General features: G+C 70.2%; 46 protein-coding genes (2 of these 46 cut by a window edge). 22 read left to right on the top strand and 24 right to left on the bottom strand.

What is annotated here, in order from left to right; all coding sequences use genetic code 11:
- The 4 genes from QHF85_RS04755 to QHF85_RS04740 all read right to left on the bottom strand — a co-directional run.
- Window positions 1-1,479: the 5' portion of an alpha-amylase family glycosyl hydrolase gene (locus tag QHF85_RS04755; RefSeq protein WP_281325841.1), read on the bottom strand. The gene continues 663 nt to the left of window position 1, outside the view; 1,479 of the gene's 2,142 nt are visible here — the first part of the coding sequence; the start codon lies at window positions 1,477-1,479; the stop codon falls past the left edge of the window.
- A gap of 122 nt (window positions 1,480-1,601) precedes the next feature.
- The gene (locus tag QHF85_RS04750; protein WP_281325840.1) at window positions 1,602-6,245 is read right to left on the bottom strand and encodes an AAA family ATPase; all 4,644 of its coding nucleotides are present in this window, start codon (window positions 6,243-6,245) and stop codon (window positions 1,602-1,604) included.
- On the bottom strand, window positions 6,242-8,893 hold the full coding sequence (locus QHF85_RS04745) for a glucosidase (protein ID WP_281325839.1): 2,652 nt from the start codon (window positions 8,891-8,893) through the stop codon (window positions 6,242-6,244). The genes QHF85_RS04750 and QHF85_RS04745 overlap by 4 nt, the downstream gene beginning before the upstream one ends.
- 52 nt (window positions 8,894-8,945) lie before the next feature.
- The gene (locus QHF85_RS04740; RefSeq protein WP_281325838.1) at window positions 8,946-9,452 is read right to left on the bottom strand and encodes a peptidylprolyl isomerase; all 507 of its coding nucleotides are present in this window, start codon (window positions 9,450-9,452) and stop codon (window positions 8,946-8,948) included.
- 122 nt (window positions 9,453-9,574) lie between these two features.
- Between QHF85_RS04740 and QHF85_RS04735 the strand changes: the two genes are divergently transcribed.
- A complete protein-coding gene (locus tag QHF85_RS04735; protein ID WP_281325837.1) occupies window positions 9,575-10,459 on the top strand; it encodes a radical SAM protein in 885 nt (294 codons plus the stop codon).
- Here QHF85_RS04735 and QHF85_RS04730 read toward each other — a convergent pair.
- Complete coding sequence (locus QHF85_RS04730; protein ID WP_281325836.1) at window positions 10,411-10,776, bottom strand: (2Fe-2S)-binding protein; 366 nt, start codon at window positions 10,774-10,776, stop codon at window positions 10,411-10,413. The genes QHF85_RS04735 and QHF85_RS04730 overlap by 49 nt on opposite strands.
- 58 nt (window positions 10,777-10,834) lie before the next feature.
- Here QHF85_RS04730 and QHF85_RS04725 point away from each other — a divergent pair, with 58 nt between their 5' ends.
- Window positions 10,835-10,963 carry a hypothetical protein gene (locus tag QHF85_RS04725; RefSeq protein WP_281325835.1) on the top strand — a complete coding sequence of 43 codons (129 nt, stop codon included), beginning with the start codon at window positions 10,835-10,837 and terminating at the stop codon, window positions 10,961-10,963.
- A gap of 98 nt (window positions 10,964-11,061) precedes the next feature.
- On the opposite strand, the gene QHF85_RS04720 is transcribed toward QHF85_RS04725, so the two are convergent.
- From QHF85_RS04720 to QHF85_RS04680, 9 genes are all read right to left on the bottom strand, one after another.
- The gene (locus QHF85_RS04720) at window positions 11,062-12,483 is read right to left on the bottom strand and encodes a GAF domain-containing protein (protein WP_281325834.1); all 1,422 of its coding nucleotides are present in this window, start codon (window positions 12,481-12,483) and stop codon (window positions 11,062-11,064) included.
- Between the two features lie 57 nt (window positions 12,484-12,540).
- On the bottom strand, window positions 12,541-13,626 hold the full coding sequence (locus QHF85_RS04715; RefSeq protein WP_281325833.1) for an acyl-CoA reductase: 1,086 nt from the start codon (window positions 13,624-13,626) through the stop codon (window positions 12,541-12,543).
- Entirely contained in the window at window positions 13,623-14,738 is a 1,116-nt protein-coding gene (locus QHF85_RS04710) for an acyl-protein synthetase (RefSeq protein WP_281325832.1), read from the bottom strand. The genes QHF85_RS04715 and QHF85_RS04710 overlap by 4 nt, the downstream gene beginning before the upstream one ends.
- 60 nt (window positions 14,739-14,798) lie before the next feature.
- On the bottom strand, window positions 14,799-16,148 hold the full coding sequence (locus QHF85_RS04705; RefSeq protein WP_281325831.1) for an aspartate aminotransferase family protein: 1,350 nt from the start codon (window positions 16,146-16,148) through the stop codon (window positions 14,799-14,801).
- Between the two features lie 79 nt (window positions 16,149-16,227).
- On the bottom strand, window positions 16,228-17,133 hold the full coding sequence (locus QHF85_RS04700) for a GGDEF domain-containing protein (RefSeq protein WP_281325830.1): 906 nt from the start codon (window positions 17,131-17,133) through the stop codon (window positions 16,228-16,230).
- A gap of 322 nt (window positions 17,134-17,455) precedes the next feature.
- A complete protein-coding gene (locus QHF85_RS04695; RefSeq protein ID WP_281325829.1) occupies window positions 17,456-18,307 on the bottom strand; it encodes a class II glutamine amidotransferase in 852 nt (283 codons plus the stop codon).
- 29 nt (window positions 18,308-18,336) lie between these two features.
- Complete coding sequence (gene hemG / locus QHF85_RS04690) at window positions 18,337-19,773, bottom strand: protoporphyrinogen oxidase (protein WP_281325828.1); 1,437 nt, start codon at window positions 19,771-19,773, stop codon at window positions 18,337-18,339.
- Window positions 19,770-20,804, bottom strand: a complete 1,035-nt coding sequence (gene hemE / locus QHF85_RS04685; protein WP_281325827.1) for a uroporphyrinogen decarboxylase — start codon at window positions 20,802-20,804, stop codon at window positions 19,770-19,772. Before hemE ends, hemG begins: the two co-directional genes overlap by 4 nt.
- Window positions 20,805-20,863: 59 nt before the next feature.
- Window positions 20,864-21,694, bottom strand: a complete 831-nt coding sequence (locus QHF85_RS04680) for an EI24 domain-containing protein (RefSeq protein WP_281325826.1) — start codon at window positions 21,692-21,694, stop codon at window positions 20,864-20,866.
- An 81-nt stretch (window positions 21,695-21,775) separates the two neighbouring features.
- Between QHF85_RS04680 and QHF85_RS04675 the strand changes: the two genes are divergently transcribed.
- Complete coding sequence (locus QHF85_RS04675; protein ID WP_281325825.1) at window positions 21,776-22,684, top strand: metallophosphoesterase; 909 nt, start codon at window positions 21,776-21,778, stop codon at window positions 22,682-22,684.
- Window position 22,685: 1 nt separating this feature from the next.
- On the opposite strand, the gene QHF85_RS04670 is transcribed toward QHF85_RS04675, so the two are convergent.
- Window positions 22,686-23,054, bottom strand: coding sequence for a hypothetical protein (locus tag QHF85_RS04670; RefSeq protein ID WP_281325824.1), 369 nt, complete (start codon window positions 23,052-23,054; stop codon window positions 22,686-22,688).
- Window positions 23,055-23,192: 138 nt separating this feature from the next.
- Between QHF85_RS04670 and QHF85_RS04665 the strand changes: the two genes are divergently transcribed.
- Together QHF85_RS04665 and QHF85_RS04660 are read left to right on the top strand one after the other, a co-directional pair.
- A complete protein-coding gene (locus QHF85_RS04665; RefSeq protein ID WP_281325823.1) occupies window positions 23,193-23,768 on the top strand; it encodes an RNA polymerase sigma factor in 576 nt (191 codons plus the stop codon).
- A complete protein-coding gene (locus tag QHF85_RS04660) occupies window positions 23,765-24,013 on the top strand; it encodes a hypothetical protein (protein WP_281325822.1) in 249 nt (82 codons plus the stop codon). The genes QHF85_RS04665 and QHF85_RS04660 overlap by 4 nt, the downstream gene beginning before the upstream one ends.
- 1 nt (window position 24,014) lies before the next feature.
- Here the strand turns inward: QHF85_RS04660 and QHF85_RS04655 are convergent, their stop codons facing one another.
- On the bottom strand, window positions 24,015-25,592 hold the full coding sequence (locus tag QHF85_RS04655) for a hypothetical protein (RefSeq protein WP_281325821.1): 1,578 nt from the start codon (window positions 25,590-25,592) through the stop codon (window positions 24,015-24,017).
- 64 nt (window positions 25,593-25,656) lie between these two features.
- Window positions 25,657-26,571 (bottom strand): TIGR02757 family protein, encoded by a 915-nt coding sequence (locus QHF85_RS04650; protein WP_281325820.1) that lies wholly within the window; start codon window positions 26,569-26,571, stop codon window positions 25,657-25,659.
- Window positions 26,572-26,732: 161 nt separating this feature from the next.
- Between QHF85_RS04650 and QHF85_RS04645 the strand changes: the two genes are divergently transcribed.
- Window positions 26,733-27,428 carry a 3-hydroxyacyl-CoA dehydrogenase NAD-binding domain-containing protein gene (locus QHF85_RS04645; RefSeq protein WP_281325819.1) on the top strand — a complete coding sequence of 232 codons (696 nt, stop codon included), beginning with the start codon at window positions 26,733-26,735 and terminating at the stop codon, window positions 27,426-27,428.
- A 9-nt stretch (window positions 27,429-27,437) separates the two neighbouring features.
- On the opposite strand, the gene QHF85_RS04640 is transcribed toward QHF85_RS04645, so the two are convergent.
- Window positions 27,438-28,091, bottom strand: a complete 654-nt coding sequence (locus tag QHF85_RS04640; RefSeq protein ID WP_281325818.1) for a nucleotidyltransferase domain-containing protein — start codon at window positions 28,089-28,091, stop codon at window positions 27,438-27,440.
- A gap of 96 nt (window positions 28,092-28,187) precedes the next feature.
- Here QHF85_RS04640 and QHF85_RS04635 point away from each other — a divergent pair, with 96 nt between their 5' ends.
- Window positions 28,188-28,967, top strand: coding sequence for an alpha/beta fold hydrolase (locus QHF85_RS04635; RefSeq protein ID WP_281325817.1), 780 nt, complete (start codon window positions 28,188-28,190; stop codon window positions 28,965-28,967).
- Here QHF85_RS04635 and QHF85_RS04630 read toward each other — a convergent pair.
- Both QHF85_RS04630 and QHF85_RS04625 read right to left on the bottom strand, forming a co-directional pair.
- Complete coding sequence (locus tag QHF85_RS04630; protein ID WP_281325816.1) at window positions 28,952-29,389, bottom strand: FixH family protein; 438 nt, start codon at window positions 29,387-29,389, stop codon at window positions 28,952-28,954. The two genes, QHF85_RS04635 and QHF85_RS04630, sit on opposite strands and share 16 nt — an antisense overlap.
- Window positions 29,382-30,371: a hypothetical protein gene (locus QHF85_RS04625; protein ID WP_281325815.1), complete on the bottom strand. Its 990-nt coding sequence runs from the start codon at window positions 30,369-30,371 to the stop codon at window positions 29,382-29,384. The genes QHF85_RS04630 and QHF85_RS04625 overlap by 8 nt, the downstream gene beginning before the upstream one ends.
- Window positions 30,372-30,447: 76 nt before the next feature.
- Here QHF85_RS04625 and QHF85_RS04620 point away from each other — a divergent pair, with 76 nt between their 5' ends.
- The 3 genes from QHF85_RS04620 (at window position 30,448) to QHF85_RS04610 (ending at window position 36,276) form a co-directional block, all read left to right on the top strand.
- Window positions 30,448-31,743 carry a HAMP domain-containing sensor histidine kinase gene (locus QHF85_RS04620; RefSeq protein ID WP_281325814.1) on the top strand — a complete coding sequence of 432 codons (1,296 nt, stop codon included), beginning with the start codon at window positions 30,448-30,450 and terminating at the stop codon, window positions 31,741-31,743.
- On the top strand, window positions 31,740-32,279 hold the full coding sequence (locus QHF85_RS04615) for a response regulator (RefSeq protein ID WP_281325813.1): 540 nt from the start codon (window positions 31,740-31,742) through the stop codon (window positions 32,277-32,279). Before QHF85_RS04620 ends, QHF85_RS04615 begins: the two co-directional genes overlap by 4 nt.
- Before the next feature lie 94 nt (window positions 32,280-32,373).
- Window positions 32,374-36,276, top strand: coding sequence for a serine/threonine-protein kinase (locus tag QHF85_RS04610; RefSeq protein ID WP_281325812.1), 3,903 nt, complete (start codon window positions 32,374-32,376; stop codon window positions 36,274-36,276).
- 30 nt (window positions 36,277-36,306) lie between these two features.
- Here QHF85_RS04610 and QHF85_RS04605 read toward each other — a convergent pair whose 3' ends face one another.
- Together QHF85_RS04605 and QHF85_RS04600 are read right to left on the bottom strand one after the other, a co-directional pair.
- A complete protein-coding gene (locus tag QHF85_RS04605) occupies window positions 36,307-38,124 on the bottom strand; it encodes a carboxypeptidase-like regulatory domain-containing protein (protein WP_281325811.1) in 1,818 nt (605 codons plus the stop codon).
- 187 nt (window positions 38,125-38,311) lie between these two features.
- Window positions 38,312-39,217, bottom strand: coding sequence for a DMT family transporter (locus tag QHF85_RS04600; RefSeq protein ID WP_281325810.1), 906 nt, complete (start codon window positions 39,215-39,217; stop codon window positions 38,312-38,314).
- 106 nt (window positions 39,218-39,323) lie between these two features.
- On the opposite strand from QHF85_RS04600, the gene QHF85_RS04595 reads away from it, so the two are divergent.
- The 12 genes from QHF85_RS04595 (at window position 39,324) to QHF85_RS04540 (ending at window position 56,187) form a co-directional block, all read left to right on the top strand.
- Window positions 39,324-43,256 carry a serine/threonine-protein kinase gene (locus QHF85_RS04595; protein WP_281325809.1) on the top strand — a complete coding sequence of 1,311 codons (3,933 nt, stop codon included), beginning with the start codon at window positions 39,324-39,326 and terminating at the stop codon, window positions 43,254-43,256.
- Between the two features lie 64 nt (window positions 43,257-43,320).
- Entirely contained in the window at window positions 43,321-44,316 is a 996-nt protein-coding gene (locus QHF85_RS04590; protein WP_281325808.1) for a hypothetical protein, read from the top strand.
- Window positions 44,317-44,330: 14 nt separating this feature from the next.
- Complete coding sequence (locus tag QHF85_RS04585; RefSeq protein WP_281325807.1) at window positions 44,331-46,406, top strand: beta-ketoacyl-[acyl-carrier-protein] synthase family protein; 2,076 nt, start codon at window positions 44,331-44,333, stop codon at window positions 46,404-46,406.
- Window positions 46,403-46,705 carry an acyl carrier protein gene (locus QHF85_RS04580; protein WP_281325806.1) on the top strand — a complete coding sequence of 101 codons (303 nt, stop codon included), beginning with the start codon at window positions 46,403-46,405 and terminating at the stop codon, window positions 46,703-46,705. Before QHF85_RS04585 ends, QHF85_RS04580 begins: the two co-directional genes overlap by 4 nt.
- Window positions 46,698-47,741 carry a glycine cleavage T C-terminal barrel domain-containing protein gene (locus QHF85_RS04575; protein WP_281325805.1) on the top strand — a complete coding sequence of 348 codons (1,044 nt, stop codon included), beginning with the start codon at window positions 46,698-46,700 and terminating at the stop codon, window positions 47,739-47,741. Before QHF85_RS04580 ends, QHF85_RS04575 begins: the two co-directional genes overlap by 8 nt.
- Window positions 47,738-48,487 carry a 3-oxoacyl-ACP reductase FabG gene (fabG, locus tag QHF85_RS04570; protein WP_281325804.1) on the top strand — a complete coding sequence of 250 codons (750 nt, stop codon included), beginning with the start codon at window positions 47,738-47,740 and terminating at the stop codon, window positions 48,485-48,487. The genes QHF85_RS04575 and fabG overlap by 4 nt, the downstream gene beginning before the upstream one ends.
- Before the next feature lie 2 nt (window positions 48,488-48,489).
- A complete protein-coding gene (locus tag QHF85_RS04565) occupies window positions 48,490-49,449 on the top strand; it encodes an ACP S-malonyltransferase (RefSeq protein WP_281325803.1) in 960 nt (319 codons plus the stop codon).
- A complete protein-coding gene (locus QHF85_RS04560; RefSeq protein WP_281325802.1) occupies window positions 49,446-50,060 on the top strand; it encodes a hypothetical protein in 615 nt (204 codons plus the stop codon). The genes QHF85_RS04565 and QHF85_RS04560 overlap by 4 nt, the downstream gene beginning before the upstream one ends.
- A complete protein-coding gene (locus QHF85_RS04555; protein ID WP_281325801.1) occupies window positions 50,057-51,493 on the top strand; it encodes a hypothetical protein in 1,437 nt (478 codons plus the stop codon). Before QHF85_RS04560 ends, QHF85_RS04555 begins: the two co-directional genes overlap by 4 nt.
- A gap of 123 nt (window positions 51,494-51,616) precedes the next feature.
- Complete coding sequence (gene leuS, locus QHF85_RS04550) at window positions 51,617-54,145, top strand: leucine--tRNA ligase (RefSeq protein WP_281325800.1); 2,529 nt, start codon at window positions 51,617-51,619, stop codon at window positions 54,143-54,145.
- Window positions 54,146-54,158: 13 nt separating this feature from the next.
- The gene (locus QHF85_RS04545) at window positions 54,159-54,782 is read left to right on the top strand and encodes a penicillin-binding protein activator LpoB (protein ID WP_281325799.1); all 624 of its coding nucleotides are present in this window, start codon (window positions 54,159-54,161) and stop codon (window positions 54,780-54,782) included.
- Window position 54,783: 1 nt separating this feature from the next.
- Window positions 54,784-56,187 carry a hypothetical protein gene (locus QHF85_RS04540; RefSeq protein ID WP_281325798.1) on the top strand — a complete coding sequence of 468 codons (1,404 nt, stop codon included), beginning with the start codon at window positions 54,784-54,786 and terminating at the stop codon, window positions 56,185-56,187.
- A 10-nt stretch (window positions 56,188-56,197) separates the two neighbouring features.
- Here the strand turns inward: QHF85_RS04540 and QHF85_RS04535 are convergent, their stop codons facing one another.
- Both QHF85_RS04535 and QHF85_RS04530 read right to left on the bottom strand, forming a co-directional pair.
- Complete coding sequence (locus QHF85_RS04535; protein WP_281325797.1) at window positions 56,198-57,025, bottom strand: class I SAM-dependent methyltransferase; 828 nt, start codon at window positions 57,023-57,025, stop codon at window positions 56,198-56,200.
- Window positions 57,022-57,671 carry the 3' portion of a hypothetical protein gene (locus QHF85_RS04530; RefSeq protein ID WP_281325796.1) on the bottom strand. Its footprint extends 40 nt past the window's final position, so 650 of the gene's 690 nt are visible here — the last part of the coding sequence; its start codon lies off the right edge, out of view; the stop codon is at window positions 57,022-57,024. The genes QHF85_RS04535 and QHF85_RS04530 overlap by 4 nt, the downstream gene beginning before the upstream one ends.

The raw sequence follows: 57,671 nt of genomic DNA, 5'->3' as shown, positions 1-57,671 counted from the left end.
GCGATCGAGGCCGAACACCTCGCGGAGCTTCCACATGAGCGGAAAATCGAACGCGCCGGAGAGGGTATGCGGTCCGAGGAAATACCGGATGCTCTCGATGCCGGCCGCGCCGGGGCCGGTGAAGACCTCGCCGATCGAGAAGAGCGCGTCCTTGCCCGTCGCGAGGTGATTGAATGCGTGCGTGATCCGGCGCGTGGCCGCGCGCGGCATCATGGGGACGGCGTCGATACGCACGCCGTCCGCGTCGAATTCCTTCATCCAGAAGACGGCGTCGTCGACCTCGGCGCGCATCGAATCGGGATGCTCGAATCGCACGTCGGGCATGTACGAGGTGAACCAGCACGTGGACAACTTCTCGCCCCAGCCGCAGCCCGGCTCGCCGCACACGCATTTGTCGACGCCGTCGTTGAACCAGCCCTTGTTCCGGTTCGCGAGGTATCGCTCGTTGTGCTCGTAGATGTGGTTCGGCACGAGGTCGAAGATCACGCGGATCCCGTGCCGATGCGCCTCGTCGACCATGGCGCGCAGGGCGTCCTCGCCGCCGATCCGCGGCTCGACCCCGCGCGATTCGAGCGGCCAGTAGCCGTGATATCCTTCATAAGGTCGGCCGTCGCCGCGGCCCTCGCGGACCTCGATCGGATTCGTGTAGACAGGCGAAATCCAGAGCGCCGTGACGCCGAGCTCGTCGAACGTGCCGCGTTCGATCTCCGCGCGCACGCCGTCCAGCGTCCCGCCCGCGCGCGAGCCGGATTTGTCCGGAGGCAGCGGCGCGAGGGGCGCGCCGCCGTCGCCCCGGAAACGGTCGATCATGAGGTGATACAAAAGCCCCTCGTGCCACGAGGTTTGCGCCGGATCGATCCACGCGACGGCGATCTCCGGGCTCGCCTCGACCCCGGATTCGTCGGCGCCGCGGAGCGTGAAGGTATGTTTGCCGCGGCCGAGTCCGCGCGCGACGAACGTGAATCGCCCGTCCGCCGCCTGGGCATTCCACGGCAAAATCTCGCCGCCGCCGCGGTGCTCGGCCCGGAGCGACGCGGGGTCGAGCGCGGATCCTTCGGGCGCCGCCAGAAAGACGCCGCTCACCGTGACCTCGTCGCCGGAGACGTCGACCGCATCGACGCGAATCTCGGGCGCGGCGCAGCTCTCGGCAATCGCGAGCGAGACCTCGTCCTCGCCCTTCCACGTGGTCAGCGGATTGAGCCGGTCGAGCGAGCGCTTGCCCCCCTGGACCATGCGGTATCCATACTCCCCGGGAGAAAGATTCAATGGGAGCAGAAACCAACCATCGTCGCGTTGCTCCAAGGGCTTCGCCTCGGCCCAGCCGTCCCAGCTCCCCTCGACACGTATGTCGGCACCCGAGCCGGGCTCGGCCCAGATCACGGTCGCGCAATCGCGCCGCGGGAATTCGGGACCGCCGCAACCCACGGAGGCGAGCCCGAGCGCCAGCACCCATGCGTGAAGGAAGGACGTCGTTCGCATGGCTCCTCGTTATGCGTTACCACACCGGAAGGTCGCTCGTCATGCGTGGAGCACGGGGCGACGCACGAGCGCGGGGGACGGATCGGCTTTCGCCGGTAAGGGGTCTTTGTTCGATTGCGATTCTACCGCCGCGAGCGGGAGAGGGCATACGCGATCCCCGCCTGGAGCGTGCTTCGCGTGGGGACCTTCGCGCCGAAGTCGATGTCGAGCTTCACGAGCGCCTGCGCGACGTCGCCCCGGATACCCGTGATCACGACCTCGGCGCCGAGCAATTCGACCGCGCGGACCGTGTCGAGCAGGCGGCTCGCGACGTGGCTGTCGACGACGCGCACGCCCGTGATGTCGACGATGAGCGCGCGCAGGGCCCGCTTGCTCGCGCCTTCCAGCGCCACGCGCTGGAGATCCTCGGCCCGCGCGGCGTCCACGGTGCCGACGAGCGGGATCACCATGACATTGTCGGTGATCGGCACGAGCGGCGCGGAGAGCTCGGCGAGGCGCGCGCGCTGCATTTCGATCATCGCCTGCTCGAAGCTCGCGCGCTCCGCCTCGGCCTTGGCACGGCGCAAAAGCTCGGCCTGCAGGCCGTCGTTCGCCCGCGCGAGCTCGTCGGTCCGGCGCCGGACGTCGGCGAGGAGGAGCGCATTTTCGAGGGCGATCGCCGCCTGCGACGAGAGCAGCGAGAGCAGCTCGACGCGGTCCTCCGAGAATGCGTCCTCGACGAGGCGGTTTTCGAGATAGAGGATGCCCGAGAGCGCGTCGCGGTGGACGAGCGGCAATCCGAGGAAGGAGCGGGGTGCAGCGACGCCGAGGTGCGGATCGGCCTCGAACGGCGTGCCCGACGCGCCCCGACCCACGACGACGGGCGCGCGCGTGCGCGCGACGTATTGCACGACGCTCGACGCAATGCCGGGGGCCTCGGCGAGCGGGCGCATGGAGCCGACCTCGGCGCCGTCGACCGTCAAGCTGGCGCCGACGAAGAGCTCCCGGTCCCGCGAAAGGACGAGCGCGGCGCGGTCGGCGCCCGCGACCTCGAGCACCGTGCGGAGGAGGCGCTCGAGCAGGCGATCGAGGACGGTTTCGCCGGCAATGGCCTGCGCCGCCCGCACGATGGCAATCGCGTCGAGCGACCTGCCGCCGCGCGACGGCCGCTCGGTGGGGCGCGCCGGTTTGTCCACGGGGCTGCGCCTTGCCTCCTCGGACGTTTTTCCGCCGAAGACCTCGGGGTGCCGCGTTTCGAGGTCGGAGACCTTCGTCGTCGCGCCCCAGCGCGCATACGCGCGCATCGCCGCTTCGAGGTAGGGCCGCGCGAGCCCGGGCCTTCCGCGACCGGAATAATAATGGGCCGCGCGTTCGCAGGCGAGCGCCTCGTGATGAAGGAGCCCGTTTGTCCGGGCCGATTCGATCGCCTCGTCGTAAAGCTCGCGGGCCTCGCCGTGACGCCCCTCCGCTACCTTCACCTCGGCGGAGACGAGGCGATGGAACGGGAGATAGTTGTCCGGAAAAAGTTCGACCCAGGTGCCGAGCTTCGCGTGATACGGCGCGAGGCGCGCCCGGAGGCGCGCGCCCTCGGCCTCGTCCGCGCCGGAGAGGCGCGCCGCAAATGCGAGGGCGACGATGAAGGTGGAGAAGGCCTCCAGGTAGAGCCACATGCCCGCGGCCATGTGCCCCTCGGTGCGCTCGGCCCATTCGAGCGCGCCGTCGAGGTCGCCGTGGAGCAGGCAGAGCTGCGTCCGCAGGGCGTGATGCATGCACGCCGCATATCCGAAATTCGGCTCGATCTTCGCGACGAACCTCGCGTCGTCGAAATCGTCGCCGTCGAACGAGGCCGGCGCGCGCGTGCGCCCATCGAGGGCGTCGAGCATCCGGCCGAACGCGGTAAGCGTGAACGTCGCGAGCGGATCCCGCACGTCCGGCAGGATCCCCGTGGCTTTGCTCCACGCCTCGCGCACCGAGGTGAGCGAATCACCCGCCCAGTACCGCAGGGCGACGCCGAGGTAGAGCGAATAAGAGATGTACGGGACGTCGCCCATTTCGAGGCTGTGGGCGAGCGCGCGATCGACGAACGGGAGCGCGCGCCGGACGGGCTCGAACGGCGTGGAGCACGCGCCGATGGTCCAGGACGTCCGGCCGCGGAGCGCCGCGTTGTCGATGCGATCTTCGAGCAGCACGGCGACGTCGAAGAACGCTCGCGACATCGCCACATCGCCGAGGATCATCGCCAGCATGAGGGCATAGCTGGCGTACGCATACGCCGCGACATCCGCGTGACCGTGCTCGACGCAGGCGGCGACGAGGCGCACGATGACCACGAGATAAAGCGCCTGATCGGCGATGTACGTGGGCGGGACGAGCGCCGTGAGCAGATCGAGCTGCGCGACGACGTGCGGATCCTCGATGCGCGGGGCGCGGGCGAGGTTTTCGGGCGAGCGGCCGCCGACGAGGCGCGCGATTTCGGCGAGCGCCGCGGGGAGCGAAGCGGCCTCGGCCCCTCGCTCGGGCAAAAGGGCGCCGAGCTCGGACAAACCCTCGCGCCCGGCGGCGATGGCGTCCATGTACCGGCCGCGCGAGACCTGGAGGGCGAGGCGCTGCCCGTGCACGCGCGCCCGTTCGAGCGGCGTCCGCGCGTGCGAGAGCGCCTCCGAAAAGAGCGCCTCGGCGCGCTCGGCGTGGCCCTCGATGTACGCGCATTCGGCGCGCGAAGACCAGAGCCCGAGGGCGAACGCGGGGTCTTCCGCGAGCGCGGAGGCCGAGAGGAGGGCGGCGGAGGCGTCGTAGAAATCGACGGCGACACGGAATGCGGCCTGCGATTGCGCCTTGTGGCCCGCCTCGAAGAGCAGGCGCGCGACGAAGAGGCGCTCCGCCTCATCGTCGAGCAGCGACGCGCCCTCGCGATAGTGGTGGGCGATCTCGAAGCGCCGATCGCTGTCGGCGCCGGATTCGGCGCGCATCGAGCGACCCAGGGCGAGGTGCACGCGCGCCCGCTCATCGCCGTCGAGCAGCGCTCGAGCCGCCTCGCGCACCTTCTCGTGCACGAAATGGTAGGTGCCGGTCCCCGGGACGATCATCCCGAGCTCGATCGCCTCGACGAGCGCCGCGGAGAGGTCGGCCTCGGGCATGCCGAGGATCGCCTGGAGTTTGTCCTGCTCGAATCCATGTCCCAGCGCGGCCGCGGCGGCGAGGACGCGGCGCGCGAGCGGCGAGAGCTTGCCAAGCCGCTCGGCCACGAAACGGGCGGTGTCGTCCGGAATGGGCACTTCGAGGATACGCCGTTCGTCCCAGCGAACGGCGTTCGTCACGGGATCGCGATCGACGAGACCCTCGGAGAAAAGGGCGTCGAGCACATGCAGGACGAGGAAAGGATTGCCGCGCGATTTGCGGTGCAGGAGGCGCGCGAGCGCGGCGACCTCGTGCTCGGGCACGGAGAGGACGTCCGCGATGATGCGCCCGACGTCCTCGGCTTCGAGCGGGCCGAGGACGATCTTTTGAAGGGCGACGCCGCGCGCGGCAACGGATGCGAGGAAAACGCCGAGCGGCCGCGCGGGCGCCGTGTCCTCCTCATGGGCCGCGCCGAGGACGAGCAGGCGCGAAAGGCCCTCGTCGGCGAGGACGTCGGCGAGAATGGAGAGCGTGTCGGGATCGGCGCAATCGAGGTCGTCGAAAAAGACGGCGACGAGGGGCCAATGCTCGCAGAAGACACGAAGGAAGACGCCCACGGCGCGCCCCACGCGGCGGCGCGCTTCGGCGGCCCCGAGATCGGGGAGAGAGGGCGATGGTCCGAGAACGAGGGCGACGTCGGGCGCGAGGCCTTCGAGCAAGGCGCCCTGGCCGTCGAGGGCGTCGAGGAGGCGCGCGCGAATTGCATGAAGGCGATCTTCCGGCTCGGTGAGGGCGCGGCGCGCGAGGGCCGTGACGACCTCGCCGAGGGCCGCGCGGGGCGCCGCGCCTTCCTTGGGTTTCGTCGCGACAAACAGGCCGCCCTGCTGGAGGATGCGCTCGCGCCCCTCGGCGACGAGCGTCGATTTGCCAGCGCCGGCCGGGCCCACGACGAGCACGAGCTCGGGCGGGCCGGACATGGCCCGCCGCGCGGAATCGGCCATCGCGCGGGCCTCGGCCTCGCGGCCGAACGTCCTGTCCCAGATTCGCCGATCGTCGGGGCCGTCGCCGGTGCCGAGGGGGAAAGGCGCGGCCGCGGGCCCTTCCCGCAAGAATCGTTCGAGGTCGAGCGCGAGCGCGCGGCCCGTCTGGTATCGATCCGCGGGCGCCTTGGCGAGGAGCTTTTGCGCGATATCGGAGAGCACGCGCGGGACGGCCGCGTCGCGCTCGTGCGCGGGCACGGGCGCGCGCGCGAGGTGCGCGTGGGCGAGCGCCAGGGGATCGGCGGCGGCGAACGGCGGCGCGCCCGTGAGCAATTCATGAAGGACGGCGCCGAGCGAATACAGATCCGCGCGCCCGTCGAAGCCGCGGCTCGAGCGTCGCGTGCGCTCCGGGGCCGCATACGCGAGCGAGGCCTCGCGGGAAGGACCACGCGCGTCAGCCCCGCTGCGCGGGCCGGCGTCGGCGAGGAAGGCGTCGCCCGACGCGGGCTCGACGAGGATCGTCACGGGCGAGAGATCGCCGTGGACGCGGCCCGCGCGGTGGAGCTCGTCGAGCGCGAGGGCGAGCGCGAGCGTGAGGCGCGCGGCCGCCTCGGGGGGTTGCATTCCAGACGCGAGGAGGGCGGCGAGAGTGCTTTGCCCGCGCTCGTCTCCTTTGCCCAGGCGGCTCATGCCGAATTGCTCCTCCGATGCCGTTCGAGTCGCAGAACGAGATCCCCGACGAGGCCCGTCCAGCCCGTCTGGTGCGAGGCCCCGAGCCCCTCGCCGGTGTCGCCGTGGAAGTATTCGTAAAAGAGAAGGTTCTCCCGAAAATGAGGGTCGTTCTGGAAGATGTCGGTGTCGCCGTAGACGGGCCTCTTGCCATCCGGGCCGCGCTCGAAGAGCGCGACGAGGCGGGAGGCGATTTCATCGGCGGCCTCGCGGAGCGTGCGGGGCCCGTGCGTGCGCGTGGCGGGGACGCACAGGACGTCGCCGAAGCCGTGTTCGAGGCGGAGGAGGGAGCGATAGATCATGTATCCGGTCGGCATCCAGACGGGGCCGCGCCAGTTCGAGTTCCCGCCCTTCATGCGGCTCTTCGATTCTCCCGGCTCGTAGCCGACCTCCAATCGGCGTTCGCCCTGCCAAACGACGACGGGTCGCTTCTTGTGCTCCTTCGAGAGGGAGCGGGGGCCGAACGGCGAGAGGAACTCGTCCTCGTCGAAGAGGTGGCCGAGCACGCGTTCGAGCTTGCCAGGCGGGACGGCCGTGAGGACGTACCGGCCATCGGGGCGCTTGACGAGGGCCTCGGCGAGGTGAGGGTTTTTCCCGAGGAACCATTCCATCCGGCGGCGGAAGTTGTCGAGCTTGTGATGGACCTCGGGGCCGATGACGTGGACGGCGAAGAGGGGAATGAGGCCGACCATGGAGCGCACGGGCAGGTGGTGCGGCTGTCCACGGACCGTGAGGATGTCGAAGTAAAACCCTTCGGGGTCGTCCCATAGCGGGATCTCGGGGGGCTCGGCGTGGTGGAAGGTGTAGGCGATGCGCAGGAAATGCTCGAAGAACTTGCTCGCCGCGTCCTCGTACGCGGAGTTTTCCATGGCGAGCTCGAGCGCGATCCGCATGAGGTCGATGCAATACATCGCCATCCACGCGGTGGCGTCGGCCTGTTCGAGCTTCACGCCGGGCGGCGGCGGCTCGCTGCGGTCGATGACGGAGATGTTGTCGAGGCCGAGGAAGCCGCCCTCGAAAACGTTGTTCCCCTCCGGGTCGCGCTTGTTCACCCACCAGGCGAAGTTGATGAGCAGCTTGTGGAACATGCGTTCGAGGAAGAGGCGGTCGCCTTTGCCGCGCTGCTTGCGCTCGATCTTGTAGAGCTGGTAGGCCGCCCAGGCGAGGATCGGGGGATTGAGGTCGCCGAACTCCCATTCGTAAGCGGGGATCTGGCCGTTCGGGTGCTGGTACCACTCCTTGACCATCAGCTTGAGCTGGTTCTTCGCGAGGTCCATGTCGATCGGCGCGAGCGCGAGGGCATGGAAGGCGAGGTCCCAGGCCGCGAACCAGGGGTATTCCCACTTGTCGGGCATGGAGATGACGTCGGCGACCGCGAGGTGCCGGAAATCCTTGTTCCGGCCGCGGAGCCGCTCGGCCGGCGGGGCGATCGCGTCGCCGCGGAACCAGACGTCGACGTCGTAATGGTAAAACTGCATGGACCAGAGCAGGCCCGCGGAGGCCTGGCGCTGGATCGCGCGGCGCTCGTCCGACATGTGGGGGCCTTGAAGTGCGAGGTAAAACGCGTCGGCCTCGGCCTTGCGTTTCGCGAGGAGCTCGTCCGCGCCCTCGAACGGGGCTCGCTCGGGCTCGGGGCAGAGCCGCGCGCGGAGGACGACGCGTCCCCCGGCGGGAACGTCGAACACGCGCCAGGCCGCCGCCTTGGAGCCGCGCCGCGCAGGGTTTGTCCTGGATTCGTCGCCGTGGACGACGCGCGCGTGGAAGGCATCCTTGACGTAGGGCGTGCGCGGCGGCGAGCCGAAAAGGCGCTCGGTGTTGGTCTCGTTGTTCGTGAAGAGGAGCGTCGTGTCGTCGCCCTCGATGTAAAGATGAAATGCACCGAGATCGTGGTGGCTCGCGCGGAGGGAGGAAAACCCCGCGCCGCGCTCGCCTTCGTGGATCTCGGGCGGCGCGATGACGATCTCGTCCCACGACCAGGTGTTGCGGAACCAGAGGTGCGGCAGGACGTGAATCGGGGCGGCCTCGGGGCCGCGGTTCTCGACGGTGACGACTATCAAGATGTCATTCGGCGCGCGCTTCGCGTATTCGACCGTGACGTCGAAGTAGCGACCCTCGTCGTAGAGGCCGAGGTCCCAGGTCTCGAGCTCGGGTTCGTCGCCACCGCGCATTCGATTGCCCGCGACGAGCTCCTCGTAGGGATAACGGCGCTGGGGATATTTGTAGAGGAAGCGGAGGTAGCTCGACGTCGGGGTCGCGTCCTCGTAATGGTGGACCTCCTTGACGTCCTCGCCGTGGTTGCCCTCGGGGCCGGTGACGCCGAAGAGGCGCTCTTTCAGAATGGGATCCCGGCCGTTCCACAGGGCGAGCGCGAGGCAGAGGATCTGCGCGCGATCACAGATCCCCGCGAGGCCGTCCTCGTTCCAGCGATACGCGCGGCTCCGCGCGTGGTCGTGCGGAAAGTATCCCCAGGCGTCGCCGCTCGCGCTGTAGTCCTCGCGGACCGTGCCCCAGGCGCGCTCCGCGACGTAGGGGCCCCAGTCCTTCCAGCGGAGGACGCGCTCGCGTGCCTGAGCCAGTCGATGGTGCTCCTCGGTCCTCCACGCCTGCATGCCTCGAACATATCAGGGTTCGAAGCACCCCCAAGCGCCCGAGGGCGACCGTTCACTCGGTGCGCTGGATGATGTGAAAACCGTAAGCGGTCTCGACAACCTCGCTGATCTCGTTGATCTGGAGCTCGAAGGCGGCGTCCGAAAAGGCCTTGACCATCGCGCCGCGCTCGAACTGGCCGAGATCCCCGCCGCGTTCGGCCGCTCCAGGCTCGTCGGAGCACTCGGTGACGACCGACTCCCACGCCGCGCCCGAGCGGAGCGCACGCAGGCACTCCAGCGCCTTCTGCCTCGCCTCTTCGCGGGTGCGGGAGACGTTCTCCGGGCGCTGCTGCGAGCGCTGGTGCATGACGAGGATGTGCCGGGCGCCGATGCGGGTCGGCAGGCGCGAGATCCGCTGCCGCTCGCGCTCCTCGACGGCCTCGCGCTCGGCCGCCCGCGCAGGGCCGATCGTTTCGAGCCCGCCCCCCGTCCAGTCCGGCCCCGTGGCGAGCGTGGTGCACGCGGGACAGACGAACGCGAGCGCGAGGAGAACGGAAACTCGGCCAGCGGGGGCTGCCATGGGGCGGGAACGTGGACCAGGGGCCGCGGGCGCGCAAGGGGGTTCGGGGCGTAGATCGGCTTGTCCGAGCGTAGCCCCGAGCGTCGAAAGGTTCAGGGGGGCTCGTCTGGTACGATGGAGGCGTGCCGCTGCTCGACGTGGTCCTCGGCTACGACTGCAACCTCGCGTGTACCTACTGCACGATCACCGAGGCGATGCGGCGTCGCGCGCTGTCCACGGAGCAGGTGGCCCGGGAGATCGATCGGGCCGCCACACGAGGTTTCCGCGATGTCGCGTTCACCGGAGGCGAGCCGACGATCCGGAGCGATCTGCCCGCGCTCGTGCGGTACGCGAAGAAGCGCGGGTTCGAGCACGTGAAGGTCGCGTCGAACGGCCTAAGGTACGCGCACGCGCCGTACCTGGAGATGCTCGTGGACGCAGGCGTCGATCAGTTCCACGTGTCGATGCACGCGATGGCCGACGCGGCCTACGAGGAGACGGTGCAACGCGAAGGGACGGCGGAGCTGCGGCGGAAGGCGATCAAGAACTTGGTCGCGCGCAGGCTCGATCCGATCGCGGATCTGATCCTGAAGGAGGATACGTACCGGGACGTGCGCGGCTGGGTCGAAGGGCTCTTCGCGCAGGGGATCCGGCAGTTCCGGCTCTGGCTCGTGTCGCTGACGGACAACAATCGCGGGAACGTGCACCAGCTCCCACGGCTCACGGACGTGGCCGCGAAGGCGCGCAACGCGTTCGAGGCGGCGCGAGAAGGAGGCTACGAGGTGCACGCGCTGCACATCCCGCGCTGCTTTTTGCCGGGGTACGAGGATCACGTGCGGCACCCGGGCGCGGACCTCGTGCGGGTCGTGACGCCGGACGAGGTGTTCGATCTGAAAAACTCGCGCCTCACGGGCGGCGTGAAGCCCGCGGGGTGCGAGGGCTGCCGGTTCTTCGATGCGTGCCCGGGGCTCAGGCCCGACTACGTGGAGCGCTTCGGCGGGGACGAGGTCAACAGCGTGCCGGCGTGAGACGGAGACTCCGCCTTCGGGGCCGCGTCCTCGCCGTGGGGCGTGCCGCCGCCGGGCAGATCGAGGTCGTCGAGGCCCGCGAGGACGGAGAGCGAGACGGGGTGGTACGGCGGTCGCGGGGTGATGGGCTTGTCGACGTCGCCGCCGCGCTCGTGCACGAGGCGCGCGCAGAGCGCGAGGCACCACTTGCCCTGGCACCAGCCAGTTCCGAAGCCGGTGTATCGCTTGACCGACTCGATGTCGCGGTAGCCACGCTCGAAGGCCGCTTCGAGCTCGTGGAGCGTCACGTCCTCACAGCGGCAAACCAGGGTTTTCATGCGCGAACCTCTCGCGGGATGGTAGCGCCCCCCCGGGGGGATCGGCTATACGGGGGGCATGCCTCAGAAACCGCAAGTTCGTGCCAAAGAGAAGGTTCGCCAGACGCGCAGGCTCGCCCGCTGGCGCGCGAAGAAGGCCGCCGAAGCCCAGGCGCAGCAGACCCCCGCGCCGAAGCCGGCCTCCTGAAGTCACGTCCGTGCCGTGCGTCCCCGCGCGCACGGCACCGGACGGACGCCCTCTCGGATGCACCGAGCGCGCGTGTTCACGCCGCGCGCCGAAAAACTTCATTCCATCTCGCCGCTGTCCGCTTCGGCGTCGGTCGCCTCGGACGCATCGGACGGCGCCTTGCCCTTCTTTCGCTCGGCCCGGAGCGTGGCCATCTCCGCGCGCGACGGGTTGATCACGAGGAAGCCGTGATCCGCGTCGAGCAGCGCGACGTCGCCGGGGGACGCCCACTGGAAGAGGCCCTCGACCTGCGTGATCGACGGTACGCCGAGCAGCCGCAAGAGCACGGGCGTGCGAGGATCCGAGGCGCGCTCGCTGAGCACGACGCCCACGGGATGCGTGCGCGCCGAGACGACGAGGTCGAACACGGTGAGCCGATCGCCGATGAGCACCGCCTTCGTCGGCAGCTCCGCGCGCGCGTCGGGCGTCGCGAGCATGACGAGCGCGTCGCAGAGGTCTTCCATGTCGCGCGCGCGCTCCTGCAGGAAAGGATCACCGACGATGCCGTTCGCCGCGCGGACACCCTCGCGCGCGACGAGGCCGAGCGCCTGCGCGACGCCGTGGCCCTCGGCGACGAGCTCGAACGCGCGCTGACGGAGGCGCAGGTCGCCGATCATGAGCTCGTACGTGGAGAGGAACGCAGCCTCGCGCGAGAGGCCGAGCTTGCGCGCGCGGGCGACGAGCGTCGAGAGCGCCTTCTCGGCCGCGCCCCAGGCCCCACGGAGGAGCTTCGGATCCTCGCCCGTGGCCTTGCGTTGCGGTGAGGTGGCCGGGCGGCGCAGGGCCGCGACCGCGCCGAGCGAGCGGCCCGGGACCGAAGGGACGCCGGGGAGCGTGACCTTGCGGGTGCCGCCGCCCGTGCGGCGGAGCTTCTTGTCGCGCAGCTCTCGGAGGACCTCGGCGTGGCGGATCGCCGAGGCGATCGGCGCCGTGAGCGCGACGAGGAGCCGGACGTCGCTCGGGCGGTAGGCCTTGTCGCCCGAGCGTTGCACGACGATCGCGCCGAGCACGCGGTCGAAGCCGAGGATCGGAACGGCGAGGAAGACGGGGTAGCGGTCCTCGTCGATGAACGGAAATGCGCGCCAGCGCTGATCCCCGGGCGCCTTCACGACGGCGACGGGCCGCCGGGTCGCGACGGCCGTGCCCGTGAGGCCCTCGCCGACGGACAGGCGCACGGTGCCGCGCGCGCCCACGGGAAAACCGACGTTGCCGCGGAGGACGAGCGCGTTGCCGTCGCCTTCGAGCAAGTAGAGCGAGACGATCTCGGCCTGGACGATGGCGCTGATGCGCTTGGGGGCCTCGTCGAGGAGGACCGAGAGCGGCATCGGTTTGGCCACAAACGAAACGAAGTCGAGGACGCGGTCGAGGCGGACCTCGCGGCGCGTCGGGTTCTGCGACTCGGGCGGCGGGGGCAAGGTCGAGACCACCGGCATCACGGCGGGTTCGCTTGCGAGGACTTCGTCGGAGGGACGCGACGGCATTCGGGCCGTACCATACCAGGAGGGACGGTCTTGGAAAGCGGTCGCAGGAGGTCCCGATCAAGCGCGGGACGAGCGTAAGTCGACAGGCCCATCGAGGGGCGGGCGCTGCATCTCACCGATCGACGAGCAGCGCGCAAACGGTGCGCGTTCGAGGACGGCGCGCACGAGGGCACCGTCGTTCGACGAGCCCACGGCCGTGACGAACGGGGCCCACGGAGCGAGGAGGCGGGGCACGTCGCAGGGCGCGAGCGCGACGACGTGAACGACGCGCGCAGCCGGAGGCAAGACGAGCGCTCGCGGAGAAGGATCGAAGCCGACCGCATGCGAGGGGCGCGCGAGGAAGAGGCCGACGGCTTCCATGGTGGCGCCGTACAGCGCAATGTCCGCGGCGAGCGCAGGATCGAGGGGGCCACGAGGGACACGCGCGGCGGCGCGGGAGAGGGCGGCGTCGAGCGCTTGGACAAACGCTTCCGCGCGAGATGCACGGCCCTCGACGAGCACGAAGCGCGGGGACAAACAGCCGCGCTGATCGAAGGGGACGACGTCCCACGCGAGGGCCTCGGCGGCGTCGTCGAGCGCGGCGTTTTCGCCGACGACCGCGAGCCCGAGGCCGGTTCCATGTCCCCGCACGGAAATGCCCGCCGGGAGGCCACGGGTGACGGCTTCGATCGAAGCGTCCGAGCCGTACACGTGCAGCTCGTCGCCCGGCGCGGGCGTGATGGATGCGGCGCGCGTGAGGGAGGCGTGGTGCGTCCGGACGAACGCTTCGTCGGCGGAGAGCGCGCGGACGAGGAGGTCGGTGACCACGGGATCACGGCGCGAGGGACGGACGACGACGTCGGGCGAGGTCGCCGCGGCGAGCGCGAGCGCGCGGAGCGGCGCGGTGCAGACGTTCGCCGCGAGGACGACGTGGCAGCGGGGAGCGCGGCCCGTACGCGTGAGGAGCGTGTCGAGCTCGACGTCGGTCGGATGCGTCTCCAGATGCGCGGAGAGCGCGAGCTCGACGCCCTTCGGATCGAGGCCGGTGACCGCGGGCAAACGCGCCCGCGCCTCGGCGCCGAGCGGATCGTTCGGGTCCTGGATCCTCCTGCCCGCGGCGATCACCCGGAGGACACGCGCCCTCGCCTCGGCCTCGGCGCTCATGACGAACCGCGCGAGAGGACCTCGTCGATCGCGAGCGAGCATCCTCGCGGCGTGGCGCCCGGCGCGCGACCGAAGAGCTCGATCCCTTCGTCGGTGACGCGCCCGAGGTCCGACGTCTGGATCGCCACGGACGAGTCGACGTTCGCGAGGTCGACGAACCGCAGGATGCCCGTCTCGCCCGGCGCGCGTGGCGCGAGCGTCGCGGGATCGACGGCCGTCACGCGCATCCACGGCGGCGGCACGTACACGCCGTGGCGCGACGGGGAAAACGCGCCGAGCGCGGCGGCGAGCGTGCCTTCGTAGAGCTGGCTCGACAGCTCGGTCATGCCGTACTCGCCCACGACGTGGGCCTCGGGGACGCCGAACAGGGCGGCGATCGCGCGCCGGAGCTCGTTCGGCTCGACCTCGCGCGAGCGACCCTTGAAGCCGCCGGTCTGCATGACGCGGCTGCCGGGCGGAAGCGTGAGGTCCCGGGCCCCGGCGCCGTCGAGCAGATGCACGAACGCGAACGACGCGCCCAGCACGAGCGCAGGCTTGCCCGCGGCGCGCGCTTCGGCCGTGGCCCGCGCCGCGCCTTCGATGTCGAGCACGCCGCCGCGCACGTGGAAGCTCACAGGGCCGCCGAGCTCGTGGGCGAAGAGATCGAGCATGAAGCCGAGCGACGAGTCGGCGACCTCCTCGACCGACGGCGCGAGCACGAGAACGCCAAGGTCTTGACGATCGGGCCAGAGCATCCGCTCGCCCCAGCGAAGCGCGACGAGCTCGTACGTCGCCGTGGTGCGGAACGGATGCTCGCCGCGCGCCTCCTTGCCCTGCGACGTGCCGCTCGTCCGGAACACGAGCGTGTCCTCGTCGGGCGCATGCGCGGCGATGCGCGCGAGCCGGAAGACGTCGCAAGGGAGCGCGGGGATCACGGAGGCGTCACGCGCGGTCGCGAGATCGATGCCCCGCGCGCGGACGAGGCGGCCGAGGGCAGGCACGTGCGCGGCCTGGAAACGCGCGAGCGCGAGCGCGAGGTCGTCGAAGGGCTCGGGCGGCGCGCCGCGAAGGCTCCCAGAGGCGAACGCCCGCACGCGCTCATGCAGCGCTTCGCTCGTAGGCCGTACCGTCACGCGGCGATTGTTAGCAGGAGCGAGGCAAGGCCGCCAAGCGAGCGGCCTTCGGTCGAACCGTCAGCCGAGCGACGCCTTCATCGCGTTCGCCGCCGCCGTGAGTTGCTCCTCGGCGATCGTGAGCGGCGGGGTCCAGGTGATCACCTCCCCCTTCTGTCCGCCCGTGATGACCACGTAACCGGCCTCGAGCATGCGCCGCATCGTCTGCAAGGCGAGCGCGCCGCTCTCGAACGCGACGCCGAGCATCAAGCCCTCGCCGCGCACCTCGACGACGCCCGGCGCGTCCGCGAGCACCGCCGTGAGGTACTCCTTCGTCCGCGCGCCGATCTCGCGCGTCTTGTTGACGAGCTGCCGGAACCGGAGCGAGTCGAGCGTGGCGATCGCCGTCGCGCACGCGAGCGGCGCTCCTGCGTGCGTGGACGTATGCACGACCTCGCCCTCGCGCGCCCACGCCTGCATGATCTCGTCGGCCGCGATGCACGCCGCGATCGGCAAGCCTCCGCCGAGGCCCTTGCCGAACACGAGCACGTCGATCGCAGCGCCCACCGAGGTCGATCGCACCATCGCGCCCGAACGACCGAGGCCCGTCCAGATCTCGTCGGCGATCACGAGCGCGCCGTGCCGATGCGCGAGCTCGCAGAGGTCCCGCAAGAACCTCTCGGGCGGCACGACGATGCCGCCGCGGCCGAGGATCGGCTCGACCAGCACCGCGCCGACGTTGCCCGCCGCGAGCGCCTTCTCCACGGCGCCGAGCGAGCGATCGAGATCGGCCTCCGCCGCGGGGTACGGCGCGAACGAGACGTGCGGGTTGAGCTGGAGGTTGAACGGCTCGCGATAACTCTCGCGCAGCCCGAGCACGGCGAGCGGCCCGTAACCGAGGCCGTGGTAGGCGCCCTCGAAGGCGACGACGCCGGGTTTGCCCGTGGCGAGCGTCACCGTCTTCAGCGCGGCCGTGATGGCGTCGCTGCCGCTCTGGCAGAGCAGCACGCGCGGCGACACGCCCGGGTGCAGCGACGCGAGCCGCTCGAGCAACGCGACCTTGATGTCGGCGGCGTACACGTCGCCGAGCGCCTGGATGAGCCGATCGGATTGCGCCTCGATCGCGCGCGTCACGCTCGTCGCGCCGTGCCCGAGCAGGAGGGATCCGAAGCCGGCCACGAGATCGACGTAGCGGTTGCCGTCGACGTCGAACAGGTTCGCGCCCTTGCCCGAGGCGAGGACGATCGGCGCCATCTCCGCGCCGCTCGTCTCCTCGCGTGTCTTGCGTCGCGTCCCGAACGCGGGGCACTCGACGCGTTCGAGCCTGCCGAGGAGGCTACGCGACGCAGGGCCCGGAGGCGGCACACGGATCTCGGGGAGTTGATCTCCCGTCAGTTCCTCTGCGGGGGCGGGAAACTCGCTCAGGGGCATGTCGTTTCACCTAGCACGCACGAGCGTGGCGAGCAGGCGTGGACGCGAGCGTCGTCCGGTCGGCCCAAGGACCTCGGGGCTACGAGCACAGCCTGTTTCGCCCGGTCCTCTTCGCCATGTAGAGCTTTTCGTCGGCGCGCTTGATGAGGTCCTGCGCCGAACGATCACTCTCCTGCAGGAGCGCGGCGCCGAGGCTGATCGTCACCTTGATGCTGTCGGCTTGAAAAACGAACGCGTTGTCCGCGACCTTCTGCCGCAGCGTCTCGCCGAGCGCGATGGCGCCCTCGAGCGACGTCTCGGGCAGGACGATCGAGAACTCCTCGCCGCCGTACCGCGCGAAGACCTCGTCGCGGCGGATGCGCGACTGCACGACGCGCGCGACCTCCTTCAGCACGTAGTCGCCCGCGAGGTGGCCGTGCACGTCGTTGATGCGCTTGAAGTGGTCGATGTCGAACATCAGGATCGACAGATCCCGATCGTGCCTGCGGCCGCGGATGATCTCGCGCTCGAGGGCCTCGTAGAGGTAGCGCTTGTTGTAGATCTGCGTGAGACCATCGATGATGGTCATCCGGTAGATCTCTTCGTGGTACTGCGCCTCGACGTCGGCGCCGGAGAGGAACTTGAAGATCGTCGGGCCAATCTTCACGCGGTCGCCGTTCTTCAGGACGACCTCGCGCGAGATCTGCTCGTCGTTGCAGTACGTGCCGTTCGTGCTGCCGTCGTCGACGACGACCCAGTAGCCACCCTGCTGGCGGAACTGCGCGTGGCGCCGCGACACCGAGTCGCCGTCGAGGACCACCTGGTTGTCCGCGCCGCGACCGACCCGCGTGGGGTTGTGCTCGAGCACGAAGCGCTTGCCGAGCAGCGTCGGCTCCTTCGTGTAAATGACGACGAGACAGTCGGTCCCGAGCCGAGGCGCCTCACCCCCACCCGGCGGGGGCTGCACCACCGTGGTAACGCGAGTCTTTTCGTCGAAGTCGTTCACGCGGTTTCAGCCCGGTTTGCCTGCTACTTCGGTCACGTCGGGAAGCAATCGAAGCGGGGCCCCTCGGAAGATGCCCGTTCCAAGCTCAATCACCCGGATCCAGCCGATCTTCCAGCTTCAGCGTATCCATCCCCCCGCGCAGGCGTCAAGGTGAATTCGATTACTGGGTTTCGTCCTCGCCGCGTCTCGGCTCGGGAGCCTGGTTGCCCAGGCGCCACGGCGAGGCTTGCGACATTGTTGTGCGACGATTGTACGAATGCAAGGCGCCGACTCCGGACAGCAGCGACGGACTCGTGCGCCCGGAACACTTCGAAGAAGCACCTCAAGCTGTGAGGCCTCGCGCCGCGCTCGCGCGTGATGCGCGTTCCGCCCGCGCGGGCCGTCGATCCGGCGCGCCCGACGGCAACGTCGCGAGCAGCCGACCGTGGTCGAAGACCCACATTTCACCGGGTTTGCCCAGCGTCCACGTCTCGTTCTTCGTGAGCGGCGCCGTCGCCACGACCGCCACGCGATCCCGCGGCGTGGTCACGGCCGAGAAGTCGACCGCGACGTCGTCGTCCGCGAGGTGCGCGAGGCCAAACGGTGCCTTTCGGATGATGTAGCAGAGCCGCGTGCCGCAACGGGCAAACAGGTGCCGACCATCCCCGAGCAGGAAGTTGAACGTGCCGTCTTTCGCGATACGCGCGCCAGCGTCCGCCACGACGCGCCAGAGCTCGCTCGGCTTGCGCGGATAATCGTCGAACGTGCGGCGCAGCTCCTCGAGCAGCACGCAGAAGGCGTACTCGCTGTCGGTCGTGCCGATCGGGGTGAAGCGGCCGAGCTTGCGCTGCTTCACGCGCGGCAGCGTGCCGTTGTGCGCGAAGACCCAGTGCCGGCCCCAGAGCTCACGCGCGAACGGGTGCGTGTTCGCGAGGCTCGTGGGCCCGCGCGTCCGCTTGCGGACGTGGCCGATCGCCAGCATCGTCTTGATCGGGTTTTGCGAGAGGAACCGCGCGAGCGGGCTCTCGGCCGCCGGCGTCGGTTCGAGGAACACACGCGCCGCGTACCCCTCGTAAAACGACAGGCCCCAACCGTCCGCATGCGGACCCGTCTTCCCACCTCGCTGGCACAAGCCGGCGAACGAGAAGACGATGTCCGTGGGGACGTTGCACTCCATCCCGAGTAGCTCGCACATCTCCGCGCGTCCGGGAGTATAGGCGAAACTCAGCGCGCCGCGACGGCCGCCGCGGCCTCGTTCGCCTGCCGCACGCAGTCGGGGATGCCGACGCCGTCGAACGCCGCGCCCGCGAAGTGGAGGCCCGGGAGCCCACGCGCGATGTCGCGGATGCGCCGGATCCGCGCCGCGTGCCCCACGATCGGCTGCGCGTTCGCCTGGTCGTACCGGAAAACACGCGCGAGCATGGGCGCGGCGCGGACGCCGATGAGCGAGCCGAGCTCCTCGCGCGCGAGCGACACGAGCGCCTCATCGCTCGCCCGGAGCGCGCCCGGATCCCGGTGCCCGCCCACGAACACGCGCACGAGCGCCGCGTCTTGCGGGGCGCGCGCCGTCCACTTGCTGGAGATGAACGTCGCCGCGAGGATGCGGCGCCGCTCTTCCTTGGGGATCACCACGCCCACCGCGTCGAGCGGGTGCGGGACGTCGGGCCGCGCGTACGCGAGCACGACCGTGCCCGTCGAGAGGTACGGGATGCCGCGGAGGAGCGCGCCAAGCTCCGCGTCGACGCCGCCGAGCGCGTTCGCCGCCGCGTGCGCGGGCGCCGCCATCACCACGTCGTCGGCCTCGATCGACTCGGTCTGCCCGTCGCGCGCGCCGAACCGCACGACCCAGCGCGGAGGGGCGCTCGCATCCGCGCCGCTCGATCGCTCGACCGACACGACGGGCGCGCCCACGCGGATGTCGCCGCCCGCCTTCTCGATGCGCCGGACGAGCGCCTCGATGAGCTCGCCCATGCCCCCGAGGAGCGAATGGAACGGGCTCGGCGGCGGCCCCTTCGTCGCGGGTTTCTTCCGACGCTCGGCGAGCGCGCCGCGGATCAGGCTGCCGTGACGATCTTCGAGATCGGCGAGCTGCGGGAAGGTGCTGCGGACGCTGAGCAGATCGACGTCGCCCGCGTAGATGCCGCCGAGAAGCGGCTCGCCGAGCACGTCGAGCGCCTCCTGCCCGAGGCGCCTGCGCAAAAAACTCCCGATCGACTCGTCGCCCTTCTCCTTCGGGCGCTGCGGCAAGACGAGGTCGAGCGCCATGCGGGCCTTGCCCGGCAGGCTGAAGAGCGGCGTCCGCGCGAACGGCAAGAAGCGCGTGGGCACGGCGAGCACGAGTCCCTCCGGCATCGTGTGCAGCGCGCCGCGGCGCGGGATGTACACGCGGCGGTTCTTCGGCGTCGTACCAATCAGCCGCTCGCCGAGGCCGAGCTCCTTACAGAGATCCGTGGCGAAGGGTTTGGCGGCGACGAACGAGTCGGGCCCGCCGTCGATCACGAATCCGCCTTCGCGCTCGGTCTGGATGTTGCCGCCGAGCCGCGGCTGCGATTCGAGCAGCGTGACCTCGAACCGCTGGTCTTTGTGCGCGGAGAGCAAGCGGTAGGCGACGACGAGCCCCGTCACGCCGCCGCCGACCACGACGACGCGGCGAGCGCTCACGTCGCGCCCTCGTGCCGGTATTCGTGGATCACGTCGACGAGCGCCTTCACGTGATCGACCGGCGTCTGCGGCACGATCCCGTGCCCCAGGTTGAAGATGTGCCCCGGCCTGCCGGCGGCCTGCGCGAGCACGGACCGCGCGCGCGTCGCGGCCACGGCGGGCGGGGCGCAGAGCAAGAGCGGATCGAGGTTGCCCTGGATCGCGCGATCGTAGCCGATGCGCTTCCACGCCTCGCCGAGCGGCAAACGCCAGTCGACGCCGATCACCGTGCCTCCACAGTCGCGCTGCGCTTCGAGCAGCGTCGACGTGTTCGTGCCGAAGTGGATCACCGGCACGCCCGTCTTCTCCACGCTCTGCAGGATGCTCTTCACGTGCGGCGCCACGTGCGTCTGGTAGTCCTCGGGCGAAAGCGCGCCGATCCACGAGTCGAAGAGCTGCACCGCCTGCGCGCCGGCCTCCACCTGCGCGTGCAGGTAGCGCCGGACGACCTCGGAGATCTTGCCCATGAGCAGGGAGAACGACGCGGGATCGCCCCACATGAGCTGCTTCGTGCGGAAGTAATCCGACGATTTGCCGCCCTCGACGAGGTAACTCGCCATCGTGAACGGCGCGCCCGCGAAGCCGATGAGCGGCGTCTTGCCGTCGAGCTCGCGCCGGATCAGGCGAATCGCTTCGAGCACGTAGCCGAGCCCTTCCTCCGGCTCGAACACGCGCATCCGATCGATGTCCGCGCGATCGCGCACCGGCGCGTGGATCACGGGGCCCTCGCCCTTCTCGAACGAGAACGGCGCGCCCATCGGTTCGAGCGGCAAGAGGATGTCCGCGAACAGGATGGCGGCATCGACGCCGAGCCGCAGCGGCTGCAGCGTGACCTCGAGCGCGAGCTCCGGCGTCTTGCAGATCTCGAGCAGCGTGTGTTTTTCCCGAAGCGCGCGGTACTCCGCCATGTAGCGGCCGGCCTGTCGCATGAACCAGACGGGCGTGACGTCCGTCACCTCGCGGCGGCAGGCGCGCAAAAACCGATCGAACATGGCCGAACAGTGACCTCGGGCCCCGTCCGTGGCAACGACGAAGCGCCGACCGCCGTAGCTCAGCGCGGCAGCTCTCTCGCGGCCTCGTAGCGTTCGAGCATGACCACGAGCCGCGCCGCGCCGAGCACGCCGGCCGGCAGCACGATGAGCAGCGCGCACGGCAAGAACGAGAGCAGCGCGAGGCCGAGGCCGAAGCCCATCACGGCGCCGATGTTGCGCCGGACGAAATCGATGCGCGCGCCCACCGGCACGCCGCGGATCGAGAGCGGGCAGTCGCAGAGGTCCCACGCCCCCGCGAGGGCCGTCACCGCGAACTGAAGCGGGAACACGACGACGCTCACCGGCGGGAAGAAGAAGCCGAGGAGGCCGAGCACCACGAGGATCGGCGCGGTGAACGCGAGCGCCACGAGCGACGACTGCAGCGCGCGCCACATGTCCGCGAAGAAGCCGACCTCGGACCACGTGGGCGCGCCGAGATCGGCCTCGGCGCGCCGCACCATCCGTTCGAGCGCGGGCCCCGAGAGCGGCTTGGCGAGCGCGAACGAGACGGCGAGCGCAGCCACGAGCGTCACGACGACCGAGAGGACCTTCAGCGCGACGCCGAGCACCGCCCAGAGCGCGCCGGTCCCGGGCTCCTTCACGAGCAGCGCGACGAGCGAAGGCGCGAGCTTCACGCCCACGGTGCCGAGCACGATCGTGAGCACGAGCGCGATGCCCGTCGGGACGAGCGCGAGCGGCCAGATGTCCGGCGTGCGGAAGAGGTAGCCGTATCCGCCGAGCACGGCCTTGAGGCCTGCGCCGAAGCCGGGGCGTTCGAGCGGCACGAGCGCCGCGGACGGGCTCGGGACGGGCGCGACGGGGACGCCGGAGGATGCATCGGGGGTGATCATTCGACGAGGAACGTTCTAGCACTTGGGCATCCGGTCAACGGCTTCCGCGCGAGGTGCGCGCTAGGATGCCTCTCCTCCCCCATGGCCCCTGCCCCGACGCGCGCGCCTCCGATCTTCGTCCCCCTCCTCGAGGGCGGCCGCGTCGCGGTCGTCTCCGACCTGCAACGCACGGCCCTCGTCGAGCGCCTCTTCCTGCTCGCCGAACAGAATGACGCCGAGCGGACGGGCATCGTCACAGCGCTCGCGGCGTCGCGCCCCGAGGTCGCGCTTCTGCTCGGCGATCACGTCTTCCTCGGCGGCTCGTCTCGGGCCTGGGCGTTTTTTGATCGGCTGGTCGAGCCGCTCCGCGCCGCGAACATCGAGCTCTTGCCGATCCTCGGCAACCACGATTACTGGTCGATCGGGCCGCTGGGGCTCCGCCATTACTTCGCGCGTTTCCCCCGGCTCGAGCGACGTCGGTTCTACACGGCGCGCATCGGCCCTCTCGGCGTCGTCGCGCTCGATTCGAACCGGCCCTTCATGACAGCGCGGCAATGGGACCAGCAATCCCGTTTTTACGAGGAAACCCTCGTCGATTTCGACGCGGATCCGGGCCTGCGGGGCATTCTCGTCCTCGTCCATCATCCGCCGTTCACGAACGGCACCGTCACCGGCCCTTCGGCCCTCACCCAGCGCGCGTTCGTCCCCTCGTTCCTACGATCCCGAAAGACCGTGCTGATGCTCTCGGGGCACGTGCACGCCTACGAGCATTTCGTCCGGGAGGGCCGCCATTTCGTCGTCTGCGGCGGCGGAGGAGGGCCGCGGCATCGGCTGCTCCCGAAGGCGCGACAGGCGTTCCGCGACCTCTTCGACGGCCCGTCGATTCGCGATTTTCACTTCCTGACCCTCGCACCGGGATACACCGGCCTCGACGTGCGCGCCCACGGCCTGCCGAAGGGCGGGACGCGCACGTCGTCGATGGATCATTTCCGGATCGAGTGGCCGAGCTGACTCAGGCCGCCGGCGACTCCTTCCGCGCGAGCCGCGACGAGCCGATCGCCATGAGCACGAGCGCGATCGTGAGCAGCCCGCCGCCGAACGTCCCGGGCCGCGTGCTCTCGTGGAAGCCCTGGAGCAGCGTGCGCGTCAGTTCGGCATCCGGCACCCGGTCCGGGTCCACCGTGTATTTGAACACCGTGCCGAGGTCCATCACCATCCCCTGGATCGACGCCGCAATCACGGCGAGCGACAGGTACTTCAGGAGACCCACCTTCGCGCGGTCCGGACGGACCGCGAACCGGAGGGACGCACCGATCAGGAAAGATCCCACGAAAAGGATCGCCCACATCGGCCAGCCGCCCTGCTGAAAAAACTCCCACATGATCGCCTCCCTAGTCTCGGGTTGCTCGGTGGCCTGGCTTGATTGCCGGCCTTCACCCCTGAAAGCGCACGAGCGGGGCAGGTGTGACGAAAAAAAATTCTCCGTCACGTTCGGCCGCCTCGTACGCTCTGGCGAGACGTGGACCCCGCGCTCGCTCCCCTCGTCGCGCGCCTTCGCGACCGAGACCCGTCGGCCTTCGACGAGGTTTATGCCCGCTACCACGAGCGGGTCTTCCGCTTCCTCCTTCGGCTCTCGGGCAAAAGGCAGGTCGCCGAAGACCTCTTCCAGGAGACGTGGCTCGCCGTCGCCCGCGACGCGACGAGCCTCGCCGACGACTCGGACCTCGCCGCCTGGATCTTCACGCTCGCGCGAAACCGCTACCGCAGCCACCGCCGCTGGGCGATGCTCGACCTCACCCGCGTCTTCTCGTTCGGCGCCGAGCAGGACGTCGAATCCCCTTCCCCCGAAGGGGAAGTCGCCGCTCGAGCGGAGGCGAGCGCGGCCCGCGAGGCGTTCGCGAGCCTCGCCCCCGCCGCAAAGGAGGTGCTCTTGCTCGCGGTCGGCGAGGGCCTCGAAGCGCCGCGCGTCGCCGAGGTCCTCGGCATCTCGCCCGAGGCCGCGCGGCAGCGCTTGAGCCGCGCGCGCGCCGAGCTTGCGACCGCCATCGAAAAAGGAAACAATCGCGCTGTCAGGAAGGGAAGCCTGCGCCCATGAACACGACCGACGGAGAAGACCCGATCGTCCGGGCCATCGAGAGCCTGCCCGACGCGCCCATCGCGCCCGCGCTCGCCCGTGACGTCGCCGCAAAGGCGCGCCTCGCGCTCGAAGCCAAGACGAGCCTCTCGTCGCGCCTCGACCATTTCTTCATGGACAGGTTGATGCCCGCGGCGCTCGGCGCGCTCGCGCTCGGCTACGCCGCGGGCCTCATCGAGTTTTACGGCCGCGTCTACGGCGGCTGAATCAGGGCTTCTGCACGAAGATCCACGGCTCGTCCGAGATCATGGTCGTGATCTTGCCGTCCACGGGGTCGAGCGTCGACACGGTGCCCGTCTCGCTCCAATCGAGGGCGTACATCTCGTACGGCCCCTCGGCAGCAAACGAGTGCACCCCGTTTGCGGTCTCGCTGCCCTCCGTCGCCCTCGCCCAGAGCACGACTGCGCGGCGCATGTCGGGCAGCTTGAATGCGGCGCCGCCGACGGACCCGGGCAAAGCGAGCGCGGTCGTGCCCGCCGTGTCGTACCGCGCGCCCTCGAGGACCTTGCTGAGCGTACGGTACGCGCGGCCCGCCTCCGTGCGCACGGCCTCGCTGGTTTGTCCGAGCTTCGAGACGTCGACGTAGAGGCCCATGTAATCGAACGCATTCGTGCTCTCTCCGACGGGCTTTCCATCGGACAGGCAGAACCAATCGACCCGCTCGATCCCCGCCGATTGCGCGGCGACCATCACCTTCGCCAGATAATTCGGCGCGTAGTCGGCCCCGCCCGGCGCGCCACCCACCGCGACGTGCGGCCCGCCGGTCTCCGTCACGATCCATCCCTTGCCCGTCACCCCCGCGGCCGTGAGCTTTCCTTCGAGCTCCGATTTCAGTTGCAAGAACCCCGCGACGCCGTCGTCCGAGGTTTCGGGCCCGAAGACCGGATAATAATGGAAGCTCACGACGTCGAAATACGAGCTGCCCGTCTTCGGGTATTCGTTCGTCACGGCCCCGCCGGAGGGGTTGTCCGTGTACCGCAGCACGGCCGAGAGGAAGTTCGGATACCCGATCCCGCCGAGCGCGATCCGCGCCTCGGGATCGGCCTTCTTCGCCGCCTCGAAGCTCACGCGCAGCATGCGCACGTAATCGTAGATCGACCCGCCGAACCGCACGAGCTGCTCCTTCGTCGGCGGCTCCGTGTCCCACGTCTGCGTGACCTGCCAATCGGAGACCCAGTCCGGCTCGTTCCACACCTCCCACACCCGCACCCACGGCTTGTACGTGGTCACGGTCTGGTACACGTACGCGCCCCAGTAATTGTTCGGGTTGATCGACCCGTCCTCCTTGAAGACGGGCTCGTAGAGGTTCTTCGGGATGTAATGCTCGAGCTCCCAGCTCGGAATGCCCCCCGGCGCCGTCGAGTGCTCGGCCGTGGGCGCGCCGAGGAAGGCCACGTGCTCGCCCATGCCGAGCGATTCGTAGCCTTTCATGTCGCCGACCTCGATCTCGTAGCCCCACGTCGCGAGGTGCCCCTCGGAGAGCTTCAGCCGCGCGCTGTTCGCGCCCGCCTCGTGCGACAGGAAGGCGAGGTCCTGATCGTTCCAGCCAGGGTTCGGAAATCCATAATTGACGCCATAGCGGAACGGCCCGCCGAGCGCGCCCCCGCCGCCGGCTCCGCCCGATCCTCCGCCGCCCGAGGCCGACCCCGAGCCGCCCGACGCGCCCGCGCCGCCCGAGCCTCCGGACGCGCCGGAGCCGTCATCGCCGGTCCCGCCGCCCGAGCAGGCGGCGAGCGAACCAAGAAGGAAAGCGATCCCGAGCGCAGGACGAATGAATGCAAGCATGAAAATCCCTCCTTCGATACAAGGAAGGACGCATTGTATACGGATTCGTCCGGCTTGGGTCGGTTCACGAACGACGTCGCGTGCCGCGCCGACCGCCCGTCGCGTCAGCCCGCCAGTGCCGGCAGACAGGCTTCACGCCGCACCCCTCGCACGCCTCCGGGTCCCGCTTCGACGGGCACGTCTGCAGCATGCCGAGGTGGCACAGAGAAAAATCGTATTTCACGGGATCCTCGGGATCGAGCCGCGCGAGCGCGGCCGTGATCTCTTCGGCCGCCCGGAAATCGGCCGATTTGCGCTCCGTGAGCCCGAGGTTTCGCGAGAGCTTGTGGATGTGCGTGTCCACGGGAATGATGAGCCGCGACGTCGGAACGTCCCATAACCCGAGGTCCACGCCGTCCGCCGGCCGCGCCATCCACCGCACGAGGAGCAAGATTCGCTTCACGGCGCTGCCCTTGCTCGGATCCGGCAAGATGTGCTCGGCGCCCCGCCGCCCCCCCGCGCCGGCGCCGAGCTCGCCCCGCTCCCGGATCTCGCGGACCCAGGCCCCGAGCGCCTCCCGCAAATCGCCGCTCGCCGCGAGTTTGTCCGTGAGCGCCTTGCCGAGCGAGCCATGGACGCGCTGCACCGCCCGCGCGCCAATCACGAGCCCCGCGAGATCCTCGTCCCGATACACGCGATGCCGGAACCCCGCGAGCCGGGCGCGCACCGCCGCCGGATCGTCGGCGATCTCCGCGACGCGCGGGCCGAGCCGCGCGAGCGCGTCCTCGATCTTCGCGCAGAGCGCCTTCACGTTGCCGAAGGCCAGCGCCGAGGCGATCATCGCCACGATCTCCTGGTCGTCGCGACGGGCATAACGATGCACGAAATGCACCGGATCGGCCGCCTTGCGCGCCTCGACGTCGCAACGCGCCCGCACGTCCTCGAGCGCGCGCCGGAGCGCCTCGTCCGCCCCTCGCAAAGACGATCCGCTGCGGCTCATTCGCCTACGCCTCGCGCGCACGCACCGCCGCGCGTACGCCCGCGGCGTCGACTGGCCCAGACGAACTCGACTGGATTGACGGCGCCCATGTAGGAGCCATACGACATCGTACCCCGAGCGCTCGATCTCGAGCGTCCCGGAGGTTGCTTGGGAGGGGGACCATGGAGCCGCTGGAGAACGCGAACGGCGACGCGACGGCCTCTGCGATCGTGGACGTGGCCATCATCGGTGGAGGTGCGGGCAGCATGGGCGTCATCGAGGCTTGCCTGCTCGCAGGCCTGTCCGCCACGATGATTCGAACCACGCCCGGCGGCGCCACGGAGGCGCGCAGGCGATTGGCCTCCTCGCTCGAGGACAAACGCCACGCCGGCCGGCTCGACCGAGACGCCGTCGAGCGCGCGCTCGGGCAGTTCCGTGCGTCCAGCGACATCGCGGCCGCGGCGAGCGCCGACCTCGTCCTCGAATCGGCCGACGCGCCCTGGAAAGCGCGACAAACCCTGCTCACGCAGGCCGAGCGCACCACGCACGGGCACGCCATTCTGGCCACGACGGCCCCGACCGCTCTGCTCCGGGCGCTCGCGACGCGCCTGCACGTACGTGAAAACTTCGTGGGACTGCATTTCTTCGCTCCCGCAGTGCTGGCCGGGTTTTGCGAGGTGTCCGTGACGAACCGGACGCAGCCTACCGTGGTGGAGACGGCCGTGCAATTCGTGAAGGCGCTCGGCAAGCACGCGGTGATCGTCCGCGACACGCCCGCTTGCCTCCTCCTCCGGTCGCGAGGGGCCGAGCTCGGCGCCCCCCGGGCCGGGTTTCCTCGTTCGTCGCGGGCACGGCCGGCGAGCTTTTGCGGGGTCTGAGGAGCGCCCTCAAGCCGAGAGCACGAGCTCCACGAGCGCCTCGATGGCCTCGACGGGCGCGCCGGGCGCGAGCGCGGCCGAGAACGCCGCGTGCGCTGGCGCGTCCTCGGAAAGGAGCCAGCGGAAGCTCTCCTTGGGCCCGAGGAAATGGCGGCCCCGAAACACGAAATAGAGCTCCAGGAGGTCGAAGAGCAGCCACGTGCGCCGATAGTGCGCCTCCACGTCCGCGGGCCCGCCGCGCCGGATGCGCCCGAGCATCTTTTGGCACCAGGCCCGCCGCGCCGCGATCTCCGCCTCGGGCAAACCTTTCGGCGGCGAGGCGAGCGCGGCCGCGGCGTCCTCCAGGAGGCGCGCGCCGAGTCCGCGCGGATCGAGGACGGCAATGCCCCCGCGCACGTGCAGATAATTCGCCCCCGCGTCCACGACGTTCTTTTCGGGCACGATGAATGCGTCGAAAAAGACCCCGTCGACGAGCCGGGCGTCCCGCGTCGCCTCGCCCTCCGCGCGGATCCCGAGCATGTCCCAGTCGCTCTCCGCGGTCGCCATCCCGAGCGCGCGCGAGCCATAAAGAACGACGGTATGGCAGCCATGCCGCTCGACCAGCTCGTGCACGAGCCTTTCGAGCATCGGCTCGTTCGCGAGAGCCTCGGGGCAGTTGTTCATGATGCGGGTGAGGCTACGGACACCCGCGCGGGCCGTCAACCACGCGACGAGCTTGACCTCCGCGGGCCTTCGTGATGCCTAAGGCTCAAGCATCCCATGGCCGAGACCCCGCCTCCGTCCCCTGCCCTCGTCACCGTCCCCGCCCGCGAGGCGCCCGCGCTTCGCCTCTTCGTCTTCCCGCACGCGGGGAGCGGCGCATTTCCCTACCGCGCGCTCGCCCAAGGTTTGCCGCCCTGGGTCGAGCTTCACGCCTTGCAGCTCCCCGGCCGCGAGTCGTTGTTCACGGCGACACCTCATCGATCGATGCCCCTGCTCGCTTCGGCGGTCGTCTCCGTGCTCGCGCCGAAGCTCGATCTCCCGTTCGTGCTTTTCGGCCATAGCTTCGGCGGACACGTCGCATTCGCGGTGGCGCGGGCGCTCCGCGCGCGAGGCTCCGCGGCGCCCCGGGCCCTCGTCGTCTCCGGCAGCCGCGCGCCGCACCTGCCGCTCGGGCGCATTCCTTTGCACGACCTGCCGAGGCCGCGCCTCATCGAGGAGCTCCGCCGTTATGGCGGGACGCCCGAGGCCGTCCTGGCGAGCGACGAGCTCATGGATCTGTTCCTGCCGCCGCTCCGCGCGGACCTCGCAATCTACGAGACGTACACGATCGGCGCCGAAGCGCCGCTCCCGTTCCCCATCACGGCCTTCGGCGGAGAGCGAGATCACTCGACGCGCCCCGAGCAACTCGAGCCGTGGCGCGAGCACACGAGCGCGGCCTTCACCTCGCGGCTCTTCGAGGGCGGCCATTTTTATCTGTTCGAGCAATCGAAGGCGGCGTTTTTGGAGTCGCTGCGCGCGGTGCTCGAGGATGTCCGGCGGGATCAGGGCACGTCGTAGAAAAAATGGACCTCGTCGGTCGTGCCCTGGTGCTCGACCTTCACGTGGACGTCCCAGCGGCCCGGCATCGAGAGGGCGAGGCCACGCACGGCGTAGGCGCCTTCGCCCGCATCCTCGATCGAGGGCGGGCTCGTCGCCTCGTGCCCCATCGCCGGCATGATCGCGGTCACTTCGATCGTCGCCCCCTCGACCACCTTGCCGGTCGCGGCGTCGTGCAGGGTCAATCGCAGATCGTTTTCGCCTTGCACGAGCGGCGCCTCGGGGACGAGCTTGAATTCCATCGCGCCGCGCAAGCCGATCGTCTCCTGCTCCGGGCTCGCGGCCGTCCCCTCCCCGCCGCACGCGGCGAGCCATGAAAAGGCGAGCGAGCAGAGGAGGATCCTCGAAAAACGGGCACGGGAGATGCGGTTCGTTTCATTCATAACGCGGAAATGATCTCCGTAGGCCGATGGCGAACGCCACGGCGGATGGTTCGTTCTTGCCGAGGGACGGGACCGGCAGGTCCACTTCCAGCGAGGCGAGCGCCGTGAAGCGCTCGGAAAGGTCGTATCCGGCAAACAACAGCGCGGCCGTGCGTCGCCGATCCGCGTCGGGCGTCACCACGCCGGCAATCGAGGGCGCCGATTCACGCTCGTGCACGAGCCCCGCCGAGAGCGACCAGCCCGAGGAAAACACAGGCCCCGCCGCCGCGACAAACCTTGCCCGCGGACCGAGCCCGATCCGCTCGCCGCGCGCCCCGGTCATCGGCGTGCGGAGGCCGATCGACGCGCTGAAGACGGCCGAGGCCCGGTTGTCCCAGTTTTTCTCGACGAACACGCCCGGACGAACCTCCGCGGCGCCGAGGCCCGTCGCGTCCGTGGCGAGCGGGTCTTTCGCGGCTGCCGCGGATCGGCCCGTCGGGAGGCTGACGCCGGTCGTGAGGGCAATCGCGGGCCAGGCGCTCGTCGTGGTGAGCGAGACGATGTCGAAGCGCGCGGAGAGCGAGAGGTCGCCGAAGCCACCGCCGACGACGGCCGTGTCGTCACGCGAGCCGCGGATGTTGAGGAGCACGGGCGCGACGAGGCCGAGCTGAAGGCGCGGGATCGGCGCGAACAAGCCGCCGAGCTCGGCGCGGCCTTCGGCGTCGAGCGTGCCGGCCGGCGCGAGCGTGAAGCCGCCCGCGTGTCCGTGCGAGCCGAACCGATCCGAGAATCGAAACGAGAGCCCGATCGCCCCGCGTTCGAACGGGCCGAGCCGCTGGCCGAGGCCGTGACCGCTGCCGCAACAAGCGGAAGCCGAGGCCTCACGCGCGCCGAAGAAGAGCGCGCTGCCGAGCAGAGCCGAAGCGAAGGTTTTGCGGGCGCCGAGCACGAAAGCATCCATGGAGCCGCGCGGCGCAAAGATCCATGAGACACGTTGTCGCATCGTGCGGACGTCCGAGCACGATGGTGCGACGATCCGACGCACCCCGCCGCGCCCCGCCGTTGCTACGCTCGGCCCCATGTCAGGCTCCCCCCTCGGCCTGCCCGCGGCCCACGAGGAAGACGGCGCGATCGGGATCGTCGAGCGAGGCCTGTCCGGCCTGCGGATCGCGGTCTCCGGTCTCCTGCTCGCGACGCTGCCCTTCAGCGCGTACGTCCTCGGGTTTCACGTTCGCTACGAGATCGCCGTGCCCGCGACGCTGCTCGTGGCCGCGGCCAATGCCCTCGTCGCGTCCCGCGCGGGGCGCGGACGGCCGCCGCCCTCGCCGCGCGCGCTCGCGGCCGGGCTCGCGCTCGACCTCGCCGGCATCTTCGTGGTCCTCGCGTGCTCGGGAGGCGCGGCGAACCCCTGGAGCGCGCTCTTTTTGATCCACGTCGCGCTCGCGGCCGCGGTCTTGCCGCTCGGCACGACGCTCGCGCTCTCGGGCTTCGCCGCGTGCCTCTTCCTCGCGCTCTTCAGCGTGCCCTCCGGGGCCTGCTGCCCGAGCCACCCGGAGAACGGGGCCTTCTCGACGCACCTCTACGGGATGTGGTTCGCCTTCGCGATCTCGGCGGGGATCATCGCCACGTTCGTCACGCACGTGCGCGGCGCGCTCGCCGCGCGCGGCCGCGAGATCGCACGTCTGCGTCGCGAGGCCGAGGTGAACGCGCGGTTCCGCGCGCTCGCGACGCTCGCGGCAGGCACGGCCCACGAGCTCAACACGCCGCTCGGGACGATCGCGGTCCTCGCCTACGAGATCAACGACGGCTGCGAGCCCGAGGCGGCGAAGCGGCACGGCGCGGCGATCGGCGCGCAGATCGAGCGATGCCGGCAGGTGATCACACGGCTCTCGGCGGGCAGCACGCGCTCGGCCGAGGGCGAGCACGCGAGCATCACGGACGCCGCGACGCGCGCCGTCGCGGCCTGGCGAGCGGCGCACCCCGACGCGAATGTCACGATCTCCATGTCGTGTGATCCGGCCGCGCGCGTGGGTTTGTCCGCGTCCGAGCTCGAGGGCGCGCTCGGGGCCTTGCTCGACAATGCGCTCTTCGCGTGCCGGGCCGGCGCGGTGACGGCGCCGATCGGCGTGCACGTGCGGCGCGAGGGCGAGCGGATCCTCGTGGCGGTGGAGGACGAAGGCACGGGCGTGCCGGCGGATCTGCGCGAGCGGCTCGGCGAGCCGTTCTTGACGACGAAGGAGCCCGGCGAGGGAATGGGCCTCGGGCTCTGGCTCGTGCGGCGGGTCGTGGAGATCGCCGGCGGAACACTCGATATCGGTCCGCGGGAGCCGCGGGGGACGCGGGTGGAAATCCGGCTCGGGGAGGCGCGGGCGTGACGGCGGCCGAGGGAAAACCCACGCTGCTCGTGGTGGACGACGACGACGCGTTCCGGGCCGCGCTCGGGGAGGCGCTCGAACGGCGGGGTTTTTCGGTGTCGCTTGCCGAGGGGCCCGAGGCGGCGCTCTCGCTCGCCGCGCGGCAGGTCTTCGAATATGCGCTCGTCGATGTGCGAATGCCGGGCGGCAGCGGGATCGACCTCGTGCGATCGCTCCGATCCGTCGACGAGGGGACACGCATCGTGGTGCTCACCGGGTACGGGACGATCGCGAATGCGGTGGAGGCGATGCGCGCAGGGGCGTTCGATTACCTGACGAAGCCGGTGAACGCGGCCGCGTGCGAGCGCGCCCTCGCCGGTCGCCCGTCCGCCGAGGGCGCGCCGGACGACGTGCCCTCGCTCGATCGCGTGGAGTGGGAGTATCTGCACCGGGTGCTCGGCGATTGCGGCGGCAATATCTCCGAGGCGGCGCGGCGGCTGCGGATGCACCGGCGCTCGCTCCAGCGCAAGATTGCCAAAATGCCTCCCACGCGCTGAGCGCGGGCAATCGCGCGGCGGGATGCCCGGGGCGGCGTGGCGTGCTTCCGGGTTTGCAAGGTCCTTGCGCTGCCGGTAGACTGATTCGTTGAGGATGAGGGAAGGTACGGTCTTCGCCGAGCGGTACGAGATCCTGCACCTTGCAGGGACCGGCGGCATGGCCGAGGTGCACCGGGCGTGGGATCGGCAGAGCAATGTGCCGGTCGCGCTGAAGCTCGTCTCCGAGGCGAGCGCCGTCGACGACGCGCGCTTCGACCGCGAGATCGAGGCGCTCGGATCGCTCGATCACCCGGGCATCGTCCGCTACCTCGGGCACGGCACGCTCGCGAACAACACGCGTTACCTCGTGATGGAATGGCTCGACGGCGAGGAGCTCGCGCGCGTGCTCGCGCGCGGGCGGCTCTCGATCGACGACACCGTCGCCCTCGCGCGGAGGGTCGCCGAGGCGCTCGCCGCGGCCCACGAACAGATCATCGTTCACCGCGATCTCAAGCCCGAGAACGTCTTTCTCGTGAACGGCAAACCCGACCAGCCGAAGCTGCTCGACTTCGGCATCGCCAAGCTCGGGCGGCGCACGCGCATCACCGGGGCGGACAGCATCGTCGGCACGCCGGGCTTCATGGCGCCCGAGCAAGTGCGCGGCGAGGCCGAGGTGGACGCGCGGGCCGACGTCTTCGCGCTCGGCTGCCTTCTCTTCGAATGTCTCGCCGGCGCGCCTGCGTTCCCCGGCGATCACCTGCACGCGATCCTCGCGAAGGTGCTGTTCGCCGAGCCGCCGTCGCTCGTCGAGCTCCGGCCGGACGTCCCTTTCGAGCTCGAATCGCTCGTGATGCGCATGCTCGCGAAGGACCCGGCGGACCGGCCTCGCGACGGCCGCGCCGTGGTGGAGGAGCTCCAGGCGCTCGAGAGCGGCGCGGCCACGGTGCGCGCCGTCGCGCCCCTCTCGCTCCGCCCGCCCTCGCTCACGAGCACCGAGCGCCGGCCCGTCGCGGCGCTGCTCATCGGGCGATCGAAGCACTCGCTGCCGCCCCCGGCGCTCGGCCGATCGTTCGAGAGCCGCGAGCGGCGCGCATCGGAGCTCGATCGATCCCTGCAAGCCGAGGCCGAGGCGCGCGGGGTGCCGTGCGAGATCCTGCGTGACGGATCGCTCGCGCTCTGGACCGCGGGCGCGGGAGCGAAGGACCTGGCGGCGCGCGCGGCGCGCATCGCGATGGAGCTGCGGGCGCTCGCCGGCGGCCGGCCGTTCGCCCTCGCCGTCGGGTGGGGATCGCTCGCGGGGCCGAGCCCACTCGGGGACGCGATCGACCGCGCGGCGCACGCGCTCGCCGAGCACCGCGGTGCGAGCCACGAGGAGTGCCCGATCGCGCTCGACGAGCTCACGGCGGGCCTGCTCGACGCGCGCTTCGAGGTGCGAAAGGACGGCGCGGGGTTCTCGCTGCACGGCGAGCGTCCGGCGCTGCTCGGCACGCGCACGCTCCTCGGCAATCCCACGCCGTGCGTGGGGCGCGACCGCGAGCTGCGCACGCTCTCCGGCCTGTTCGAGGACTGCATCGAGGAGCCGGCCGCGCAGGCCGCGCTCGTGACGGCGGCCGCGGGCCTCGGCAAATCCAGGCTCGCGCAGGAGTTCGTGCAGAGCGCGCTGCGCGACGCGCCGCTCGCGAACGCGTGGATCTCCGGCGGAGACGCGCGCCGGGCGGGATCGGCGTTCCGGCTCGTTTCGCAGGCGCTCTGCATGGCGCTCGGGATCGCCGCGGGGGATGGGCCGAGCGTGCGCCGCGACAAACTCGTCGCGCGGGTGTCGGCGCGCTTCGCGGAGCCGGAGGCGCGGCGCGTGGCGCGGTTCCTCGGCGAGATCGTGGACGCGCCGTTCCCCGACGAGGACGACCTGCCGCTCCGCGCGGCGCGCGCGGACGTGCAGCTCATGGTCGACCAGATCCGCGCGGCGTTCCTCGATTTCCTGGGGGCCGAGTGCGACGCGGCGCCGGTGCTCCTCGTGCTCGAGGATCTGCAATGGGGCGACCTGCCGAGCGTGCGCCTCGTGGACGCGGCGCTGCGCACGCTCTCCGACAAACCCTTTTTCGTCCTCGCGACGGCGCGCCCCGACGTGCGCGAGCGATTCCCGCGGCTCTGGGAGGGGCGCCGACTGCAGGAGATCAGCCTCACGGAGCTCGGCAAGCGGGCGAGCGAGAAGCTCGTGCGCGGGGCGCTCGGCGAAGGCGCGCCGCAGGAGGTCGTCGAGCGGATCGTCCAGCGGGCGCAGGGAAATGCGTTTTACCTGGAAGAGCTCATCCGCGCCGCGGCGGAGGGGCGCGACGCGGAGCTGCCGGAGACGGTGGTGGCGATGGTGCAATCGCGCCTGGCCTCGCTCGACGACGAGGACCGGCGGCTCCTCCGCGCGGCGAGCGTCTTCGGGGACGTGTTCTGGACCGGCGGCGCGCGGGCGCTGCTCGGCGAAGCCGTCGCCAAGAATGTGGTGCGCGAGCGGCTCGTGGCGCTCGAAGAGCGCGAGCTCTTGTCGTTCCGCGGCGAAAGCCGCCTCCCCGGCGAGGAGGAGGTCGCGTTCCGGCACGCGCTCGTGCGCGAGGGCGCCTATACCATGCTGACCGAGGAGGATCGCGAGCTCGGCCATCGGCTCGCGGCGACGTGGCTCGAATCCCACGGCGAGACCGATCCGCTCGTCCTGGCGACCCATTTCGAGCGGGGCCAGAAGCCGAGCCGCGCGGTGCGCCACCTCCTGCGCGCGGCCGAGCAGGCGCATCGCGCAGGCGACGACGAGGACGCCGTTCGCCGCGCCGAGCGTGCCCTCGCCCTCGGCCCCGATCCCGAGACCGAAATCGGGCTGCTCGGAATCGTGTCCGAGGCGCGCATGTGGCAAAACCACCTCGAAGAGGCGGCGACACACGGCGCGCGGCTCACGCGACGGGCCCCACCGGGCAGCGCGGCGTGGGTGCGCGGCGCGCTCGCGCAATTCACCTATGCGCTTCGAATGAAGCACGTCGAAGAGTCGATCGGGATCCTCGACGCGATTGCTGCGATCGAGCCCGCGCCCGAGGTCCTCGGCACGGTGTCGCTCGCGCTCGCGATGGCCACGGTCCTGCTCTTGACGGAGGGGCGGATCGACATCGTCGAGCCCATTCAACGGAGGCTCGACGTGCTCGTCGAGCCCGCAGCCGATCGCGACCCGATGGCCCGGGCCTTCTGGCACCTCTCCTATCCGCGCTGGGAGGCGTGGATCCAGGAGAACCCCTGGGAGAGTTTGTCACGGTCGCGCTCGGCGCTCCAGGCGTTCAACGAGGCCGGCTCGCGGCGCGGCGGGGTGCTCGCGCGGGTGTTCGTCGGGATGAACGAGTGGCTGCTCGGGGCGAATGCGCGCGCGGCCGAGACGCTGCGGCCGGAGGCGCGGCTCGACGAGGAATATGCGATCGTGGCCTCGCTCCGCGCGCTCTTCCGGGTGCTCGCGCTCTCGGACGGAGGACGGCTCGACGAGGCGCGCGAGGAGGCGACGCGGCTCTTCGCGGGCGCGAAGATGAACGGCAACCAGGCGGACGAGGCGCGCGGGCGCTGGGCGCTCGCCGAGGTGGCGCGGCGCGGAGGTCTTCACGAGGAGGCGGCGCGGCACGCGCGGGCGGCGATGGAGCTCGGCGGGGTGCTGCCGCTCGATCAGGCCGCGGCGGGCGCGGTGCTCGCGAGCGCGCTCCGCGCGATGGGGCGCGTGGACGAGGCGCTCGCGGAGGCGCGCGCGTCGCATGCGCGGTACGAGGCCGTGCGCGGGTTCGGTTATCGCGGCGGGTTCTTGCTCGTCACGCTCGCCCAATGCCTCGACGCGGCGGGCGCGCGGGCCGAGGCGCGGGCGGCGCTCCGGGTGGCGCGCGAGCGTCTTTATCGGATCGCGGAGCGGACGCCAAACCCCGAATACCGGCGGAGTTTCCTCGAAGACGTGCCCGAGAACGCGCGGACGCTGGAGCTCGCCCGGGTCTGGCTCGGCCCGGGCGAATAGGTCGGGTGGGTTTGGCGGGAGAGACCCTTTTCAGGGCATGACGTCGACGTAGAACACGCCGCGGAGATCCTCGGTGTTCGAGATCGGGCCGGGCATGCCGCCGGAGGCGCGCCACGCGGTCGCCCGGAACTGGTAATACATGCCGGGCTCGAGCGGGCCGCCATAAGGCACGGTGACGTTCGGCTGGCCGCTCACGGCGGGGATGCTCGATCCGGCGCAATTCATCATCTGGTCGGAGAGGCACCAGACGAGCTCGCCGTAGGCATTGTAGACGACGACCGTATAAAAATCCTCGCTGCTGTCGTCGGCCCAGGTGAGCATGGGCGCGGTCGTGACGGCCTCGGCCTTGTCGGCGCCGGGGCTCACGACGCTCAGGGCCTCGGTGATCTTGAACGAATCGGAGAGCGGCATGTCGACGCCCGGGCTCGGCATCGTGACCTCGACGATCTGCGTGCCGGCGATGTTCGGGTCGGGGTCGCGCACGAGGCCGTCGTTCTCGAACGCGGCGAGGACCTTGTAACGGCCCTCGGGCACGTCCTTGATGCTGAAGGCCGCCGTGACGTTGGGCGGGCCGGAGAGCGGCGTGCGCAGGCCGCGCGGGACCTCGCCGCGGACGAACGTGTCGCTGAACGTCGAGGCGACGACGAGGACGACGCTCGTGGCGGAGCCGCCGGGGGCATTGACGATGTTGAGGTTGCCGGACACGACGCCGAGCCCATTCTGCGAGCGCGCGAGGTCGATGCCGGTGAGGTTCGCCATGGCGACGTCGGCGGAGGCGGGCGTGAGCTGCAGGCCCGCGGCATACCCATGCACGGTGTAGGCGCCGGCCGGGACGTTGAAGATCGTGTACGCGCCGCTCTTGTCGGTGATCGCGGAGAAGCCGTGGTTCATCGCGTCCTCGGCGACGACGAGCACGCCGGCCGACAGGTCGTCGGCGGCGACCTTGCCGGAGATGGAGGGCAAACCCTTCTGATCCGCGGGCAAACCGATGAGCGCGATGTCGGTGAGCGTCGAGGCGATGTTCCAGCCGTCCACGTCCGACTTCGCCTCGCTCGAAAGGATGGGCAGCGCGGTGCGCAGGCCGCCGGGGAAGGTCTGGTAATCGGCGGCGCTCGCGCGGAGCGTGAAGGCGACGTCCGGGGCCGGCACGCCGTCGTCCTGGCGCGGGACGGGCACGGCGAGGAGATACTTGCCCTCGGCGTCGGTGATCGCGACGTCGCTCACGGAGGCGCCCTGATCGTCGAGCGCCATGACCTGGGCTTCGGCGACGGCGCCCTTCGTCTGGGAGTCGAACACCATGCCCTTGATGAGGACGGGCGGATAACAAGCGTGGCCGCCCGCCGTGAGCTCGGCGCAGGTCAGGCCGCCGGCACACTGGTTATTCGCCGGATCGCAGGCGCCGCCCTCGGCGATGCCACACGTGCCGGTGCCGTCGAGGTTCTTGCCGCAGACATTGTCGCCCTGGCAGTGGTCCGGGCCGGCCGGGTCGCAGGCGCCACCGACGGGGATCTCGCAAATCTTCGCGTCGGTGCATACCGCGTCGGCGATGCAGTGATCGGGGGTGGCCGATTCGCAGGCCTCGCCGAGCGGGATCGAGCACTTGCTGTCGGGGCCGCAGACCGTGGGGCCCTGGCAATAATCGGTGCCTCCGGGCGTGCAGGCGCCGCCCGGAGCGATCTGGCAGATGTTGTCCTCGCCGCCGGGGGCGCAGACCGAGCCCGAGGGGCACGGATCGCCGTCGGTCTCGCACGCGTCGCCGAGCTTTTCGGGCGTGGGCCCGCAGCCGATGGCGGCGAAAGCGAGGGAAAACGCGGCGCCCTGGAGCCAAGAAAGCGTTCGGAAGTTCATATCGAAGGACCTCCCATTCGTTTTCGCGAAGCGATGACGACCCTAACAAAGGTCCGACGCCGTGTCGCCTGGCTCAGCACGAATTTCGCTATGGAAATTCGCCAAACCAGTGCACGTTCGGCTTACCGCAATCGCTTACCGGAGGCTGTTACCGCATTCCGTTACCGGAGGCCGTTACCGCATTCCGTTACCGGATCCAGAGCAGCGCGACGCCGCCCACAGCGACGAGCGCGCCGAGAACGGCGCGCAGGCTCACCGATTCCTTGTGGAACAGAATGACGGCCGGAATGAGGAGGACGGGGGTCGTCGCCATGATGGTGGCCGCGACGCCCGTCTCCGTGTGCTGAATCGAGAGGAGCGACAGCGAGACGCCGACGAACGGGCCCGCAATCGCGCCGAGCGCGGCGAATCCGAGCGCCGTACGATCGCGGACCGCCGCCGCCGCACGTCCCCACCACTGGATGAACGTGAACAGAACGGCAAAACCCACGATGCCCGCGATGATGCGAATTTGCGTCGCGGCGAACGGGTCGTAGGTCTTCATGCCGATCTTGCTCAGCACGAGCCCCACGGCCTGTCCGGCGGCGCCGCCGAACGCGAGCAGGATTCCTTTGCCCGATTCCGCCTTCGTTCCGGCGCCCGCAGGATTCGTATCACCGGTTCGTTCGAGCACGACGGTCGCGATTCCGACGAGCGTCACGCCCATTCCCACGATGCCGAGGCCGGAAATCCGCTCGCCCAGGACGAACCAGCCGAGGACGGCGGCGATCGTCGGCGCGAGCGCCATGATGAGCATCGCGACGCGCGGGCCAATGAGCAAAAACGCCCGAAAGAGGCACATGTCGCCCAGGACGAATCCGACGAGACCACTCGCGAAGAGCCAGCCCCACGCATCGGCGGACGCGTCGAGCGGCAATGGGAGGCCTCGACGACCGAAATTGTATACACTGAGAAACACGAACGCGAGGACGAGGCGGACGAGGTTCAGCGACAAAGAGCCCATGCGGCGTCCGGCGGCCGCGAACGCGAGCGAGCTCGCGGTCCAGCAAAGCGCCGTGCCGAGGGCAGCGAGCTCTCCGAGAGGGATGGACATGGGGAAAAGAGGCGCGCAAGATAACCGGTCGCGACAGACCGGGAAAGAAGCAACAGAGCCGAACTGCCTTCCCGAAGCCCATGCGTGACGTGCGATAATGCTGGAGATGCGGGTAGGTGTGTCGGTTGGCGAGCACTTCGAGCTCGTGCGTCTCGCTGGCCAGGGCGGCATGGGCGCCGTGTTCGAGGCCCGCGATCGCGAGACCGGCAATAAGGTCGCGATCAAGATCATGAACGGCGCGAGCGTCGAGGAGCGCGCGCGGTTCGATCGTGAGGCGCGCGTGCTCGCCACGCTCTCGCACCCGGCCATCGTTCGTTACCTCGGCTACGGCGAGCTCGAATCCGGTGAGCCGTACCTCGTGATGGAGTGGCTCTCGGGCGAGGGCCTCGACGCGCGCATCGCGCGGGAGCGGCTGAGCGTCGAGGAGACGATGGCGCTCGCCGAGCGCATCGCGAGCGCGCTCGCCGTCGCGCACCGGCACGGGATCGTCCACCGCGACATCAAGCCGAGCAACATCTTCCTCGAGGGCGGCGACGTGCGGCGCGCGATGGTGCTCGACTTCGGGATCGCGCGGCGCGCGTCGGACCCGAACGTGGTCACGAAGACGGGCGTGTTCATGGGGACGCCCGGCTATGTGGCGCCCGAGCAAGCGCGCGGGGATCGCGCGGTGAACGCGCGGGCCGACGTGTTCGCCCTCGGCTGCGTGCTCTTCGAATGCCTCGCAGGGAAACCCGCGTTCACCGGGCAGCACGTGGTGGCCGTGCTGGCGAAGGTGCTCTTCGAAGAAGTGCCGAAGGTCTCGGCGCTCCGGCCCGGCGTGCCGCCCGCGCTCGACATGCTGATCGCGCGGATGGTCGCGAAGCAACCCGAGGAGCGGCTCGCGGACGGCGACGCGGTGATGGGCGCGCTCGCGCGCGTGGCGAACGACGAGATCACGAGCGAACCGCCGCACACGCTGCGATCGAAGGGCGCGCTCGGCAGCGGCGAGCAGCGCCTCGTGAGCGTGATCCTGCTGTCCGCGCCGAAGGAGGTGCTACCCGTCGATCCGCTGGGCGGCACGCTGGACTCGGCCGGCATCGCGCCGCTCGCGGCGCTGCGCGCGGTGGCGCGGTCGTACGGGGCGCGCGTGGAGGCGCTGGCGGATGGGTCGGCGGCGCTCGTGCTGTCGGGCGCAGGCATGGCGACGGATCAGGCGACGCAGGCCGCGCGGTGCGCGCTCGCGCTGCGGGCGATGGTGCCGGACGCGCCGATGGTGCTGGTGACGGGGCGAGGGGTGCTGTCGCACGCGCTGCCCGTCGGGGAAGGCATCGATCGCGCGGCGAAGCTCTTGCGCGAGGAGGAGCGGTGCACGACGAGGAGCGAGGCCGACGAGAGCGGCGCGCGGCGGCCGGTGCGCCTCGACGAGCTGACGGCGGAGCTGCTCGAAGCGCGCTTCGTGATCGAAGGGAATGAGGCGGTGCGTTCGCTCCTCGGCGAGGCGCAAGCGCAGGAGGGATCGCGGCTCTTGCTCGGGCGGGTGACGCCGTGCGTGGGCCGCGAGCGCGAGCTTTCGACGCTGCTCGCGCTCTACGAGGAGTGCACGAGCGAGCCCGCGGCGCGCGCGGTGCTCGTGACGGGCGCGGCCGGCATCGGGAAATCGCGCATCCGGCACGAGCTCTTGCAGAAGCTCGAACAGGCGGAGCCGCGGCCGGAGATCTGGCTCGCGCAGGGAGATCCGACGCGCACGGGCGCGCCGTTCGGCATGGCCGCCGAGCTCTTGCGGCGGGCCTCGTCGCTGCACGAGGAAGATCCGATCGAGGTGCGTCGGGAAAAGATCCGCGGCGCGGTGACGCGGCACCTCGGCGCGGACGCGGGGCGCGTCATGGAGCTCTACGGCGAGCTCGTGGGCGCGCCGTGGGCGGCCGAGGAGGCGAGCACGTTCCTGCGCGCGGCCCGAAAAGATCCCGTGCTCATGGGGGATCAGATCCGCCGCGGCTTCGAGGACTTCGTGGGCGCGGCGAGCGCGGCGCGGCCGGTGGTGCTGGTGCTCGAAGACCTGCACTGGGCCGACACGCCGAGCGTGCTGCTCATCGACGCGGCATTGCGGCTCGCGCGCGAGCGGTCGCTCTTCGTGCTCGCGTTTGCGCGGCCCGACGTGCACGAGAGGTTCCCAGGGCTCTGGGCGGATCGAGGCGTGCAGGAGATCCGGCTCGGCGAGCTGTCGCGGCGCGCGAGCGAGCGGCTCGCGCGGCATGTGCTCGGCGACGACGCGCCGCCGTCCTTGCTCACGCGCGTCGTGGCGCAGGCCGCGGGCAACCCGTTTTACCTGGAAGAGCTCCTGCGCGCGGTGGCCGAGGGCCAGGCGACCGCGCTGCCGAAGACGGTGCTCGCCATGCTCCAGGCGCGGCTCGAAGCGCTGCCGAGCGAGGCGCGCTGGCTGCTCCGCGCGGGCAGCATCTTCGGCGAGACGTTCTGGAGCGGCGGCGCACGCGCGCTGCTCGGAGGCGAGAGCAGCGTCGTCGACGTGGGCCGATGGATCGAGACGCTCGTGCACCGCGAGCTGCTCATGCGCCGCCGCGAGAGCCGTTTTCCCGGCGAGGAGGAGCTCGCGTTCCGGCACGATCTCCTGCGCGAAGTCGCGTATGCGGCGTTGACGGAGGTCGATCGAGCGCTCGGCCACAGGCTTGCGGCCGAGTGGCTCGAAACCGCGGGCGAGCGCGACGCGATGGTGCTCGCCGAGCACTGCGAGCGCGGCGAGGACCGCGAGAAGGCCGCGGGGTGGTTCGTGCGCGCGGCGACGCAGGCCCTCAGCGCGAACGACTTCGAGGCGGTGCTCGAGCGCAGCGAGCGCGCCGAGGCCTGCGGCGCGGACGGCGGTCTGCTCGGCGAGGTACGGCAAGCGCAGGCCGAGGCGCATTTCTACCGCGGCGAGCTCGCGGAGGCGGCGCGGCGGGCGCGCGAGGCGATGCAGCTCCTCTCGCCCGACAGCCCGCTCTGGTTCGGCGCGGCGAGCGCGGCGGCGTGGGCCGAGAGCTCGCGTGGCGAGCGAAGGCAGCTCCTCGGGATCGCAGAGTCGATGCTCGAGCGCGCCGATCGCGAGGCCTCGCCGTTCACGCGCAGGCTTGCGGCGATGGGCTGGATCGCGCGCATGCTCCTGCGCTCCGGGCAGCGGAGCGCGGCCGAGACGCTCACCGAGCGGTTCACGCAGGCGCCCGAGGAAGCGCGGCGCGAGCCCATCGTGCGGGCCGAGTGGGCGGCGGTCTCGGCGACGCGCGCGCTCGTCGAGGGCGACCTCGAATCCTCGTGTGAGTTTTTCTTCGAATCGGCGCGGTCCTTCGAGGAGGCGAAGGTCGATCGTTTCGGCATCTCGATGCGCATCTACGCGGCGCTCGTGCTCTGCGACCTCGGCGATCACGCCCGCGCCGAGGAGGAGCTCGCCACGCTCGTCGCGCGCGCCGAGGCGCAGTGCTTGCCGATGCTCGCGGCGAGCGCGCGCCACGGGCTCGCCGAGGCGCTCGCGGCGCGCGGGGCGTTCGCCGAGGCGCGCGCGCTGCTCGAAGACATCCTGGAGACGCTCGCGAACGCCGGCCTCGTGCTCTCGGCGCACGACGTGCGGCAGTTCCTCGCGCTCGTGCTCGTGCGGCAGGGCGACAGCGAAGCCGCCGAGCGCGCCGCGATCGAGGCCGTGGCGCTCGTCGACGCGCCGCCGAATCGCCGCTGCTCGTACCTCGCGACGCTGGCGCGCGTGCTGCTCGCCTGTGGACGTCCTGCGGAGGCGCTGTCGGCGGCGGAGGAGGCCAAGCAGCTCCTCGAACAGATCGGCGCGCTCCTCTCGGACGAGCCGCTCGTGCGGCTCGTGTACGCCGAGGCGCTCCACGCGAATGGAGAGCATGAGCGCGCGAAGGAGGCGCTCTCCGCCGCGCGCGCGCATCTGCTCGGTCGGGCTGAAAAGATCGGCGATGCGGCGCGGCGCGAGCGATTCTTGCGCGCCGTTCCGGACAACGCCCGCACGCTGGAGCTCGCGGCGGCATGGCTCGTTGCGTCACCCGGCGCGGCTTGACGCCTCCCTCTCGGAGCGGGCATCCTCCTTTCGCAGCTTCCTTCACCAACGTTCGGGGTGGGCCATGGAACGACGTGATTTCTTGAAGGTGGGCGTGCTCGGAGGGGCGGGGACCGCGGCGGCAGGCAGCTTGGGTTGCGCGGGCACGACCGGCGCGGCTGCGTCGCCGGTGTTGATGGTCAGCCCCGAGGAAATGGACCGGTTCCTCGCGCGCCTCGACGGAGGGCTCGACGCGCTGAAGACCCGTGAAGCTCGCATCCCGTCGATGATCCCGGCGCGCGATGCTACGGATCCGAAATATCAAAAGCAGGAGCAGGTCGTCCGCAAGACGCTCCGCTCGTTGCTCCTCGTGGGCTCGTTCAACGATCTGCCCGAGGAGGGGCGCGCGCATCCCGGCATGCAGGCGCGGATGAGGAACGGGATGGGCGAGATGGACGAAGCGATGCTCGGCATGACGAGCGAGCTCGAAGCTTTGACCCCCACCGAACGCGCCGACATCGGTCTCCGAATGCGGAAAGATCCGGGGCTCGGAATGCGCATCATCGAGGCAATCGACGAGGACGCGGCCAAGGCCGGAATCTCGATGGAGCGGCGGCTGCATCTTCGCTCGATTGCGGTCGAGGCGTGCGCCCGCATGAAGCAATCGACGCCGCTGCTCATCGACGAATACGTGACGAAGGTGAACAAGGTGGCCGCACGGCCGGTGACAATTGCCGACTTCGAGCGCCGTCTCGTCGCGCAAATGGGCGAAGAGGCGGTTTTCCAGCTCCGGGAGCGCACCGAGGCCCACGCGCGGCGCTGGAACGTGGCCAGCGCGGGCGCGACCGCGAACGACGGCGCCGCGCCCCAGGCCCCTGCCGCTGCGAATCCGCATGCCCGCAGCAACATGGTGCTCTCGGTGGGCGGCATTCTCCTCGGCGTCGGCGTGCTCGCCCTCTTGATCGGTGGCATCTTCGCGTCCGGCGGCGGCGTGTACGTGATGACCGTCGGCGCGCTCCTCGGCATCGCGGGGCTCATCACGCTCATCGTCGGCGCTATCATGCGGGCGACCGAGGGCTGATCTCGCCCGGCCGCATGCGCCCGCGATTGGACCCCGAAGCCCGCGCCTCCATGGAGGCGGGCCTCTCGATTGCCATCACCGGAATGGGCGCCGTCTCGGCGCTCGGCGCGAGCACGTCCGCGTTGTGGTCCGCCATCGAGGAGGGCCGCGACGGCATTCGCCCCATCGAGCGATTCTCGACCGAGGGTTTTTCCGTGTCGCTCGGCGGGATGGTGCCCGGCGCGGGCTCCGGCGATCTTTGCGTGGAATTCGCCACGACCGCCGCGCGCGAGGCCCTCGCGAATGCGGGCGTTTCGATCGGGCCGGGGGGCGTCGAGGAGCGCCGCGTGGCCCTGGTCCTCGGCACGAGCCTCGGCATGCACGTGGACGGCCTGCACCTCGTCGCCGCGGAGGTCTCGCGCGCCTTGGGGATCGAGGGCCCGACGCTCACCCTTTCGACGGCGTGCTCCTCCTCCACGAACGCGATCGGGCTCGGCCGGGATCTGCTCGAAGCCGGGCATTGCGATGTTTGCATCGCGGGCGGCACGGACGAGCTCACGCCGGAGATTTTTTCCGGCTTTCACGCGCTCGGGCTGCTTTGCCCCTCGAAATGCGCGCCGTTCAGCGAGCCCGTGGGGACGACGCTGGGCGAAGGCGCGGGGTTTCTCGTGCTCGAACGTGGGAGCGAGGCCCGCGCCCGCGGCGCGCGTGTGCTCGCGACGTTGCTCGGGTATGGCCTCTCGGCCGACGCCTATCATCCAACCACGCCCGATCCGACGGGCGCCGGCGTCGCGCGCGCGCTGCGAGGCGCGCTCCTCGACGCGGGGACTGCGGCCGACGACATCGATTACATCAACGCCCACGGCACGGGCACGATGGCGAACGACGCCGCCGAATACCGGGCGATCGAGCAGGTCTTCGGCGAGCGCGTAGCGCGTTTGCCCGTGAGCTCCACGAAGAGCTTCCTCGGCCACGCGCAGGGCGCCGCGGGCGTGCTCGAGCTCATCGCGACCCTTTGCGGCATGGCGCAGGGCAAGATCCCTCCGACCTTGCATTACGAAAAGGCGCGACCGCGCTCTCCGGCCGATCCGGTGGCCGGCGACCGGCCCCGCGTGGCCCGCGTCGAGCGCGCGCTTTGCAACAACTCGGCATTCGGGGGCGCGAATGCCGCCGTCGTCGTGGGCAGGGCGGAGGGCGTCACGCCGCGACAAACCAAAGCCGAGTTGCTGATCCTCGGCGCCTCGGCCGTGGGGCCGCACGGGATGGATCTCGACGCGCTCGGGGCCGCGCTCGCCGCGAACGTCCCGCTCCGCCGCCGCGCGCCTGCGTTCCGCATCGAGAGCCTCATTCCCACGGCGGATGGCCGCGGGATGGATCCGGCCTCGCGATACCTCTCGGCCGCCGCGGCGCTCGCGCTCGCCGATGCAGGCGTCACGCTCCGCGGTGCGAAACGGGAGCGGGCGGGGCTCTTCGTCGGCACGACGCGCGCCTCGACCGAGAGCGAGCGTGAATTCAGGGACAGCATTCGCGACCGTGGCCTCGTGCGCCTCTCGGCCACGGCGTTCACGCGCATGGTCCTCAATGCGTCGGCGGGGACGTGCACGAAGCTCTGCGCGCTCAAGGGGCCGACCACGACGCTCACGACGGGCGAAGGCAGCGGCCTCGTCGCGCTCATCTATGCGGCGATGCACCTCTCGACGCGCTCCGACGTCGACCTCCTCCTCGCGGCCGGCGTCGACGAGCGCGTCTCCCTCGAATTCGAGGCGCACGAGGGGGAAGGAGCGGCGTGCCTGGTGCTCGGCAAAGACCCGGCGTCGGACGCATCGATAGCAAAAGCCGTGCGCCTCTCGGGGTTCGGCCTCGCCGGCCCGGGCGACGTGGAGCAAGCCTCGCGCCTCGCGCTTCGAATGGCCGGGCTCGACGCAAAAACCGTCGTCGTCGCGCCGTCCATCACGCCCGTGCTCGGCCCTGCGCCGGCGACCGCGGCCATGTTCGCCTGCGCGTTCGCCGTAACCTCGATCTTGCGAGGGACCTCCGAGCACGTGCTGGTCCCCGATCCGGGCGGCACCACCGCGGCCGCCGTCGTCTTCAGCCGAAAAGGAGCCGCATGAACCCCGAGCTTGCCCGGTACATCAAGCGTCGCGAGCGTATCCTCGACAAGGTGCGCACGCTCCTCGTCGAGCGCCTGCACGTGAGCCGCGCGCCCGACGAGATCGACCCCGACGCGCCGCTCTTCGGCACGGGGCTCGGCCTGGATTCGGTGGACGCGGTCGAATTGCTCGTGAGCATGGAATCCGAGCTCGGCGTGAAGCTGCCGAACGAGAGGTTGTCGCGGCCCGCCATGCGCACCGTGAATACGCTGGTCGACCTGGCCCTCGCCCACGGGAGGACGGACGATGTCGATGGATGACGAAATTCGCGCCTTGCGCACGAGCGTGGCGCTCGCCGCGGGGGATCACGTCACGTGCCTGCGCGTCGAGGGCGAAGGCGCGTACGAGGCGCTCGACCACGTCGTCGCCTGCGACCTCTTCCTGCAGGACGGCCAGATGCGCCCGAGCCTCTTGCTCGACGAGGAGGCCCGCCCGTTCGCGGACATCCACGTGGCCCGGGACGACGAATCGTTCTTTTTGCTCGCCGAGGGGCCTTCGCCCGAGGCGCTCGTCGCGTTCCTGAAAGAACATTTTCCCGCGGGCGTCGAGGCGACGGTCGAGCGATGCGACGGGACGCTCCTCTCGTTGCACGGACCTTATGCCTGGGAGCTCTGCACGACCGTGCTCGGGCCCGATGTCGGCAGCCTCCCGTACCTCGCGTTTTACCGGACCGACAGCGGGGTCTTTTTTCGGTCGGGAAAAACCGGCGAGTATGGATATGATCTGCTGATTCCCACGGGCGAGGTCGATGCCGTGCGCGAGGCGCTCGTCCGCGAGGGCGCGGCGTTCGACCTCGCGCACGCGAGCCTGCCCGCGCTGGAGCAATGCGCGCTCGAAAATGGCTTCTTCAACATTCGCCGCGAGGGCCGGGCCGGCCTCTCGCCGCTGGAGCTCGGCCTGCAATGGCGCGTCTCGTACCGCAAGGACTACGTGGGCTCCGCCGCGCTGCGGGCGCGGCGCGAGGCGGGCGCGAAGGCGCGGGTCGTCTGGGCCGTCTCAGGCGCGCCCGTGTCCGAGGGGGACGAGGTTTTTCTGGACGACCAGCGGATCGGCCATGTGCTCGCGGTCGGGTTCTCCGTCATTCGCGGCGAATGGGTGGCGCTCTTGCTGCTCGATCGACCGTATGCATATGCCGGTATCGATCGGTACGAGGCCCGGAGCGCGGGCGAGCGCCGGCCGATCCGCACGCTCTCGGCGCCGCTCATCAACAACCGCAGCCTGTACGTGAGCCCGCAGCGGCATAGCTACCGGGGACGGGACGAATCCAAGATGTCGCCGTTCGTGTTGCCTTCATGAGCGCTCGATTCGAAGACACCACGGTGATCGTGACCGGCGCCTCGCGAGGCCTCGGCCGGAGCATCGCGACGGCGTTCGGCGCCGAGGGGGCGTTCGTCTTCGTCGGATACCGGACGCGCGAGGACGAGGCGAAAGAGACGCTTCGAGCGATCGAGGAGACCGGCGGGCGGGGCGCATGGCTCGCAATGGACGTCGCGAGCGCGGCGTCGATGAACGCGGCCGTGGAGCACGTGCTCGCGGCCCGGGGCGCGGTCGACGTGCTGGTGAACAATGCCGGCGTCGCAGCGGACGAGCTCTTCCCGCTGATGGCCGAGGAGAGCTGGGACGAAGTGATGCGCGTCAATGCGGGCGGCGCCTTTCACGGCTGCCGCGCGGTGGTGCGGCCGATGATGGCGAAGCGGCGGGGCGCGATCGTCAACGTCGCCTCGGTCGCGGGGCAGCATGCGAGCCCCGGACAATCGAATTACGCGGCCTCGAAGGGCGCGATCCTCGCGTTCACGCGCACGCTCGCGGCCGAGCTCGCCCCGCGCGGGATCCGGGTCAACGCCGTGGTGCCGGGGCTGCTCGGCACGGGAATGGCGAAGCGCCTGGACAAACGGATCGCGGAGAAGGCGCGCGGGCAAATTCCGCTCGGGCGCTTCGGGACCGGGGACGAGGTCGCGCGGGCGGTCTTGTTTCTGGCCTCGGAGGAGGCTTCGTACGTGATCGGGCAGGCGCTCGTCGTGGATGGGGGGCTCACGTTGTGACGGTGGCGTTTCTCTTTCCAGGGCAGGGCGCGAAGGGGCTCATCGCGGCCGTGCAATTCGCGGAGAGCGCGCCGCGGGGCAAGGAAATGCTCGATCGGGCGGCGGCGGCCGCCGATATCGCACCGGGCGAGCTCCTCGCAAAGGGCGGCCGAGCCCTCGAACGCACGGAGATCCAGCAACCCGTGCTCACCGCGATTGCGCTCTTCGTCCACAGCGAGCTTCTCGCCGCGGGGATCAAGCCCGACATCGTGGCAGGGCATTCCCTCGGAGAGCTCCCGGCCTGGGCCGCGACGGGCGCCATCACGCCCGAGGATGCGATTGCGACCGCGGCGCTCCGTGGTCGGCTGATGGCGCGGGAAGCCAAGCGGAACCCGGGGACGATGATCGCGTTCTCCGAGCCTTCGACGGGACTTTCGCCGGTCTTCTGGAGAGGTACGCTGAAGCGCGCGGCCACGCGGCCGGGGATCCACATGGCGGCCTTGAATGCGCATGGGGAAGTGGTGCTCAGCGGCGATGAGGAGGCCATTCGCGCGATGGTGCGCACCCTCAGCGAGGCGCTCGGTGTCGACCTCTGGCGTCACGCGCGACGTTTGCCCGTGGCCGGCCCCTGGCATAGCGAATCGATGAAAGACGCGGTCCCCGAGCTCGAGGCGGCGCTCACGCGCGCCCGTCGCGGGGCCATGCAGGTCCCCATGGTGCTCAATGCAACCGGAAAACTCGTCGACGAGGAAGGGCTCGTCCCGCGCCTGCTCGCCGGCCAGCTCGTCCATACCATCCACTGGACCGACGTCATGGCGACCCTCGAAGAACGCCGCGTCACCGATTTCGTGACCATCGCCCCGGGCGCGGTGCTACGCTCGCTCGTCCGGACGAACCTCGGCGCCGAGGTGCGCATTCACGCGACCGAAAATGCAGCCGACATCCGGCGCACCGTGGACGCGCTGCGGAGGCGCCTCTCATGAAAACGAGCTCCCGCTTGTCCCTCGGCGCGGACGTGATCAATCTTCTGATCCCGCACCGTCGCCCGTTTTCGATGGTCGACGTGATCGAATCGTACGAGCGCAGGCCACGGCCGACCTTGCGCGCCGCGCGCCACGTCTCGGCGAACGAGCCGGTCTTCGAGGGCCATTTCCCCGGCCTGCACCTCTGGCCCGGCGTGTACACGATCGAGGGGCTCGGTCAGAGCGGTAACCTCCTCGGCATCATCGCCGCCTACCAGGACGCCTGGGAGGCGCAGGGGCGCGACCCGAACGAGGTGATCGAGGCCCTGCAAAACCTGGCGCTCGGATATCGTCTGCAGCCGGGATACAAGCCCGAGGTCTCCGCGGCGCTCGTCGAATCGCTGAAGACGCATTCGAACCTGCACGTGGGGATGAGCGCGTCGGTGGACGTGAAGCTGCTCCAGCCAGTCTTCGCCGGGCAGCGGATCGAGTACATCGTCGCGCAATCGCATCTCATGGAAGACCTCGCGCGGTACGAGGTCGAGGCCCGCGTGGAGGGGCGCACGGTGGCGAAGGGCGTGATGACCAGCACCCGCAGCATCCCGCCGCTGCCCGCGCCGATCTTCGGATGAAGGCGGTTGTCCTCGGCCTGGCCCTCTTGTTTTCGATGGGCTGCGTGCCAACGCTCGTTTGGCTGGGCCATAGCCCCGATCGAGCCCATCACGTCGAGGTGCTGGAGCGCGCCGGCAAGCAGCGGGTGCGCGTCGACGGCGTGGACGGCGCCGAATATCTCGGCATCGGGATCGAATCGCTCGTCTGGAGCGCGGACGGCCGCCGCCTCGCCTACCCCGCGCGTCGCGAAACAGGCTGGTCGCTCGTGGTGGACGGGCGCGCGGGCCCGACGTTCGACGGATTGGGCGAGGTCGTCCTGAGCCCGGACGGCGTGCACGTGGCCTATGCGGCGCAGCAAAAAGGCGCGTGGCGCGTGGTGCTCGACGAGAGGCCCGGGCCCGCCTTCGATGCCATTCTGGAGGGCACGATGCTCTTCGGCCGCGGCGGGCGCTTCGCCTATGTGGGGAGAACGGGCGCTTCCGTGCGCGCGGTCGTCGACGGCGCCCCCGGGCCGCTTTACGACGGCATCGGCGCATTACGATTCAGCGACGACGGGGCCGCGGTGGCGCACGTGGGGCGGCGCGCCGAGGAGGCGTTTTTCTGGATGAACGGACGCGAGTCGCCGCCCGCGGAGGCGATCGCGCACCATGCGCTGGGGCCGCGCGGGGCCCGATTCGCGTACGTGGCGAAGCGCAGCGGGCAATGGCGTGTGACGGTCGATGGAATCGAATCCGCGCCCTATGCTCGCATCTCGGAGGTGCTGTTCAGCGCGGACGGCACGCACGTGGCCTATGCTGGACGGCGGGCGGACGGCGAGGTCCTCGTGCTCGACGGCGTGGAGGGCCCGCCGTACGAGGAAATCGCGCCCGGGAGCCTGGTCCTCGGCGCCGAGGGCGGGCGCGTGGCGTATGCGGCGCGGCGCGGGCGCAGCTTTCACATCGTCGTGAATGGGGAGGAGGGCCCGGCCTACGACGCGGTGGATCGGCCGGTCTTCGCGCGGCGCGGGTCGAAATTCGGATATGTGGCCGCGAGCCGCGGGGCCCGATTCGTGGTGATCGACGGGCGCGAGCAGAGGCCGTTTGCATGGGCGGCAGATCTGACGTTCAGCGACGACGGGCACCATCACGCGTATCTCGCGGACGACGGCGAGCGAATGCGGGTGGTGCACGATGGAGCGTCGACGGCCTTCGACAGCGTGATCGCCGGGACGCTCGTCCACGCGGAGGAAGGACCGGGCTGGGCGTGCCTCGTGGTCGACAAGGCGGCGAGGAAGCTTTTCATCGTGATCGACGGCGCGAAAAAGAGGCCGCTCGACGCCGAGGAGCTGGCCGCAGCGATGACACAGCCGAGGTTCGAAGCGCGGTTCGCGAAGGCGCAGGACGCGGAGATGTTGCGGCGGTGGGTGGCCGCGGAGCTTGCGCTGTCGAGGCGATCGAAGGCCCCCGCGCGATGAGGCTGCCCGGCGTTTCCATGCGTCCCGACGGCTACGCGAGCTTTCCTGCTTCGCGTGGGCGCCACGTCTCCAGCGCCCGCCCGCTGACACATGCGCCGTGTCGGTGCTAATCGTACGGTCGCCATGACGTCCCCCACCGCGAACACGCCCTCGCCGAGCACGCCTGCGGATGGCGCTGCGGCCGCGCAGGAGCCCGCTCGTTACGTTCACGCCGAGGTCGAGCCCCGCTGGCAGCGCTTCTGGGAAGAGACCGGCGCCTTCCGCGCCGTTCGCCACGAAGGTCGGCCGAAGCGCTACGTGCTCGACATGTTCCCGTATCCCTCGGGCGCGGGCCTCCACGTCGGGCACCCCGAGGGCTACACGGCCACCGACATCTTCTGCCGCTACAGCCGCATGAAGGGGTTCGACGTCCTGCATCCGATGGGCTGGGACGCCTTCGGTTTGCCCGCCGAGCAGTACGCGATCCAGACCGGCACGCACCCCGCCGAGACCACGCGCAAGAACATCGACACGTTCCGGCGCCAGCTCAAGATGCTCGGCTTCAGCTACGACTGGGAGCGCGAGTTCGGCACCATCGACGAGAACTACGTCCGCTGGACGCAGTGGATCTTCGTCAAGCTCTTCGAGCGCGGGCTCGCGTATCAGGACAGGGTCCTCGTCAACTGGTGCCCCGCCCTCGGCACCGTGCTCGCCAACGAGGAGGTCATCGACGGCAAGAGCGAGCGCGGCAATCACCCCGTCGTCCGCACGCCGCTCCGCCAGTGGATGCTGCGCATCACCGCCTATGCCGACCGCCTCGCCGAGGATCTGTCCCTCCTCACCTGGCCCGAAGGCACCGTCAGCATGCAGCGCAACTGGATCGGGCGATCCGAGGGCGCGACCATTTCGTTCGACGTCCAAGGGTTCGAGGGCGCGCGGATCGACGTGTTCACGACGCGCCCCGACACGCTGCTCGGGTGTACCTACGTCGTGCTCGCGCCCGAGCACGCGCTCGTCGAGAAGATCACCTCGGCCGAGAACCTCGCGTCCGTGCGCGCCTACGTCGCGGCCGCCGCGCGCAAGAGCGACCTCGATCGCACCTCGGAGAAGACGAAGACCGGCGTGCCCACGGGCGCGATGGCCGTCCACCCGATCACCGGCAAGGCCGTGCCGATCTGGGTCGGCGACTACGTCATCGGCAGCTACGGCACGGGCGCGGTCATGGCCGTCCCGGCCCACGACGAGCGCGACTACGCGTTCGCCAAGACGTTCGAGCTGCCCGTGATCGAGGTCGTGAGCCCCGACGGCAAGCTTCACGATTCGCTCGACGCGGCCTACGTCGACGAGGGCGTCCTCGTGCGGAGCGGCAAGTTCGACGGGATCAAGTCGACCGACAGCAAACGCGCCATCGTGGACGAGCTCGTCGCCTCGGGGAAGGGCGCGCCGAAGGTCACGTACAAGCTGCGCGACTGGGTGTTTTCCCGGCAGCGGTACTGGGGCGAGCCGATCCCGGTCTACTTCCCCGTCGAGATGAAGGATCCGGCCGGCGACCCGCGCAAGGGCGACGAGTACGTGATCCGCTACGACAAACCCATCGCCGTGCCCGAGAACGAGCTGCCTTTGCGCCTGCCCAACCTCGTCGATTTCCGCCCCGGCGAGGACCCGCAGGGCCCGCTCGCCCGCGCCGTCGATTGGAGGTTCTTCCAGAAAGACGGGCAGTGGTACGCGCGCGAGACGAACACGATGCCGCAATGGGCGGGCTCGTGCTGGTACTACCTGCGCTTCCTCGATCCGAAGAACGACGCCGAGCCGTGGAGCCAGAAGGCCTACGACGACTGGATGCCCGTCGACCTCTACATCGGCGGCGGCGAGCACGCGGTGCTGCACCTGCTCTACGCGCGCTTCTGGCACAAGGTGCTGTTCGACATCGGCAAGGTGTCGCACCCCGAGCCGTTCATGAAGCTCGTCCACCAGGGCCTCATCCTGGGCGAGGACGGCGAGAAGATGGCGAAGTCGCGCGGCAACGTGGTGAACCCCGACGACATCGTGAAGGCCTACGGCGCCGATTCGCTGCGCCTCTACGAGATGTTCATGGGCCCGCTCGAAGCGGTCAAACCCTGGCAATCCGCGCAGATCCAGGGCGTCGTCCGCTTCCGCGATCGCATCTTCTCGATCCTCACGGGCCGGCCGCTCGTCGATGCCATCGACGACGCGACGAAGCGCCTCGTCCACAAGACGATCAAGAAGGTCACGGAGGACGTCGAGACGCTCTCGTTCAACACGGCGATCTCGGCGATGATGGTCCTCTTGAACCACCTCGGCTCGCTGAAGGAGCTTCCGCGCGAGGCCGCGCGGGCCCTCCTGCTCTGCGTCTCGCCGTTCGCACCTCACGTGGCCGAGGAGGTCTGGCGCCTGTGGGGCAACGAGCGATCCATCACGCTCGAAGCCTGGCCGACGTTCGATCCGGCGCTCTGCGTCGACGACGTGATCGAGATGGCCGTGCAGGTGAACGGCAAGGTCCGGGGCCGCGTGACGTTGCCCGTCAAGGCGAGCGAGGACGAGGCCCGTGAAGCTGCGCTCACAGCCGAGGGTGTCTCTGCGTTCACGACCGGCAAGACTTTGAAAAAGTTCATCTATGTACCCGGCAAGATCGTGAATCTCGTCGTCGCCTGAGCGTCCCATCACCATGAAAAACGGAAGCTTCCTTCGCCTCGTCCCGGCCCTCGCCGTTTCCCTGCTCGCGTCGCTCGCCGCCGGCTGCTCGAGCGACCCCGTGTTCGTCCGCGGCTCGGAGGTCGAGGGCCTCGACGACCCGCCGATGAGCACGGGCATCGACAAGCGCGACATGGAGCAGCTGCTCCACGAGAACATGAAGCACCTCTTGGCCTCGCCCCTCGCCAAGACGTGGGCCGACGCGGGCGACGATCCCACGCTCGCGATCTTCCCGATGCTCAACGAGACGAGCCAGCACATCGACAGCCAGCTGCAGGCGGTGCTCTCGGACGCCGAGACCTTCATGGTGAACTCGCAGCTCGTCACGGTCGTGAGCCGCGAGCGGCAAAACCAGATGATCGCCGAGGTCGAGCGTCAGCACGGCGGCCAGTTCGATCCGAACCACGCGGCCCAGTACGGCCGTCAGCTCGGCGCGAAGTACTACATGACCGGCAAGGTCTACACCTCGGACGAGCGCACGGCCGGCGGGCGGCGCGTGCAGTACTTCATGTTCATGCAGGTCATCGAGACCGAGACGAGCGCGGTCCGCTGGCAAAACAAGGCGGCCTTCACGAAGGCCCTCATCAACCAGGATTGATATGGGCCCGCTCGTCGGCCTCCGGCGCGCCGCCTGCGTGATCACCTTCGCGCTCGGCGCGCTCGCGAACACGGGCTGCGCCGGGCACGACGTGCGCGTGCGCGACTCGCTCGCCGCGCTCGATCGCGGCTCGATGGAGCAAGCCGTCGCCGCGCTCGATCAGGAGCTCGGCGTGAAGTCGCCGGGCGAGATCCCGCCCGTCTCGCGCGACGAAGCGCTGCTCCTGCTCGACCGCGGCAGCATCCACCTCGCGATGGGAAAGTACGAGCAGGCCTCGCGCGACCTCGGCGCCGCGGATCAGGCCATCGAGGTGCTTGACCTCTCGACGAGCAAAGCAGCCGACATCGGCCGCTACGTGTTCTCGGACGACGCGGGGCCATACAAGGCGCCTGCGTACGAAAAACTCCTGCTGAACACGCTCAACATGCTGAGCTACCTCGCGCGGCACGACCTCAACGGCGCGCGCGTGGAGGCGCGGCGGCTCGCGGTCATGCAGAAGTACATCGAGAGCCTGGGCGACGAGGGCGCGCTGCTCGGGCTCGGGAGTTACCTCGCAGGTTTCACGTACGAGAAGTCGAAGGCGCGCGACGAGGCGCTCCTGCACTACGACGAGGCGCTCGAATACGCGCGCTACAAGTCGCTGCGCGATCCGTTGCGTGCGCTGACGCGCGGGCAGAAGACGACGATCCACGAGGCGGTCGACGCGCTCGTGGAGGGCGCGGAGCCGCTCGCGCCCGTGGAGGAGACAGGCGAGGCGGAGATCCTGGTCGTCGTGGGCTTCGGGCGGGTGCCGCCGAAGACACCGGTGCGGATCCCGATCGGGATGGCGATGCAGATCGTCGGGCAGGAGCTCTCGCCGATGGAGCGCAGGGAGGTCGATTCGCTCGTGCTCCAGGGCGCCGTGGCGTGGATCAACTACCCCACGCTGGGCCAGGGCCGCGGCGGCTACGAGGTGCCGAAGGCGTCGATCGGCGAGGAGATCTTGCCGCTGGAGCAGGCGCTCGACGTGGAAGGCGAGGTGCGGTCGGCCTGGCACAAGCGCGAGGGGACGCTGGTGCTCGCCGCGATCACGCGGCTGCTCGCGCGCACGGCGGCGAGCGTGGCCGTGGCAGGCGCGACGGCAGCAGGGATCAACGCCGCGCAGGACGAGCGGCAGCGCAGAGACGGGAGCGCGGAGGCCGTGGGCATGCTGCTCGGCTTCGCGACGAGCCTGACGATGTCAGCGCTCGACACGCCCGACACGCGCTCGTGGTCGACCCTGCCGGCGCGGATCGCGATCGCGAGGGCGCGTGTGCCCGCGGGGAAGCATGCGATCACGCTCGAAGTGCGGGGGCAGCGCAGAACGTTCGACGTCAAAGTAGACGCGGGCGGCTGGGCGCTCGTGCCGTTCTTCGTGCTTCGCTGATTCGAAGCGACTACTCGAACCGGCGCCCGCTCGCGCAGCCGATGTTGACCGTCAGCTCGAACGTGCCCTCGGACCAGTACTTCGTGATCGCGTCGCTCACGTAACGGAAGCCGGCCTCGACGCCGCCGGGGTCGGCTTCGAGCAGCGCGCGCATGTCGGGGAAGACGATCATCTGCGCGATCGGATCGTCCAGGAACTCCTTGCCGCTGTTGAACGCGACGCCGATGAGCTGCACGTCGACGTCGACCTCGCCGAGCCCGACCTTCTCGAGCTCCTCCGAGAGCGACTCGATCGTCGGACGGCTCGCCGCCGCGACCTCGACGGCCTTGCCGAAATCCGCGAGGTCCTGCCGCAACGCGTACTCGCGCAGCATGTCGTAGATCTCGGGGAACGAGCCGCGCACGGGGAGCGCGACGAGGCCCTGCCCGCCGACGACGAGGATGCGCCGAAGCTCCGCGAGCAGCGCATACCGCGCCTGCGCGCTCACGACCGGATGCACGAGCAGGCCATGCGTGAAGCTCGCGTCCGGCAGCGGCAGCGGCATGCCCGTCGCGAGCTCGAGGCTCACGTTGACGCCCGTCAGCGCCGACGCCTTCGCGCGCGCGAGCGTGAGCGCCTCGGGCGAAGGATCGACGCCGACGATGTTCGCGCCGGGCAGGCGCTCCGCGAGCATGGGCTCGACGTACCCCGTGCGGCAGCCGATGTCGGCCACGGTCGCCGGTGAATACGGGATCACCATGTCCACGGCCGACGTACCGAAATACGTGAGGTACCGCGGGATGATCGATGTGTCGAAGATCGTGGCCTCCGCCCCCGTGAGCGGGGTCCCGAGGCTCACGAAGCTCTCCCGTTCCCGCCGTCTCCTTCGTCCTCACCCACGGCCTCGAGCATCTCGAGCGCTTCCTCGGCGAGCTCGCCGATCGTGACCTCCGTCGTCGCGTCCGAGCCGTCCTCTTCGAGCTCGACGGAGCGCGTGTCGTCGACGAGCGGCTCGATGAGCCGGGCCGACGCCGGGTCGCCGATCTGCACGAGCGCCTCGATCGCAGCCGCGACCGCGTCGGCGTCCTCGTGCTTCAAGAACTGGCCGATCACCTTGGGGACGCCGGGCTCGGGGACCTCGGCGAGGATGTACGGGAGCTCGGGCAACGCGGGCGAGCCGACGGGCAGGCGCCGGAGCGCGCGCTCGATGCCCAGCGCGACCTCCTTGAACCGCTCGAAGCTGAGCTCCTCGAGCTGCTCGCCCGCGGCGCGGCGCGCCTCCGGGTGCTCGGACGACAGGACGTCGATCATCGCGTCGACGACCCGCGGTCCTTGCAGCTCGCCGAGCAGCGACGCGATCCGCACGAGCCGCAGCGCGGACTCGTCCTCGTCGCTCTCCTTGAGGGCGACCGCAATCGCATCGGTGAGCACGTCGAGGAGCGTGCCTTCGGACTTGTCGGCGAGCTCGTCATGCACGCGGCGGACCGTGCGTTCGGCGTCAAAGA

Origin of the sequence: Polyangium sp. 6x1, assembly GCF_029946515.1 — a bacterium.
Lineage (GTDB): Bacteria > Myxococcota_A > Polyangia > Polyangiales > Polyangiaceae > Polyangium.
Note: the sequence above shows the minus strand (reverse complement) of the source record. Positions and strands in the feature narration are given on the sequence as shown.

Coding starts and splice junctions, on each gene's coding strand:
- QHF85_RS04750 (WP_281325840.1), bottom strand. CDS start 6,245: ATGAGCCGCCTGGGCAAAGGAGACGAGCGCGGGCAAAGCACTCTCGCC.
- QHF85_RS04745 (WP_281325839.1), bottom strand. CDS start 8,893: ATGCAGGCGTGGAGGACCGAGGAGCACCATCGACTGGCTCAGGCACGC.
- QHF85_RS04740 (WP_281325838.1), bottom strand. CDS start 9,452: ATGGCAGCCCCCGCTGGCCGAGTTTCCGTTCTCCTCGCGCTCGCGTTC.
- QHF85_RS04730 (WP_281325836.1), bottom strand. CDS start 10,776: ATGAAAACCCTGGTTTGCCGCTGTGAGGACGTGACGCTCCACGAGCTC.
- QHF85_RS04725 (WP_281325835.1), top strand. CDS start 10,835: ATGCCTCAGAAACCGCAAGTTCGTGCCAAAGAGAAGGTTCGCCAGACG.
- QHF85_RS04720 (WP_281325834.1), bottom strand. CDS start 12,483: ATGCCGTCGCGTCCCTCCGACGAAGTCCTCGCAAGCGAACCCGCCGTG.
- QHF85_RS04715 (WP_281325833.1), bottom strand. CDS start 13,626: ATGAGCGCCGAGGCCGAGGCGAGGGCGCGTGTCCTCCGGGTGATCGCC.
- QHF85_RS04705 (WP_281325831.1), bottom strand. CDS start 16,148: ATGCCCCTGAGCGAGTTTCCCGCCCCCGCAGAGGAACTGACGGGAGAT.
- QHF85_RS04695 (WP_281325829.1), bottom strand. CDS start 18,307: ATGTGCGAGCTACTCGGGATGGAGTGCAACGTCCCCACGGACATCGTC.
- hemE (WP_281325827.1), bottom strand. CDS start 20,804: ATGTTCGATCGGTTTTTGCGCGCCTGCCGCCGCGAGGTGACGGACGTC.
- QHF85_RS04680 (WP_281325826.1), bottom strand. CDS start 21,694: ATGATCACCCCCGATGCATCCTCCGGCGTCCCCGTCGCGCCCGTCCCG.
- QHF85_RS04675 (WP_281325825.1), top strand. CDS start 21,776: ATGGCCCCTGCCCCGACGCGCGCGCCTCCGATCTTCGTCCCCCTCCTC.
- QHF85_RS04670 (WP_281325824.1), bottom strand. CDS start 23,054: ATGTGGGAGTTTTTTCAGCAGGGCGGCTGGCCGATGTGGGCGATCCTT.
- QHF85_RS04660 (WP_281325822.1), top strand. CDS start 23,765: ATGAACACGACCGACGGAGAAGACCCGATCGTCCGGGCCATCGAGAGC.
- QHF85_RS04655 (WP_281325821.1), bottom strand. CDS start 25,592: ATGCTTGCATTCATTCGTCCTGCGCTCGGGATCGCTTTCCTTCTTGGT.
- QHF85_RS04650 (WP_281325820.1), bottom strand. CDS start 26,571: ATGAGCCGCAGCGGATCGTCTTTGCGAGGGGCGGACGAGGCGCTCCGG.
- QHF85_RS04645 (WP_281325819.1), top strand. CDS start 26,733: ATGGAGCCGCTGGAGAACGCGAACGGCGACGCGACGGCCTCTGCGATC.
- QHF85_RS04640 (WP_281325818.1), bottom strand. CDS start 28,091: ATGAACAACTGCCCCGAGGCTCTCGCGAACGAGCCGATGCTCGAAAGG.
- QHF85_RS04635 (WP_281325817.1), top strand. CDS start 28,188: ATGGCCGAGACCCCGCCTCCGTCCCCTGCCCTCGTCACCGTCCCCGCC.
- QHF85_RS04630 (WP_281325816.1), bottom strand. CDS start 29,389: ATGAATGAAACGAACCGCATCTCCCGTGCCCGTTTTTCGAGGATCCTC.
- QHF85_RS04625 (WP_281325815.1), bottom strand. CDS start 30,371: ATGCGACAACGTGTCTCATGGATCTTTGCGCCGCGCGGCTCCATGGAT.
- QHF85_RS04620 (WP_281325814.1), top strand. CDS start 30,448: ATGTCAGGCTCCCCCCTCGGCCTGCCCGCGGCCCACGAGGAAGACGGC.
- QHF85_RS04610 (WP_281325812.1), top strand. CDS start 32,374: ATGAGGGAAGGTACGGTCTTCGCCGAGCGGTACGAGATCCTGCACCTT.
- QHF85_RS04605 (WP_281325811.1), bottom strand. CDS start 38,124: ATGAACTTCCGAACGCTTTCTTGGCTCCAGGGCGCCGCGTTTTCCCTC.
- QHF85_RS04600 (WP_281325810.1), bottom strand. CDS start 39,217: ATGTCCATCCCTCTCGGAGAGCTCGCTGCCCTCGGCACGGCGCTTTGC.
- QHF85_RS04595 (WP_281325809.1), top strand. CDS start 39,324: ATGCGGGTAGGTGTGTCGGTTGGCGAGCACTTCGAGCTCGTGCGTCTC.
- QHF85_RS04590 (WP_281325808.1), top strand. CDS start 43,321: ATGGAACGACGTGATTTCTTGAAGGTGGGCGTGCTCGGAGGGGCGGGG.
- QHF85_RS04585 (WP_281325807.1), top strand. CDS start 44,331: ATGCGCCCGCGATTGGACCCCGAAGCCCGCGCCTCCATGGAGGCGGGC.
- QHF85_RS04580 (WP_281325806.1), top strand. CDS start 46,403: ATGAACCCCGAGCTTGCCCGGTACATCAAGCGTCGCGAGCGTATCCTC.
- QHF85_RS04575 (WP_281325805.1), top strand. CDS start 46,698: ATGGATGACGAAATTCGCGCCTTGCGCACGAGCGTGGCGCTCGCCGCG.
- fabG (WP_281325804.1), top strand. CDS start 47,738: ATGAGCGCTCGATTCGAAGACACCACGGTGATCGTGACCGGCGCCTCG.
- QHF85_RS04560 (WP_281325802.1), top strand. CDS start 49,446: ATGAAAACGAGCTCCCGCTTGTCCCTCGGCGCGGACGTGATCAATCTT.
- QHF85_RS04555 (WP_281325801.1), top strand. CDS start 50,057: ATGAAGGCGGTTGTCCTCGGCCTGGCCCTCTTGTTTTCGATGGGCTGC.
- leuS (WP_281325800.1), top strand. CDS start 51,617: ATGACGTCCCCCACCGCGAACACGCCCTCGCCGAGCACGCCTGCGGAT.
- QHF85_RS04545 (WP_281325799.1), top strand. CDS start 54,159: ATGAAAAACGGAAGCTTCCTTCGCCTCGTCCCGGCCCTCGCCGTTTCC.
- QHF85_RS04540 (WP_281325798.1), top strand. CDS start 54,784: ATGGGCCCGCTCGTCGGCCTCCGGCGCGCCGCCTGCGTGATCACCTTC.